Annotated in this window: 30 protein-coding genes and 1 pseudogene (1 of these 31 running past the window's edge); 13 read left to right on the plus strand and 18 right to left on the minus strand. The window is 63.5% G+C overall.

What is annotated here, in order from left to right; translation table 11 throughout:
• Together pbpC and ACFSJC_RS07095 are read right to left on the minus strand one after the other, a co-directional pair.
• Positions 1-1,038, minus strand: partial view of a penicillin-binding protein 1C gene (gene pbpC / locus ACFSJC_RS07090; RefSeq protein ID WP_386025356.1) — the 5' end (the start) only. 1,122 nt of this gene lie to the left of the window's left edge; 1,038 of the gene's 2,160 nt are visible here — the first part of the coding sequence; its start codon is at positions 1,036-1,038; the stop codon falls past the left edge of the window.
• 73 nt (positions 1,039-1,111) lie between these two features.
• Positions 1,112-6,625 carry an alpha-2-macroglobulin family protein gene (locus ACFSJC_RS07095; protein ID WP_386025167.1) on the minus strand — a complete coding sequence of 1,838 codons (5,514 nt, stop codon included), beginning with the start codon at positions 6,623-6,625 and terminating at the stop codon, positions 1,112-1,114.
• Between the two features lie 289 nt (positions 6,626-6,914).
• Here ACFSJC_RS07095 and ACFSJC_RS07100 point away from each other — a divergent pair, with 289 nt between their 5' ends.
• The gene (locus ACFSJC_RS07100) at positions 6,915-7,511 is read left to right on the plus strand and encodes a hypothetical protein (RefSeq protein ID WP_386025169.1); all 597 of its coding nucleotides are present in this window, start codon (positions 6,915-6,917) and stop codon (positions 7,509-7,511) included.
• Between the two features lie 175 nt (positions 7,512-7,686).
• Here ACFSJC_RS07100 and ACFSJC_RS07105 read toward each other — a convergent pair whose 3' ends face one another.
• Positions 7,687-8,073, minus strand: coding sequence for an acyl-CoA thioesterase (locus ACFSJC_RS07105; protein ID WP_386025171.1), 387 nt, complete (start codon positions 8,071-8,073; stop codon positions 7,687-7,689).
• Between the two features lie 158 nt (positions 8,074-8,231).
• Between ACFSJC_RS07105 and ACFSJC_RS07110 the strand changes: the two genes are divergently transcribed.
• From ACFSJC_RS07110 to ACFSJC_RS07120, 3 genes are read left to right on the plus strand one after another with little or no spacing between them, the layout of a single operon-like run.
• Positions 8,232-10,070, plus strand: a complete 1,839-nt coding sequence (locus ACFSJC_RS07110) for a sodium:solute symporter family protein (RefSeq protein WP_386025173.1) — start codon at positions 8,232-8,234, stop codon at positions 10,068-10,070.
• A gap of 14 nt (positions 10,071-10,084) precedes the next feature.
• Complete coding sequence (locus ACFSJC_RS07115) at positions 10,085-10,255, plus strand: symporter small accessory protein (protein ID WP_386025175.1); 171 nt, start codon at positions 10,085-10,087, stop codon at positions 10,253-10,255.
• Entirely contained in the window at positions 10,245-11,615 is a 1,371-nt protein-coding gene (locus tag ACFSJC_RS07120) for an alginate export family protein (RefSeq protein ID WP_386025176.1), read from the plus strand. Before ACFSJC_RS07115 ends, ACFSJC_RS07120 begins: the two co-directional genes overlap by 11 nt.
• Positions 11,616-11,732: 117 nt before the next feature.
• Here ACFSJC_RS07120 and ACFSJC_RS07125 read toward each other — a convergent pair whose 3' ends face one another.
• A complete protein-coding gene (locus ACFSJC_RS07125; protein WP_386025178.1) occupies positions 11,733-13,958 on the minus strand; it encodes a methyl-accepting chemotaxis protein in 2,226 nt (741 codons plus the stop codon).
• Between the two features lie 176 nt (positions 13,959-14,134).
• Complete coding sequence (amt, locus tag ACFSJC_RS07130) at positions 14,135-17,227, minus strand: ammonium transporter (protein ID WP_386025180.1); 3,093 nt, start codon at positions 17,225-17,227, stop codon at positions 14,135-14,137.
• A 205-nt stretch (positions 17,228-17,432) separates the two neighbouring features.
• Here amt and ACFSJC_RS07135 point away from each other — a divergent pair, with 205 nt between their 5' ends.
• From ACFSJC_RS07135 to ACFSJC_RS07160, 6 genes are all read left to right on the plus strand, one after another.
• Positions 17,433-19,049, plus strand: a complete 1,617-nt coding sequence (locus ACFSJC_RS07135; protein WP_386025182.1) for a thiamine pyrophosphate-dependent enzyme — start codon at positions 17,433-17,435, stop codon at positions 19,047-19,049.
• A gap of 148 nt (positions 19,050-19,197) precedes the next feature.
• The gene (locus ACFSJC_RS07140; protein ID WP_386025184.1) at positions 19,198-19,692 is read left to right on the plus strand and encodes a 2-oxoacid:acceptor oxidoreductase family protein; all 495 of its coding nucleotides are present in this window, start codon (positions 19,198-19,200) and stop codon (positions 19,690-19,692) included.
• A 17-nt stretch (positions 19,693-19,709) separates the two neighbouring features.
• Positions 19,710-21,050, plus strand: coding sequence for a phenylacetate--CoA ligase family protein (locus ACFSJC_RS07145; protein WP_386025186.1), 1,341 nt, complete (start codon positions 19,710-19,712; stop codon positions 21,048-21,050).
• 98 nt (positions 21,051-21,148) lie between these two features.
• A complete protein-coding gene (locus ACFSJC_RS07150) occupies positions 21,149-21,586 on the plus strand; it encodes an ACT domain-containing protein (RefSeq protein WP_386025188.1) in 438 nt (145 codons plus the stop codon).
• A 242-nt stretch (positions 21,587-21,828) separates the two neighbouring features.
• A complete protein-coding gene (locus ACFSJC_RS07155; protein ID WP_386025190.1) occupies positions 21,829-23,172 on the plus strand; it encodes a phenylacetate--CoA ligase family protein in 1,344 nt (447 codons plus the stop codon).
• 65 nt (positions 23,173-23,237) lie between these two features.
• Complete coding sequence (locus ACFSJC_RS07160; RefSeq protein ID WP_386025191.1) at positions 23,238-24,020, plus strand: DUF4412 domain-containing protein; 783 nt, start codon at positions 23,238-23,240, stop codon at positions 24,018-24,020.
• A 69-nt stretch (positions 24,021-24,089) separates the two neighbouring features.
• Here ACFSJC_RS07160 and ACFSJC_RS07165 read toward each other — a convergent pair whose 3' ends face one another.
• The 13 genes from ACFSJC_RS07165 to bchF all read right to left on the minus strand — a co-directional run bounded on the left by ACFSJC_RS07165 (position 24,090) and on the right by bchF (position 40,007).
• Positions 24,090-25,502 carry a class I adenylate-forming enzyme family protein gene (locus tag ACFSJC_RS07165; RefSeq protein WP_386025193.1) on the minus strand — a complete coding sequence of 471 codons (1,413 nt, stop codon included), beginning with the start codon at positions 25,500-25,502 and terminating at the stop codon, positions 24,090-24,092.
• Positions 25,503-25,586: 84 nt separating this feature from the next.
• Entirely contained in the window at positions 25,587-26,180 is a 594-nt protein-coding gene (gene bchJ / locus ACFSJC_RS07170; RefSeq protein ID WP_386025194.1) for a bacteriochlorophyll 4-vinyl reductase, read from the minus strand.
• A complete protein-coding gene (gene hemN / locus ACFSJC_RS07175; RefSeq protein WP_386025196.1) occupies positions 26,177-27,538 on the minus strand; it encodes an oxygen-independent coproporphyrinogen III oxidase in 1,362 nt (453 codons plus the stop codon). Before hemN ends, bchJ begins: the two co-directional genes overlap by 4 nt.
• A gap of 429 nt (positions 27,539-27,967) precedes the next feature.
• Positions 27,968-28,888 carry a putative photosynthetic complex assembly protein PuhE gene (puhE, locus tag ACFSJC_RS07180; RefSeq protein WP_386025198.1) on the minus strand — a complete coding sequence of 307 codons (921 nt, stop codon included), beginning with the start codon at positions 28,886-28,888 and terminating at the stop codon, positions 27,968-27,970.
• Between the two features lie 142 nt (positions 28,889-29,030).
• Positions 29,031-29,492 carry a photosynthetic complex assembly protein PuhC gene (gene puhC / locus ACFSJC_RS07185; RefSeq protein WP_386025200.1) on the minus strand — a complete coding sequence of 154 codons (462 nt, stop codon included), beginning with the start codon at positions 29,490-29,492 and terminating at the stop codon, positions 29,031-29,033.
• A gap of 30 nt (positions 29,493-29,522) precedes the next feature.
• Positions 29,523-30,170 carry a photosynthetic complex putative assembly protein PuhB gene (gene puhB, locus ACFSJC_RS07190; protein WP_386025202.1) on the minus strand — a complete coding sequence of 216 codons (648 nt, stop codon included), beginning with the start codon at positions 30,168-30,170 and terminating at the stop codon, positions 29,523-29,525.
• Entirely contained in the window at positions 30,167-30,949 is a 783-nt protein-coding gene (gene puhA, locus ACFSJC_RS07195; protein WP_386025204.1) for a photosynthetic reaction center subunit H, read from the minus strand. The genes puhB and puhA overlap by 4 nt, the downstream gene beginning before the upstream one ends.
• Positions 30,950-31,287: 338 nt before the next feature.
• Positions 31,288-31,989 (minus strand): magnesium protoporphyrin IX methyltransferase, encoded by a 702-nt coding sequence (gene bchM / locus ACFSJC_RS07200; protein WP_386025206.1) that lies wholly within the window; start codon positions 31,987-31,989, stop codon positions 31,288-31,290.
• Entirely contained in the window at positions 31,989-32,879 is an 891-nt protein-coding gene (gene bchL / locus ACFSJC_RS07205; protein ID WP_040844310.1) for a ferredoxin:protochlorophyllide reductase (ATP-dependent) iron-sulfur ATP-binding protein, read from the minus strand. Before bchL ends, bchM begins: the two co-directional genes overlap by 1 nt.
• 23 nt (positions 32,880-32,902) lie before the next feature.
• Positions 32,903-36,643 carry a magnesium chelatase subunit H gene (locus ACFSJC_RS07210; protein WP_386025208.1) on the minus strand — a complete coding sequence of 1,247 codons (3,741 nt, stop codon included), beginning with the start codon at positions 36,641-36,643 and terminating at the stop codon, positions 32,903-32,905.
• Positions 36,618-38,195: a ferredoxin:protochlorophyllide reductase (ATP-dependent) subunit B gene (bchB, locus tag ACFSJC_RS07215; RefSeq protein WP_386025210.1), complete on the minus strand. Its 1,578-nt coding sequence runs from the start codon at positions 38,193-38,195 to the stop codon at positions 36,618-36,620. The genes ACFSJC_RS07210 and bchB overlap by 26 nt, the downstream gene beginning before the upstream one ends.
• 4 nt (positions 38,196-38,199) lie before the next feature.
• Entirely contained in the window at positions 38,200-39,486 is a 1,287-nt protein-coding gene (locus ACFSJC_RS07220; RefSeq protein ID WP_386025212.1) for a ferredoxin:protochlorophyllide reductase (ATP-dependent) subunit N, read from the minus strand.
• Positions 39,483-40,007, minus strand: coding sequence for a 2-vinyl bacteriochlorophyllide hydratase (gene bchF / locus ACFSJC_RS07225; RefSeq protein ID WP_386025214.1), 525 nt, complete (start codon positions 40,005-40,007; stop codon positions 39,483-39,485). Before bchF ends, ACFSJC_RS07220 begins: the two co-directional genes overlap by 4 nt.
• Before the next feature lie 543 nt (positions 40,008-40,550).
• Here bchF and ppsR point away from each other — a divergent pair.
• The 3 genes and pseudogenes from ppsR (at position 40,551) to ACFSJC_RS07240 (ending at position 44,330) form a co-directional block, all read left to right on the plus strand.
• Complete coding sequence (gene ppsR, locus ACFSJC_RS07230; RefSeq protein ID WP_386025216.1) at positions 40,551-41,993, plus strand: transcriptional regulator PpsR; 1,443 nt, start codon at positions 40,551-40,553, stop codon at positions 41,991-41,993.
• A 179-nt stretch (positions 41,994-42,172) separates the two neighbouring features.
• A pseudogene (gene chlG, locus ACFSJC_RS07235) lies at positions 42,173-43,084 on the plus strand (chlorophyll synthase ChlG); the annotation flags it as partial.
• Between the two features lie 49 nt (positions 43,085-43,133).
• On the plus strand, positions 43,134-44,330 hold the full coding sequence (locus ACFSJC_RS07240) for a geranylgeranyl diphosphate reductase (protein ID WP_386025218.1): 1,197 nt from the start codon (positions 43,134-43,136) through the stop codon (positions 44,328-44,330).
• The last annotated feature ends 6 nt before the right edge of the window (positions 44,331-44,336 follow it).

The raw sequence follows: 44,336 nt of genomic DNA on the forward strand, positions 1-44,336 counted from the left end.
GAAGGGATCGGCCGATCCGACCGAGGCGACGACATCGCCATTGGTGTGATCGGCGACCAGGATCGCCAGCGAGACCTTGGGGCCAAGTAGTCGCGCCCGTTCCTCCGCCAGACGTTCCAAACTGGATTGGATCTCGGCGTCAATGGCCAGCCGCTGGGTCGCCAGCTCGGGATGCAAGCGGTGTTCGCGCCAGGCGAGATGGGCGGCATGGACGGGAAAAGGTCGACGCGTGGTCGGAACGGGCTCGCGCAAGGCGGCGGACAGGGCGATCCGGTCGATCAGACCCAAGCGGTGGGCACGGATCAGGATCCGGTCACGTGCGCGGTGCGCGGCCTCCGGATCCCGATCCGGACGTCTGGCCTCGGGCGCCTGGGGCAAGGCGACCAGCAAGGCCGACTCGGCCGCGCTCAGACGTATGGGCTCCTTCCCGAGCCAGGCCAGCGAGGCGGCCCGCACACCCTCGATATTGCCGCCATAGGGCGCCAGGGTCAGATAGGTACGGAGAATGGCGTCCTTGTCGAGATGACGCTCCAACGCCAAGGCGGTCAGGATCTGCGACAGCTTGCCGGACAGATGGCGCGTTCCCTGCCCGTCGAGCAGACGCGCCAGTTGCATGGTCAGGGTGGAACCGCCCGAAACGATCCGTCCGTGGCTCACCCACTGCCAGGCCGCGCGCAGCAAGGCGCGGGGGTCGACACCCGCATGCTTGCGGAAGCGCCGATCCTCGACCGCCATCAGCATGGCCAGATAGCCCGGATCCAGGGAATCGAGCGTCACCGGCAAGCGCCAGCGCCCGTCGTCCACGGTAAAGGGGCGCAGCAGACGCCCCTTGCGATCGAGCATGAGCACGGACGTGCGTGGCTCGGTGTCGGAAATCACGACCCGATCCAAGAGCCGCCCGAGCCCATGGGCGAACCCGGGCAAGAGAATCGCCGCCGCCAAGAAAGCCGCCAGCAGACGGCCGGGCAAGAATCCCGCGCGCGACCCAGAGCGCGAACCGATGCATCGGACCGGCGCGCGCCAGCCGTTCAGCCACATCCGCTGGACCCTATTCACAGCCACCGCATCGCGTCAGACATCGCAGCCGGCCCAGGCAACAGGCAGCAATCGCTCAGGGCGCGGGCTCCAGCACCTCCACGACCTCGGTTCCCGTCCAGCCTCGCAGACTCGGCCGATACATGTCCTCGACCGTCGCCGCCGGATGGGCGAAGACGCCGGGCGAGACGGCCCGCAGACGATAGGCGAACTGGAACTGTCGCGCACCGCCCTCGGGGCGATCGATCGCGGCCACGAAGCGATCGGCCCGGAACTCGGCATGCTGCGCCTGCTCTTCGAGCCCCAGCCAGGGAATGTCGCTGATCGCACCGGCCTTGATGAGATGCGGATTGTCGATCTCGAACCCGGCCGGCAATGGATCGTCGACGATGAGCCGCGCCCGGCGCTGTCGATCGGCCGTGACCGTGACGACGGCGATCATGCGCTCGCCCTGAGCGATGCCGCTTGGCTGGATGCGCCGCCCGTCCAGATCGTAATAGGCGCGCTCGATATGGTAGCCGTTGCCGCCAGCGGGTTCGGGCACCTCGGGCACACCCCTGACGGTCAGCAGGACATCCAGCGGAGTCGATCCTGGATTCTCGATCCGCAGAGGCGCATCGGCCAGATCCCCATCGCTCAAACGACGATAGAACCCGCCGGAGTGCCGCTTGCCGTTCACCAGCAGGTCCGGCTGATCGGCACCGGTGACCAGTGCATGCACCGCCAGCAATAGCCAGGATTGCTCCTGGGTGCTGCTGTAGCCGTCCCGGTCCCAGGCATCCTGGACCTGTCGGGCCAGACGCTGAATGTCGATCGCCGTGGTGCCGGTCTCGGACGCCAGGGCCAGAAGCGCGGCGCCGTCGCGCAGCCGCGAACCGTAATCGGCGCGCCAACTGGTGTCGTCCTGGCCGTCTTGGGTCCACATCGCCAGGGCGTTACGGAAGAGCGCATCCGCGCGTAGCTGGTCTCCATAGAGCGCCAGCGCGGCACCCAGCTGGGCTTTGGCCATGGGTGTGGCGAAGGCATCGAGCTTGGTGTCGGCGTAATAGCGCAGATCGCCGATCGCCGCCCGACCGTTACGGGCCAGGACATAGAGGGCATAGGCGATATCCTGACCGCCATCGCTGAAGTCTGGGGCGTAGGAGAGCGCATTGCGCAGAGTGTCCAGCGCCGTCTCGAAGGGTACCTTGGGCACCGCGTAACCCTTCTCGCGTGCCCGTGTCAGGAAATCCGATACATAGGCATCGAGCCAGGTATCGCCGCCGTCCGAGCTGCCCCAAAGCCCAAAACTGCCGTTGCTGCCCTGGTTGGCGAGGATGTCGGCGATGGCCGAGCGCACCCGTTCCTTGAGCCTGGCATCGCCGCCAAGCCCGATCGAGCGGGCGACATCCTCCAGATAGAGCAAGGGCAAGGCGCGACTGGTCAGTTGCTCGGTGCAACCGTAGGGATAACGATCGAGCGCCATCAGCAGCCCGGCGATATCCAGCCGCCCGGCCCCGCCGACCGAAACCAGCAGCGAGCCGGTCCCCGGCAGACGGTCGGACAACCAGCTTGGATCCAGACGCAACTCGGCACCGGGCGCCAGCGCGCGGACCTGGGTACGGCTCGTCACCGGGGCGTTGGAGCGCACAGGCACCCGGAGTCGCTTGGTCAGATCGCGCCCATCCGGCGTGCGCAGATCGATACTGAGCGCATCGTCGCCGACCGTCAGTGCCTCGATCGGCACCCGGAGCTGGAGACGGCCGCCCTCGACCAGGGTCGCCGACTGGTCGGCCGACTCGGGTGCGATCCGAGTATGACCGCCTTCGGTCGCCACACTGACCGAAATATCGCCGGCCGGGCCCTCGACATGGGTCAAATTGAGCAGAATGCGCGAACGGTCTCCGGGCGCCAGGAAGCGCGGCAGTGCCGCCGCGACCACCACCGGATCGCGCACCAGGAGATCGCTCACCGCATGACCCACACCGCTCACCGACCAGGCCATGGCCATGACCCGAATCGTGCCGTTGAAGTCCGGAATGTCGAAGGAGACGCTGGCGCGCCCCTGATCGTCCAGTTTAAGCACACCCGAATACAGGGCGACCAGCTCCTCGGTCGGCGGTGGACCCTCCATCTTGAGCAGTGCGCCGTCTCCGCCCGAGCGCACCACGCCTGGAACGCCTTGCATGCGATCGATCAGCTGGCCATAGAGATCGCGGATCTCCATGCCCAGACGGCGCTGGGCGAAATACCAGTCCTCGGGCGCGGGAGGCTGATAGCGGGTGAGATTGAGGATGCCGACGTCGACCGCAGCGACCGTCACATAGACCGGCTCGCCGGGCGGGGCATGGGCGACCGAAACCGGAATCTGGATGGTCTGACGCGGACGAACGGTGCCTTTGAGCGCGGGCGGCAGATCGAGCGCGAGATCCAGCTTGCGCGACCCAGGGTCCACGGGCGCCCAGGTCAAACCGATGGCGCGCGCCGGCATGCGCTTGGCCGCGAGATCCATGGGCCGATAGAGCACGGCGGTGACATAGGCGCCGGGACCCCACTCAGCCGTCACCGGCAGCTCGACCTCTGCGCCCTCCTCGGGCACCGCGACCGCGCGCATGGCGATGAGGCGATCGTCCACCACCATCACCAGCGCAAGTCCGGGGAAACGCGGCTCCAGACGGGCCTTGACCGTCTCGCCGACCCGATAGCGCGGCCGGTCGAGCGAGACCTTGAGTAGATCGGGCGTGTCCTGGGCGGTCGGCTTGACGTACCAACCGGCCTCGAAGTCGAGATCCACGGGCAGCGTGGAGCCGTCCGCGCTCTCCAGTGCCAGACGATAGGCGCCCCACTCGACCGGCGACTCGATGCGGCCCAAGGCATCGGCCCCGAGATCCAACGTTCCACTCGCCACCCGCTGCGTGCTGGTGATCGGCTCATAGTCCCAGGAGCCGTCCGACTCGTACCACTGGAAGCGGGTCGTCACCCGCGACAGGGTCCAGCGCACGCCAGACAGCGGGGTCCGCGTGCCGTCCGGGTCGATGGCGATGATCTCGAAGCGTGCATTGCCGCCCTCGTCGACCGAGCCGTCGAACAGCGGCTTGACGCCGATCCGGCCATGCTTGGCCGCGACCGGCAGTGTCAATGAACGCTCGACCGGACGACCGTTGTCGTCCACCACCCGCACGAGCAGATTGGCCTGGAGCGGCTTGCTGGTCGGAGGCAGGTCGGACAGGGTCAGCGCAACCTCGGCCTTGCCCTGGTCGTCGGTCTTGGACGCGGGCAACGCACCACCGATCGGCTCGAACGCCTCGCTTTCGAGACCGAAGTGATACCCCGCGTATCCGGCGAGACTGGAGACCGGCTTCACCTGGACCTCACCCTCGACCGCGAGACCGGCCGCCGGCGCGCCGTAGAGGAAGCGCGCATCCACCGCGATGGGCGCTGGATCCTCGGGGTCGATCACGCCCGCCGCGCTGTCCAGATCGAAGGTCAACCGCTCGGGCTCGAAGTCCTCGACCAGGAAGGAGAGATCGGCCAGCGACGGCGCCTTGGGATCGCTGTAGACCGACGCCTGCCAGGTCCCGCGCATGGCGGTCCGGGTAAGGGTCAGGTCGAGCTGATGACCGCCCGCCCCCTTGTCCTGCGTGAGCTGGCGCAGATACTCGACGCCGTCTGGACGCTTCACCACGAAGGTGATGGGCAGATCGGGCGCGGCCTTGGCCCGTGCGTCGCGGATCAGGGCGGTGAGATGCACCACCTCGCCCGGTCGATAGGCCCCGCGTTCGCTGACCAGATAGACGTCGAGCGGCTTGGGCGGAAGCCGCCCGGCGACACCGCGATCGGAGAGATCGAAGGGCGTCTGGGTCAGATCGAGAAAGGCATAGTCGCCATCCCTGCCCTCGGCGACCAGCAACGCGGGGGCGTTGCCGCCCGTGCCCCGCAGCAGACCCGGATCGAAACGGGCATAGCCTTGGCCGTCCGTGGTGGCGCGCCCAAGGATCTCGTTGTTGACCGCGACCAGACGCACCGCGACCTCACCGACCGGCTTGGCGCTCGACAAGGAGCGGACCAAGGCGTGCAAACCATCGTTTCCGGCAAAGGTCGCCAGCCCCAGATCGGTGACCACGAACCATTGGGTGGCTCGGGTATCGGATTGATCGGTGGCATTGTGCGCTCGGGCTGTCATGGCATAGGCGCCGGGCTCGAGGTCGGTGACGACCGCACCGACCGGAACCGCCGTGGTCACCTCGCGATTGAGTTGGGAGCGAACCTCTACCGTCCCCTTCCAAACCGATTCGCCCAGGGACTCCTTGATCCGACCCGTTTTCCAGTCATCGAGCTGTTTCAGCCAGACGCCGTCGTCCATCGCCTGGGTCAGCGAGCGGTCGCCGATGCGGTAGACAGCCGCATCGATCAGATCGGTATTGACCGAGACCAGAGGGATCGCCGCCTCCCCCCCCTTGGGTAGGACATAGGCGCGACCGAGAAAACGCACCATCGGCGAACGGTCGCGCACATAGATGTCCAGGTCGCTGCCTTTGGACAGAATCTCGCCGTCCGCTGCGGGAAGACCGGGGCGTACCAGGATGGAATAGCGCTCGCCGTGACGCACACCGTCGATGCACATCTGGCGATCCTCGACCTCGACCGAAAGATCGGTGCGATCGGCGACCCGCACAAAATCGGTCAGATTGGCCCGATCGCGCGCCAGCGGGTCGCTGAACTGGATGCAGATGCGCGGATTGGCGGCATCCGAATCCACCTCGTGGCCCGTGACCCGGAAGCCGTGCTCGGCGATCAAGGTGTCGTAGTCGGCGCGCAGACGCTCGGACTCGACCAACGCCAGGGAGGCGCGGGTCGCCCGAATCGCCGGTCGCCACTGCTGCTGATCGACCAGGCTCCGCCCCAAGCGTTGCAACGCGCCGGCCCGCTCCTGCACGCCCTCGGAGCGCAGATAGGCGTTGATCGCCGCCGCCGTCGCCTCCTTCTTGAGTCGCTGACGCGTCTGCCAATCGGATGGTGAGGCCGCGCTGGCCGCCTCCGAGAGTGCCACCCAGAGGTTGCGGCTGGCGGACCCGAGACCCAGTGCATCAGCATAGAGCTCGGCCGCGCGCACCGGATTCTTGGCCGTCATGGCCGAGCGCGCCTCGGCGACGAGTGACTCGCGCCGTACGCCCGTCGGCGCCGACTTGGCGAGACGCTCGACCAATGCGCGCGCATCGCTCAACTCGCGAGGAGACAGAAAGGTCAGCTCGGAGGCCCGAGTCGCCGCAAGATCGACGGGCGACAGCCCAGCCTCCTGGATGCGCCCCGAGACGGCCCCCTCGAATGGACGCGGATCCGCGAAGCTCTCCTTGAGAAAGCACCATCCGGCTTTGGTATTGAAGGTAAATGCCTTGCAGCGCGCGTCGTCCAGACAAGCCGCCTTGCAGGCATCCAGGCTCACGTCCTTCAGCGTGGCGAAATCGCGGCCGAAATAGTCCGTGCCCAGGGTCATGGTCAGTTCGCGACCCGCTGCGGATGCGGCACTCGGATGCGCGAATGTCAGAATGACCGCCAGAACAGAGCAGATGGCGCGCAAGGAAAGACGCACGACGGGTCGAAAACCGAGCATGGCGTTACCCCTCTGGAGACGAATCTCGTGGTCGAAGCATCCTTTTTGACAACTCTAATCGGTCGCCAGAGACGGGTAAAGATGCTGAAAACCCGCACGAATTGAGGCGCTAAGGGCCGATTCGGCGCACGGACAAGGACCGAAATACCCCGAGAGACACGCGTTTTTCCTTAACACGCGGTTTCGGTAAGGGTTAAGATCATTACGCTTGACCCATCGATGGTCTCGCACTCAGTTCTACAAGGCCATCGGCCATTCACCACACTGACCCATTTCAGGAGGGTTCGTCGTGTCTAATGCAGGTAAAAAACAAAGTTCGCTGATACTCGCGCTCCTGCCTTTCGTGATTCTGTATGTCTGCACCGTCGTACTTGTCGCGCTCACCCGCGAGGACATGGCCAGCACGGTCGGATATTGGGAATACTTCGTTCCTTTCGCCGCCGTCATCGCATTGATCTCGGGCTGGGGAACCACATACGCGAACGGACAGTGGCGCCTCTTCTATCTCATCAAGCAGGCCGTCATCTGGGGCGGTTTCATCTGGTTGCTCATGCTGTTCCAGACGATGGGAATCGACACAGCGCTCGGTGCTCAGAAGGCCACCCTCACACTCATCTTCTTGGTCGCGCTCGTCATGATCGTCTCCGGAATCACCATGGACTGGAAGATGGTCCTCTATGGTGCCTTCCTTGGCCTCTGCGGCTATCTGCTCACCGCGCCTAGCAATGCAGCCATCCTGCAGCCCATCGGTGACAGATTCGGGATCGTCGATGCGCAAACCAAGCCTATGAGCATGATCATCGGAATCGCCGTCCTGGCGTTCGTCCTCACCGCCTTCATGCTGATCACGACCCGCGCAACCATCGCGACCAAGCGCAATCGTTGAATAAACGTCTGACGGACGAGATGTCTTTCGTTTCCCGGGTCAGGATCGGACGCACCCCCTTCACGAAGCGTCACCAGTCGACCCAAGCCCTCCAAGGCGTCTGACGAAGACAGCCCCTCTCCTCAACCCTGGGGAGAGGGGCGCTGCGGCCGAATCCTGAACGGCCCGCCTTCACTCAATCCTCCCTGCAAACCTGGCTGCCCGATCCTGAGGGTAAAGGCAGCTTGCGGCCGGATTCATCGAGCCGCACGAAGGTGATGCAGGTCGAGAAGATCGACTCCTCGACGCCCGTTTCCAAGTCGTCCGCAAAGACCCGGACCGAATAGGTCAGGGACGTTCGCCCGCGACAACTCTCGACCGCCTCGAAGCGCAGCACCATCCCCGAGTGCGCGCCCTGATGGAACTCGACCCGGTCCATGCCGACCGTCACGAAGCGACATCCTGGATTGTCCCGGCTGGCGGCAATCCAGGCGATCTCATCGACCCATTTCAACAAACAGCCACCGAACAGATGGCCATAATGGTTCAGATGTTCAGGTCTGACGACCGTATAAGTCTCCACAACGACTCTCCCGATACAAAAAACTACCTAATAAGGACGAAATATTCACAAAAGCGTCTTTTTCATGCGCTGGATCTATATAAAAACGGGGCGTGAACAATGTATTTTCCCCCGCGCTCGCACCAAGACCCATAACGAATCCAAAAATAGGGGGAAACATGGCCGGAAATCCTTCGGTCGGCTGGATCGACATCCTCGTCATTCTTGCCTATCTGCTCGCCACCGGCTATCTGGGCTGGCTCGGGTATCGAGGTACCCGCTCGGCGGCCGACTTCCTGGTCGGTGGCCGCTCCGCCCATCCGATCATCATGGCGGTCTCCTACGGCGCCACCTTTATCTCGACGGCGGCCATCGTCGGCTTCGGCGGCGTCGCCGGCCTCTTCGGCATGAGCCTGCTGTGGCTGACCTTTTTGAACATCGCGGTCGGCATTCTCATCGCCTTCACGCTATTCGGCGAACCGACGCGCCGACTCGGACATCGCCTCGGGGCACACACCTTCCCCGAGTTCCTGGGGCTGCGCTATCAGAGCCGAGGTATCCAGATCTTCGCCGGCGCACTCATCTTTCTCTTCATGCCGCTCTATTCGGCGGCGGTCATGACCGGCGGCAGCATCTTCGCCTCGACCCAGTTCGGTATCGACTTCGAGGTCGCTCTTCTCATCTTCGCCGTCATCACCGCAGCCTACGTGATCCCAGGTGGGCTCAAGGCGGTCATGTACACCGACACCTTCCAGGGCTTCATCATGGTCCTGGCCATGATTTTTCTGCTGGTCGTCACCTATTCCAGCCTGGGCGGCATCACCGAGGGTCATCACTATCTGACCGAAATGGCCGACATGGTCCCGGCGCCGCTCCAGAACATGGGGCATGAAGGCTGGACCGCAATGCCCGCGTTCGGCTGGGGATCGCACACCTACGATCTCTGGTGGATCGTCATCACCTCCATCATCCTCGGCGTGGGTATCGGCGTGCTCGCCCAGCCACAGCTGATCGTGCGCTTCATGACCGTGCGCAGCCGCCGCGAGCTGGACCGGGCGGTTCCGATCGGCGCCATCTTCATCATGCTGATGACGGGCACCCCCTTCCTGGTCGGAAGCCTCTCGAACGCCTGGTTCGCCCAGCACGGCCCAATGCTGCACGGCAAGGTGGTCCAGGAAATAGACGCCGAGAAGGACCGGGCCTTGGTCGAGCTGATGCAACAGAACGACGCAAGCGACTGGGTCGCGATCATCAGCCCCAAGACCCAGACCCCAGCCAAGGCAGCGCTCATCGTCAGCGAGCGCACCCAGGCCCAAGACGCCTCGGGCCAGGACTTCGAGCTGGTCGGCGGACGCTCGACCGCCCTGACCTACGTCAAGGGCGACGCCGACAAGATCATCCCGGCCTTCATCTCGGCGGCACTGCCGCACTGGTTCGGCGTCATCTTCTTCCTCGCCCTGCTGGCGGCGGCCATGAGCACCATCTCCAGCCAGTTCCACACCATCGGAACGGCGGCCGGGCGCGACCTCTACGAGCAAATCGGCAGCAAGGGGCAAAGTCGCGAACCCAGCCTGCTGGTCATGCGGCTCGCCATCGTGCTCGGCCTGCTGATCGCCGTGTCCATCAGCTACACGGTGCGCCAGGAATACATCATCGCCCGCTTCACCGCGATCTTCTTCGGTCTCTGCGCCGCGAGCTTCCTGCCGGCCTATATCGGCGGGCTCTTCTCGCAACGGGTCACGCGAGCCGGCGCGCTGGCCTCGATGATCGTCGGCATGGGCGTGTCGCTGTTCTGGCTGCTGTTGGTGAAATCGAAGGAGGCCGCCGCGATCGGGCTGGTTCAGTTGGTCACCGGCGGCAAGACCAGCATCCTCGCCGACTATCCGAACTGGCCTTCGGTGGATCCGATCATCGTGGCACTGCCGGCGGCCTTCCTGGCCCTGATCCTGGTCAGCGCCGTCACCAAGCCACCGAGCGCCGAGCACCTGCGTCACTGTTTCCCCGAACGGAATCCATGAAGAGGCACTGAATCATGATTGGTATCGATGATCCGTTCGTTCTAATCGCCTATTTCGGCATCATCGCGTCAGCCATTGCGAGCCTGATCTACGGGCTCGTGCGGCGCAACGCCGCACGCGATGACGTCACCCCCGAAGATCGCCAATGGGCACTCGACGAGAAGAAGGTAGACGATGATATCTAAGAAAAAAACACTCCTGGCTGGAGGACTGGCCGCCGCGATTTCCTGCACGACGGCCATCGCACAAGAGGCGACATCGCCATTCACCTGGGGCGGAGACGTGCGCCTCCGGCAGATCTTCGTGGACAACGTCGGCCTCGACGCCGACAGCAAGACCGCAGACCGCACCTTCGAGCGGCTGCGCACCCGGCTCTGGGGCAACTACGCCTTCGACCAGAACGTCTCGGTCAAGGCGCGCCTGCTCTGGGAGGGCCGGCACTACCAGTCTCCGAACCGATCGGATTACCCCCCGCTCGAAAACTGGTACAGCGGTGGCATCTTTTTCGATCTCCTGCACGTCGACGCGAAGAATATCGCCGGCCTGCCGCTGTCCGTCCGAATCGGTCGCCAGGAGATCATGCTCGGCAACGGCTGGCTGGTCTTCGAGGGAACCCCGATCGACGGCTCCCGCACCTTTTCTTTCGACGCCGCGCGCGCGACCTACAGCGCCGAGGACATCGGCACCACCTTCGACCTCATCTATATCGACGAGAACCCCGACACCGGCCGTTTCCCTCAGGCACTCAACGGCGAGGTCGAGGATCAGACCGAACAGCACGAAACCGGTGTCGTCCTCTACGCCAACAACAAGACCCTGCTCGACGGCGACCTGGACGGCTATTTCATCTACAAGCACGACGATCCAAACAACACCCCAGGCAATATCCGGGTCAACAACGGCTATCCATTCGCCTCGCCGGGCAACGCGGGCGACATCTATGCTCTGGGAGGACGCGCCGACACCAATCTGACCGAGAACTGGGCGCTACGCGCCGAGGCCGTCTACCAATGGGGAACGCGCAACGATCGCGATCTCAGCGCTTTCGGTCTCAACAGCCGGTTGAACTACAACTTCAACGACGCGCTGAAGAACCAACTACACGCGAGTTATGAATATCTGTCGGGCGACGACCCGAACAGCGATGAGGACGAGGGCTTCGACCCGCTCTGGGGTCGCTGGCCGCAGTGGAGCGAGCTGATGGTCTATCAGTGGCCGCTCGACGGCCGAGTGGCTGGAGCGAGCAACCTCCACCGTCTCAACCTCGGCTGGACCGCCCAGGTCCATCCGACGACCTGGGTCCTGCTCGACTATCATGCGCTCTGGGCGGCGGAGCAATATCCCAGCTATCCCTCGCAGGTGAGCCTGATCAGCGGCGACGACAGCTTCCGAGGCCATCTCTTCACCGGGTGGATCCGCACCAAGCTCAACAAAAATGTCTCCGGCCATCTGGTCGCCGAGTATCTGATGCCGGGCGACTATTACGCCGAGAATCGACGCAACGACTCCTTCTTCGTCCGCGCCGAGCTCATCTATACCTGGTAATCGCATCTGCGATCCATCGGCCAATCGGCTAGCCGTCAAGCGCGAGCGGGGATCGGATCCCCGCTCGCGCCGCCCTTCTCTTCTATCAGAGCCACACTCGGATCACGGCAGGGGTTACTAGAACTCCTCCCAATCTTCTGCCGACGAGATCGGAGCGCTGGACTTGCGTGGCGGAGCGGAGTGTTCGGAAACCTTCGCAGACGACTTGACCGGGCTCCGCGACATCGAACCCCTCGCCGCTGCGGCAACCGGCGTCGCCGCCTCCTCGCCAAGCTGGAAGAGCCTCACCGAACGCACTAGCCCCTGAGTCTGCTCCTGAAGACTCTCAGCCGCCGCAGCGGCCTCTTCCACCAAGGCGGCATTCTGCTGGGTCATCTCATCCATCTGACCGATCGCCTCGGCCACTTGACCGATACCGGAACTCTGCTCACGGCTCGCCTTGGTGATATCGGTCACCAAGGACGCCACCTGACGCGAACTTTCCACCACCTCATTGATCGCGGTCCCGGCCTGATTCGCCAACAGCACGCCCTCCTCGACACGGCGCGCCGAATCCGCGATCAGGTCCTTGATCTCCTTAGCCGCCGTGGCACTGCGTTGCGCGAGGCTGCGCACCTCTCCGGCAACGACCGCGAAGCCGCGACCCTGTTCGCCCGCCCGAGCCGCCTCGACCGCCGCGTTCAGGGCCAGGATGTTGGTTTGGAAGGCGATACCGTCGATGACGGTGATGATGTCGGCAATCCGATTCGAGCTAGCCTTGATCTCGCCCATGGTCGATACCACCCGTCGCACCACCTCACCGCCATGAGCGACGGTGTCGTTCGACGACTGGGCCAAATCGTTCGCCTGCTGTGCATTATCGGCGTTCTGCTTCACCGTCGTACTCAACTCCTCCATGGCGCTGGCGGTTTGCTCCAGGCTGCTCGCCTGCGACTCGGTCCGGCTCGACAGATCCTGATTTCCGGTGGCGATTTCCTTGGCCGCTCGGTCGAGTTCCTGGGAGGCATCAATGATCTGGCCAACGACCTCGCGCAAACGCGCGACCGTGGTATTGGAGTCCTCCTGTAGGGTGCCGAAGGTGCCCTGATAGTCGCCCTCGATCCTCTGAGTCAGATCGCCCTTGGCCAACGCGCCGAGGATGCGCGAGACCTCACCGAGCCCCACATCGCTGATGCTCATCAAGCGATTAAGGCCCTCGATCATTTCCTTGAACTCGTACTGGAAGCGCTCGGTATCGCCACGCGCCTTAAAGTCGCCCACCACCGCCGCCTCGACCAACCCCTTGATCTGAGCGTTGACGGCTTGCAGACTGGACTTGACGCTATCGATCGCGCTGGTGATCTGCGCCTTGCGGCCGGGCAGACGGTCCATATCGACGGACAGGTCACCCAACGCATAACGGCTCACGATCTCGACCACCCGCATCTTGACCGCGATGTGCGATCGCACCAATTCATTGATCGAAGCCGCCATCTGGCCGTAGACGCCTGGGAATCGCTCGACCGAAATCTGATGGTCGATCATACCCAATTCATGCTGCTCGGCATTCTCGCGCTGGGCCTCGATGAAATCCGTGAAGGTCATCTGCATCCGCTGCATGGCCGCCAAGATGCTCTCGGTGTCGCCTGGCCTCACTTGAACATCCATCAGCCGGCCCTCGGCCATCCGCCCGGCGATCTCGACGGCATAGGCCGGTTCGCCACCCAATTGACGCATCAAACGCCTGATGATCCAGACACCCAGGAGAACGGCCACCAGAATGGTGACGGCGGAGATAGAGATCATGATGATGATCCGCACGTCCTTGGTGCGCTCGGCCGCGCTCGCCCCCTTGCGGCCAAGCTCGATGTTGTAATCGATATAGCCATAAAGCTCGCGCTCGAGTTTTTGACCGCTGGCGTCGAAATCGGCGAATTGCGCCTGCGCCAACTCCTTTTGGCCAGACCGCGAATGGCCCAGCACGGACTGCTGGGCCTCATTGAACACGTCGAACTGTGCGAGCACCGCATCGAAGCGCCGACGGTCTCCCTCACTGAGAATGGTGCGCTCGTAGTTCGCCAATCCCGCCTTCGTTTCCTGATCGGCCGCCGCAATCGTCCGGTCGATCTCGCTCATCGAAGCGGTGTCGTTGGCGACAAAGACATGGCGCATCGTCCGGATACGCTCGCGCTCGACACCCACGATCAACTCATTCAGAGCGATCAGGGACGGCAACGTGTACTCGCTCGTGAAATTCGCTGCCGTATAGACACGCCCGATCTGGGAGACGGCGATCGCAGAAACCAGCACCAGCCCCGCCGCTGCAGTTCCAACCAGAAGCATCAATCGTTGTGTCACTGTCATCGCGGTTATCCATATTCAATGTGTTCGTCCAATCCTGCATGACGTATTCGTCGGAATGAATAGCGGACCAGGAGCACGGACTCCGCTAACAGACCTTGACTGAGGTCGAGAGTATCACAGCGTCGTCTCCCCGGGCTCACATGACATTTGAGAATACATACTGCGGATTCAAGGCCCTATAGAGTTAACTCGGAACCCTCGATGACTTCGAACGAAGGAGCGTTTTCGCGTGCCCGCGCATTGAGAAGCTCGGTCGTCTCTCGCGCCGGCCGGGGCGGACTGAAGAGAAACCCCTGATAGGCGAGGCAACCCTCGCGCCGCAGGAAATCCAGCTGCGCCTGCTCCTCGACACCCTCTGCCAGAATCTTGAGTCCGAGCGTGCGGCCGAGCGAGATGATCGCGGCACAGATGGCTGCATCCTCCTCCTTGAGGTGGCACTCGCTCACGAAGGAGCGATCGAGCTTGATGACGTCGATCGGGAAACGCTTGAGATAGCTGAGAGAGGAATAGCCGGTCCCGAAGTCGTCGAGCGCGATCTCCAGCCCCAGTTCGCGCAGGTTGCGCAGAATATCGATACAGTGGACGGTATCCCGAGTCAGCACGGTCTCGGTGATTTCCAGTTGGAGCGACGCAGACGGCATACGCTGCTCCTCAAGGATGCGCGAAACGACGCCGCTGAAACCGGCCTGAAGGAACTGACGCCCCGATACGTTGACGGCGATCCGAGGCGGATTCAATCCCTGCTCGCGCCAAGCGGCATGCTGACGACAGGCGGCACGCAGCACCCATTCGCCCACCGCATCGATCAGCCCGGTCTCCTCCAGCACGGGGATGAAGACCGAGGGCATCACCAGCCCCTGGCCGGGCCGACGCCAGCGAATCAAGGCTTCCAGACCGATCAATTCTCCGGTGTCGATCAGGAGTTGGGGCTGATAGAAAAGCTCGAATTCCTCGTTTTCCAGCGCCTCGCGCAGACCGTTCTCCTGCTCAAGACGCTCGGTCAGCAGATGGGCCATGTCGGCGCTGAAGACCCGGAAGTTGTTCCGGCCCGCCTTCTTGGCCTGATAGAGCGCCAAATCGGCATTGCGAATCAACAGCTCCGGACTCTCGCCGCCCTCAGGATAGCAGGCGATGCCGATACTGGCCGGCGAGCGGACAGTGCGCTCGTTGATCCGGTGCGGGGCCTCAAGCTCGCGCAGGATCTGCCCTGCCTTCTGCTCGATAGCCGACTGGCTCTCCACCCCCAAGAGGGCGACGATGAACTCGTCGCCACCCCAGCGGGCCAACAGATCGTCGGAGCGGACACAGGCGCGCAGACGCTCCGCGACCTCGCGCAGCAATTGATCGCCCGCCGGATGCCCGAGGGTATCGTTGACGTTTTTGAAACGGTCCAGGTCGAGGAAGAGCACGGCAACCTGACGCGGCGCCTCGGCCATGAGATAGAACGACAGGCTGTTGCGGAAAAAATGACGATTCGAGAGCCCGGTGAGCGCGTCGTAATGGGCGAGCTGATGCAGTCGGCGTTGAATCTCGCGCTGGCGGGTCACGTCCCGCACATGCAGTGTGTATTCGGGGTGGCGCCCGCAAAGCACCTGGGTAATGCCGACCTCGGCGGGGAAACTCTCGCCATCGACCCGTTGCAGGATGGTCTGGGTGCGCTGATCCAGCAAGAAGCGCCCCTCGATGACGAAACCGCTGCGCAGCGCCTGGAGAAAGCCCTCGCGCCGCTCGCTCGGAATCATGAGCTCGGCCATCGTGCGTCCGATGGCGCTGCGCCGAGAGCAGCCCAGCGTCCGCGCGGCGGCCGGATTGAATTCGAGCACCCGACCCTCGTGATCGATGGTGATGATGCAGTCCAGAACCGCATCCAGGATCGCCGTCTTACGTCCCTCACTGGCGGTCAAGGCGTTCAACACGTCTTCGCGTTTCTGGATCTCCTCGTTGACCCGCTGTAGCACATGATTGTATTGGAGTGCGATCTGACCGACTTCGGTATGGGGCTCGACCCTCACCGGGTGGGAGAAGTCGCCCTTGCGCCTTTGGCTATCCATGTCCATGAGCAGGTCCAGGATCTCGGTCGTAGCGCCATGCTCGGCCACATTGAGCCCGAGCCGCTCCGACTCGGCGTCCACGCGCAATCGATAGAAGCGCCCGATCAACCATAGCAGTCCGAAGCTGACGGAAAAGGCGTAGACCCCAATCACGAGGACGCCCAACCCCTGCACCCAGAGCTGTTCCAACCGACCGCCGGTCTGAGTGAAGGCCGAGACCGGCGCAAACAGCGCGACCGCCAGGGTCCCCCAGACCCCCGCGAAGAGATGCGCCGGGATCGCGCCGACGGCGTCATCGATCCGCAGCCGCTCCAGCCAATGGTTCCCCAGTACCACCACGACCCCGCCGACCGCGCCGATCAGCGCACTCATGGGCGGCGACTGGATATGACAGGAGGCCGTGATGGCAACCAGACCGCCGATGACCCCGTTGAGTAGGTCGAGCGCCGCCGGACGCCCGAGACGGGCATAGCCGAAGAACATCGCCCCGAGCCCGCCACAGACTGCGGCGATGAAGGTATTGAGCAGGATCAGGGGCACCGTCTCATCCAACCTGGAGGCACTGCCGCCGTTGAACCCGAACCAGCCGAACCAGAGCAGAATGACCCCGAGCGACGCCAGCGGCACGTTTCCGCCCTGCAGACCGAAGCCCTCGACATCGAAGCGGCCTCGACGCGCACCCAGACGGAGCACCGCAGCGAGCGCCACCCAACCGCCGACGGAATGGACCACGGTGGAGCCGGCGAAATCGATGAACCCCATCCTCGCCAACCAGCCCGTCGCCTCGCCCGTCGGCAGGCCGCCCCAGGCCCAGTGCCCTGTGACCGGATAGATGAAGGCGACCATCATGAGGGTCGAGAAGACATAGGCGAGAAAGCGCATGCGCTCGGCCACCGCACCGCAGACGATGGTCGCCGAGGTGCTGCAGAACATGCACTGGAAGAAAAAGACGCTGATGGAATGCGCCGACGCCCCCTCCCCGAACAGGAAGCCATCGGTACCGATCCAGCCGGCATGCGAGGCGCCGAACATGAGACCGTATCCGAACAACCAGAAAAGGAGTCCGGAGAGACAGAGATCGACGATGTTCTTGATCGCGACGTTGATGCTGTTCTTGGTTCTCACCAAGCCGCTTTCCAGACAGAGAAAGCCCGCTTGCATCATGAACACCAGGAAAGAGCACAGCAGGAGCCAGGCGATGTCTAGACCATCGGACATGGGGGATGCACTACATCTGGGCGACGGAGCCGTATGGTACACCCCCCTCGTGGAGCAGGGACACTCGGGCACCGTGCTCACACGGCGTTTCCGGGCGGGCTCTTGATATGACGCAGGATTGCCCGGGACGACGGCGGTTGCTGCCCCCAAGCGGTGCAGCGGATAATGCGGCCGTAATATTCTGAACGCGAGAGCAATCCAAGATATGACTGGAGAACGGCTTTTACTGAGTGGGGACGACGCGGTCGCGCTGGCGGCGCTGCACGCGGGCGTGAAACTGGGTACGGGATACCCGGGCACGCCATCCACCGAGATCCTCGAAACCTTCGATCACCTCGGCGGACGGGCGCAATGGTCGCCAAACGAGAAGGTGGCACTGGAAGTCGCGATGGGCACGGCCTTCGCCGGGGCGCGCACCCTGGTCACCATGAAGCACGTTGGACTCAACGTGGCCGCCGACCCGCTCTTCACCGCCGCCTATACCGATATCGAGGGCGGACTCGTCCTGGTCTCGGCCGACGATCCCGGCATGGCCTCCAGCCAGAACGAGCAGGACAACCGCCATTACGCGCGGGCCGCCGCCCTGCCGATGCTGGAGCCGATCGACTCTCAGCAGGCCTATGATTTCACCTGGCTCGGATTCGAGCTCTCCGAGCGCTGGAAGATCCCGGTCATCCTGCGCCTGACCACGCGCGTCTGCCACTCCAAGACGGTGGTCGTTCCACGTGCCCCGCTCGTGGATCAGCCGGAGCCCAGTTTCGAGCGCAATATCCCGGCGCGGGTCATGATCCCGGCCTATGCCAAGCCAGCGCATCACAAGCTGCGTCAGAAACTGGCCGAGATCGCCGCCTGGAACGAGCAGGAAGGCCCGACCCGTCTCGACGAGGGCAAGGCCGCGCTCGGGATCATCGCCACCGGCATCGCCGCCGTGCATGCCCGCGAGGCCGCACCGGACGCACGCCAGCTCACCATTGGTCTGACCTACCCGCTGCCGATGGAGCGCATTCGCGCCTTCGCCGACGAGGTCGAGCGTCTGGTCGTGGTGGAGGAAGGCGACCCGGTGCTGGTCGACTCCTTGCGCGCGGCCGGCATCCCGGCCGAGGGCAAACCCGAGATGTACCGCTTCGGCGAGCTCAACGTGGCTCGCGTGCGACGCATCCTGACCGGCGATACCAGCCCCGAGCCGGTTCCGCCCAAAGGCAAGCCACCGGAGCTGTGCCAGGGCTGCTCGCACCGAGCCGTCTTCCAGGCGCTGAAGGATCTCGACTGCATCGTCGCAGGCGACATCGGCTGCTACACGCTCGGCGTGCTGCCGCCCTTCTCGGCCATGGACACCTGCGTCTGCATGGGCGCCAGCATCGGCGTCGGTCTCGGCATGCGTCACGTGCTGCCCGAGGACCAAGCGCGGCGGGTGGTGAGCGTAATCGGCGACTCGACCTTCGTGCACTCGGGGCTGACCGGGATCGCCGAGATGGTCTACAACCCCCCGGCGACCGGTCATCTGGTACTCATCCTCGACAACGGCACCACCGCCATGACCGGCCAGCAGGAGCATCCGGGAACCGGGCGTCTGCTCGATCACTCGCCGACCGGCAAGATCAGTTTCGAGGCGCTCGCAGCCTCCATGGGCGTGCAGAACGTCCATGTGATCGAGGCGAACAATCGCGAGGACGGCCTGAAGACGCTGATCGCCGACCTGCTGGCCAAACCGGAGACCTCGCTGGTGATCGCGCGCCAACCCTGCGTGCTGGCGGCGCCCAAGATCCGCTTCTACGAAAAGGCGGCCGCCGAACAGGCATGCGCAGCCGAGCCGGCCAGCTGAGACGGACACGCCGCCTACCCATCGAAATGGACGGGTTGAGCGGCGCGGCATCCAACTCGGATCGACGGACGGCCAGACGCGGCCGTCGGTCCTCCCGTCCGATCCATGACGGACACTCCATCAGACAAACAATCCTCAAAGTGATCGCATGACGAACGTTACCAATGTAGTCATCGCCGGACTCGGCGGTCAGGGCGTCCTCAAGGCGTCGGACATCCTGGCCGACGCGGCCTTCCGCGCCGGACTCGACGTCAAGAAGAGCGAACTGCACGGCATGAGCCAGCGCGGCGGATCGGTCAGCAGCGACGTGCGTTTCGGCCCCCGGGTTCTGAGCCCGATGGTGCCGCCCGGCGAAGCGAACGTGCTCCTGGTCCTGGAAGGAACGCAGGTCGAAATCAACCGCCCCACCCTGCGCGCGGACGGCATTCTGATCGGCCCGGACGTGCTCGCAGACGGCGCGCTCAAGAACAAGAAGAGCCTCAATGTCGCGCTGCTGGGCGCCATGTCCATCGTGCTGGACATTCCGGAGGAAGATTGGCTCGCAGCGATGTACGCCAACCTTGCAGAGAAGCTCCATACGATCAACGAACAGGCCTTTGCTCTCGGACGCGCCGCCGCGCTCGAGCGCAACCAGGCCGGCTAAAATACGCGAGGCCCACCATGCTGAGAGAGCTCTGGAACGACGCGGAAGGTGGATTCCATCCCGCCAGCGCCCCGGATTTTCTGCCACAGACGGCGCTCCGAGAGGTCCAACTGCGGCGTCTGCGCGCCGTCGTAGCCCGCGCCTACGAGCATGTCGAGCTGTTCCGCAGCCGGCTGGAGGAACGCGGCCTCACGCCCGACTCGATCCAGCGACTGGAAGACATCCAGCGCCTGCCCTTCACGGTCAAGACCGATCTGCGCGATACCTATCCGTTCGGGCTCTTCGCCAGCCCCATGAGCGACGTGGTGCGGCTGCACGCCTCATCCGGCACCACCGGCAAGCCCATCGTGGTCGCCTATACACGCGAGGACGTCGAGGTCTGGTCCGAGGTCATGGCGCGCACCTTCGCCGCCTGCGGCATGCATCGCGGCGACATCCTGCAGAACGCCTTCGGCTACGGACTCTTCACCGGCGGGCTCGGCGCCCACTACGGCGGCGAGGCACTGGGCGCGACCGTCATCCCCATCTCGGGCGGCAACACCGACCGCCAGATCATGCTCATCCGCGACTTCCAGGTCACGGCGCTCTGCTGTACCCCGAGCTATTTCACCTACATGGTCGAGCGCGCCCACGAGCTGGGCGTAGATCTGCGCGAGCTGCCACTGAAGATCGGTATCTTCGGCGCCGAACCCTGGACCGACGGGATGCGCACCCACATCGAGGCCGAAGCCGGCATCAAGGCCTACGACATCTACGGCCTCTCGGAGATCACGGGTCCGGGCGTTGCCAGCGAATGCTGCGCCCAGGAGGGTCTGCACATCTTCGAGGACCACTTCTACCCCGAGATCATCGACCCCGAGACCGAAGAGGCGCTGCCCGACGGCGAGGAGGGCGAGCTGGTGCTCACCACGCTGAGCAAGAAGGCGATGCCGATGATCCGCTACCGTACCCGCGACATCACCTCCATCATCACCGAACCCTGCGCCTGCGGACGCACCATCCGGCGCATGCGCCGCATCGGACGCCGCTCGGACGACATGTTCATCATCCGCGGCGTCAACGTCTTCCCCTCGCAGATCGAGGCCGCCCTGCTGCGGGTCGAGGGCACCCTGCCCCATTACCAGATCATCCTCACCCGCTCCCATGGACTGGATCAGATCGCGGTCGAGATCGAGGTCACGCCCGAGGTCTTCAGCGACAAGATCCGTGGCCTCGAAGAGGTGCGCAAACGGCTCGCCCAAGCGATCGAGCACATCATCGGCATCCGGGTCGAACTGCGTCTGGTCGAGCCGCGCACCATCGCGCGCAGCGAGGGTAAGGCAAAACGGGTCATCGACCGCCGCAACGAAGGAAGTTAACCGCATGCCATATTGGGCGCGGTCAGCGAACAGGCGCCGCACCCAGACATCACGCCCTTGCGGTGCGCAACATCCATTTCTCAAGAGAGCCCAATGCCATGAAACTGCAACAACTCTCGCTCTTTCTCGAAAACCGTCCTGGGCGGCTCGAAGCCCCGTTGACGGCGATCGCCGCCGAGGACATCAATATCCTGACGCTGTCGCTCGCGGACACCGCACAGTTCGGCATACTGCGTCTCATCGTCAAGGAGTGGGAAACGGCCAAGCGTGTCTTGGAACAGGCCGGCTGGGTGGTGAACCTCACCGAAGTGGTGGCCGTCGACGTGCTGGACCGTCCGGGCGGTCTGGCGGCCGCGCTCAAGATCCTCGAAGACGCCGACCTCAACGTCGAGTACATGTATGCCTTCTCGCTGCGACGCGGCGACAAGGCCATCCTCATCTTCCGTTTCGAGGACCCGGACCGGGCCATCGAGGTCCTGCTCGACAAGAAGCTGCACGTCGTCAGTGCAGAGGAGCTCATGAGCTTCGTTCCCTGAAGCGCGATCAGCCCCCACTGCAAGCCGCCACGACCCCTGGTCGCCGGCCAAATCCCGTGCGGACAGCGACGGCCCCTTCACCTCCGAATCGGACATGCCCCCGATTCGACTGGAGGGTACGTCGCTCCGTTCAAGGGCCGAGGGCTGGCACCTCCCAAGCGGTCGCGGCCGATCGATGAAGCCGCTGCGCCAAGACATCCTCGCGCGCGCATCTGCGGCTTTCACACAACGGATTCCGGATGATGTCCATACCCGATAGCCAACCCCCTTCCTCGACCGCATCCACCCTGTGGAACCCGGCGGCCGAGACCATGCCGCGCGCCGAGCGCGCGGCGCTTCAGCTGGAGCGTCTGCGTGGGTTCGTGACCCGTGCCGGTCGCGTACCCTTCTACCGCGACCAGTTCGCCCACCATGAGATCGGCCCGCACAGCATCCGCTCTCTCGACGACATCCGGCGCCTGCCCTTCACCACCAAGAGCGACATGCGTCGCCATCATCCGCTGGGGCTGCTCGCCGTCCCGCGCAAGGAGCTGGCCCGCATCCACGGCTCGTCCGGCACCACCGGAACGCCAACCTTCGTCGGCTATACCGCCCGCGACCTGGATACCTGGTCCGAGCTGTGCGCCCGCTTCCTGGTCGCCGGCGGACTCAAACCGGAGCATACGGTCCAGGTCGCCTTCGGCTACGGACTCTTCACCGGCGGATTCGGCCTGCACTACGGCATCGAAAAGGTCGGCGCCACCGTCATCCCCGCCGCCGCCGGCAATACCCGACGTCAGATCGACATCATGCGCGACCTGGCACCCGAGGTGCTCATCTGCACCCCGAGCTATGCCCTGACGATCGCCGACACCGCACGCGATCTCGGCATCGACCCGCGCACACTGCCGATCCGCTACGCACACCTTGGAGGCGAACCCTGGACCGAGGATATGCGCCGGGAGATCGAGGACCAGCTCGATATCGCCGCCTTCAACAACTACGGCCTATCGGAGATCATCGGTCCCGGAGTCAGCGGCGAATGCCAGGCGCACGACGGCATGCACATCCAGGAGGATCATTTCCTGGTCGAATGTCTCGACCCGGAAACGCTGGAGCCCGTACCCGAGGGCGAACCGGGCGAGCTGGTCATCACCAACCTGACACGCGAGGCGATGCCCATGGTCCGCTACCGCACGCGCGACGTCGCCCGGATCTATCGCGAGCCCTGCACCTGCGGTCGCACCACCATCCGCATGAGCCGCGTCACCGGACGCACCGACGACATGCTCATCATCCGAGGGGTGAACGTCTTCCCCTCCCAGATCGAAGAGGCGCTGCTGCGGGTCGAGGGCACCACGCCGCACTATTTGATCGAGGTGAGCCGGCCGGGTACGCTCGACGAAGTGCATGTCAAGGTCGAGATCCATCCAGAGATCTTCTCCGACCGCATGGACCGCATGCAGGCGCTGTGCGAACGGATCAGCCGCGAGATCCACACCGTCGCAGGTATCCGAGCGCATGTCGACCTGGTCGAGCCTCGCAGCATCGAGCGCTTCGTCGGCAAGGCGAAACGCGTGCTGGATAAACGCAACCTGAAAGACTGAGCCACCGATTCCGGGCCACGCGCGCGGATCGGACCAGAAACATCCTCACCACAGGGAAATCGAACATGACGCAATACCTCGCTCGACCCATCCGCCGGGGTGCGCTGCCCGCCGTCCTGGCGCTTCTCACGACGCTGATCGCACTCCCGACCGCCTTTGCCGAAGAAAAGGGGCTCTACATCGAGACGCTCAATCGCACCTCGGGATTGACGGGCGAGACGCCAACCGAAGAGTTGAGCAAGACCTATATCGCCCACGGGAAGATGAAGGTCGCGAGTTCGAAAGCGGACGGAGCCGACATGATCCTGGATCCGGCCGCAGGCACCATGACCTTCCTGAACAACGCCAAAAAGGAGTATTACCAGATCGACGTCAAGAGCATGATGGAGGGCATGTCGCAACCCGGCATGGAACAGATGCGCGCCATGATGGAGAAGACCCAGATCAAGGTCGAGGACACCGGCGAGACCCGCAAGATCGGCGAATGGGACTGCACCAAGTACGCAGTCACCAAGACCGGCATGATGGACATTCAGCAGGAGATCTGGGCAGCGAAGGACGTCGATCTCGACCTGGATCGGTTCAACAATCTCATGAGCATGTCTGGACCGGATGGCCTGCTGGGAGACTCGGCCGCCGCCAAGGCCCAACGCGCGGAGATGGAGAAGGTCAAGGGCTATCCGATCCTGACCAAGACCCGGATGCAGATGATGGGATCCACCATGGAGACCGAGAGCGAGGTCAAGGTCATCCGGCATGAACCCATGCCGGCCTCGATGTTCGAGATCCCGGACGGCTATCAGCTCAAGGAGATGATGGCCCCGCCCAGCGCTGCCGGACATCCCTGATCCAGCACGCCCCGGCACCCGACCCGAGCGCCCAACGGCGCTCGAATCCCATCGGACAGGACAGAACCCTCAGTCGCCACCAGCCGGAAACGGCTGGCGACTGGCAGCCATCCTCACCTGAGCGACGATCGCTGCGCGATCGACCTTTCCCGAATCCAACAGCGGCAAGGACGCCAGACGCATGAAGGCACGCGGCCGCTCGGGGCCGGAGAGATGATCGCCACACCAGGCATCGAGCTCGGATAGGGCCAGATCGCCGCTGTGGACGGCGATCAGCCGGTGTCCCCACACCGGGTCCGGCAGATCGACGATCAGGACGTCACCGATACCCGGCACGGAGGCCAGTGCGTTCTCGACCCTGGCCCGAGACACATTGGTGCCACCGATCACGAGCACATCGTCGGCCCGCCCGAGGATACGCAGTTCGCCTTCTGGCGAGAGACAAGCCAGATCGGCGGTCTCGAACCACCCCTCATCCAGACCATCCCCCGGCCGGCGCTCCGGATTGGCATAGCCAGCCATCACGACCGGACCGCGCATCCGCAGACGAGCGGAGCGCGTGTCGCAGCGACCGAGATCCAGATCGAGGTCGGGCATGGGACATCCCACCACAGAGGTTTCCTCGATGCGCCCGCAAAGCGGTCCCTTCGTAGCGATCTGAGAGCCGGTTTCGGTCATGCCATAGCTGACGTAAAGCGGCCACCCGGCATCCAATGCGCGCTGGGCGAGCGAGAGGCTCAGCGCCTGTCCACCGATCATGAGCACACGCAAAGACGCGGGAGGGCGACAGCCGAGCTCCAAGAGGCGGGCAAGCATCGGCGGGACCAGGGACACATGGGTCACCGCGAGGCGCTCCAGATCCCCGGCGACCCGCTCCGCCACGAAACCATCGTGGAGCAACAGCGTCGCTCCGGCCAGGGCGCAACGGTAGGCGATGGACAAGCCGCCGACATGGCTCGGTCTCAGACAGGCGAGCCAGAGATCCCCCGCCCCCAGTTCCAACACCGCATTGGCATTGAGCGCAGAGGCCAAGACGTTAGTCTGGGTGAGCATGGCGATCTTGGGACTTCCAGTGCTACCACTGGTCTTGATCAGGAACGCCAGCGATGCATCAACCGTTTCGGCATCCGGGTTTCGCTTCCCGGTCGGCAAGGGCCGCTTCGCCGAGGCATCCCAACGCCATTCCACCCCGGCCTGGGCGATCAAGGCATCCAATACACTCGGATCCGAACCCTCTCGCACGGGGAACAACACGGCCCCGATCCGGGCAAGCGCATGCTGGGTGAGGACCAGATCCCAGGCCGGCGCGTCCGGCGCCATGAGGACCTGACCGGGCAGAACGCCCGATCGCCGCAGCAAGATCTCGCGCGCCTCGATCGAGGCATGCAGCTGATCGTAGCTGCATGAACGCTCACCCTGGATCAAGGCCGGAGCAGACCCGCTCGACCAGGGGGCATCATGGAAACAGGGAAGATCGCGCATACCTGGATATCGGAACGTCGCCACCCGAAAAAGACAGGAGTCCGGCGCAGCAACAGCGAACCGGACCCTCGTGGCGGGGAGATGCTACCAGCGAATCTCGAAGACGCAGTCCGGCGCGCCGACGGCATGACAGGCGATCTCGGTCACCTGCGCCTTCGGATGGACGAGACGGCGGAAAAGACGCTCGAAGGTGCCGGCATAGAAGTCGCACAGCGGCTCCGAGGCGGTGGCACCGCGACAGAGCAGCGAGTCGCTGACGGTCAATTTCGGCGGATAGCTGGGATCGGCCGAGAAGACGCCAGTTCCGACGAAGGTCCAGGCATTGCCGCCAATGGCCTTGAGCAGCGTCCGGGTGGCCAGACGCGGCGGCAGAATGGACAGGATGGCCTGCGCCGGTCGCGGAATCCGCACCGCCAGCAGATAGTCACCCGTGCGCATCCCCGCGTCGCGCGCGATCGCGCGGGCGGAGGGAATACCCAATAGGTCCCGCAAGGCGGCCTGTAGGCGGGTCACCTCGCCCTCATCAACCATCTCGGTCGGCATCGCATCGAGATAGCGTTCCAGGCCCGCCCGGCGAAAGAGCTCGGAAACGGCCTCCGGCCCCTGCGCGGCCTCCAATGCCTCGGCGACGCGAATGATCGCGTTCGGACCGACGCGTCCATGATTTTCGTGTTTCAAATCGGTACCCTGAAGCGCCACTGGCTACTTCCCCAATCGACTAATTCGTCCTGCTCGGCGCAGAGTCCGCGCAGCAGATAACGACCCTTGGAGGTCACGCGAATCCCTGCGTCCGACACCTCCACCAGTCCGTGCTCGGCATTGCGACACAGACGACTGTATTCCTGCTCCAGATCGGTGGCCGAACTCGCCGGCAGCTGGAGATTACACATGAGATAGAGCATGGCGTCGCGCCGACGCCGATCGATCTCGCTCAACTGACGTCCCCAAGCGACCGGCAGATGGCCGCTGTTGACGCGCTTCTGCCAGACTCTGAGGTCCGGCTCGTTTTGCATCAGTGCGTCCCCAACCTCACCGATACCGCTCGGTCCGAAGGCCAGCACCTGAGTCGAGGGCATGGTCGTATAGCCGATCGCATTACGATAGAGACGTCCCTCGCGCTGCGCATCGAACAGCTCATCCGTCTCTCGCACGAAAAGGTCGAGCCCAACCCAACGATAACCGGCCTTGGTGAATGCCTCGACGGCGTTCTGGAAAAGGCCGAGCTTCTCCGCCGCAGAGGGAAGTTGATTGACGTTGATCGCGTGCTGATGAGGGCGGGTGGAGGGATCGTGGGCGTAGCTGAAACAGGCGGCACGATCGGGGGCCAGTTCCAGGATCTGTTCCAGCGTCTCCAGAAAGCTTCGCTGGGTCTGGAACGGCAGACCGTAGACGAGATCCAGGTTGACGTTCTCGAAACCGACCTCGCGCGCCGTCAAATAGACATCGCGCACCATGTTGAGCGACTGCACGCGACCGATGGCGCGCTGCACGTCCGCATTGAGATCCTGAACCCCCAAGCTGATGCGCCGGAAACCCAAACCATAGAGCAGTTCGAGTTGTCCGACCGAGGCCCGGCGCGGATTGCATTCGATCGAGGCGCAGGTGTTGGAGGACAGCTCGAAGTGATACTCCAGAATCTCCATCAAACGCGCCAATTGAGGCTCGTTCAGATGATTCGGAGTGCCTCCGCCGACATGAAGCTGATCCAACTTGCGACCACGTCCGACAAGACGGGTGACCATATCCATCTCACGCTCCAAGGCGTCGAGATACTGATCCACCTTCTCGACGCTATGGGTCACCGTCGTATCGCAGGCGCAATAGAGACAGCGAACGTGACAAAAAGGGACATGGACATACACGGCAAGCCGCTCGTCCGGTCTTCGTCGAAACGAAGAAAGCACCTCCTGGTAGTGCGCATCGGTAAAGGGTCTGTTCTCGACAGGCCCCAAATTCGGCATGGCGCATCGGTGGGGAGGAACACCGTATCGCTCAAGCAGCTCAAGAGGAAAGACGGAAGAGGAAGGAGGCGCCATGGTCTTAACCCATCTAGTCAGATTGAACCGCTGTCATACTGGGCCTCGCCGATACACCAGACACCACCTGAGACACAGCCGCCTCCATTCGACATCCACCACCCGCCCCAGGGTCGGATCGAATACAGACCAAAGCCCGCGCGGCGGCCCTTGACTGGCCCGCACCGACAATGGTCGAAGGCGTTTGCGAAACGGTACTACGAAGACGTACGGTGGAATTTTTACTGGATCCAGCCGGACCCAATGGGGACAGCATCCAGGCTACTGGCTGCAACGGCCATCCGAAACCCCTTCACACGTTGTCGACTTAGGTGTGATCATCGGCGCACCGAAATTATACTGCGCACGCTACCGAACCTCTACCTCGTCAAGACACCCAAGGTGAAATTCCGGTTCGTTTATGATGATCGGAGTCAGAAACGGCCCGATTCAGGCCTGATAGGCTCGACGCCAAGGTGGAGGTGGAACGGTCGTCCGTGAGAGTTCGTGGCTCGTCGTCCCGCGCTGTTTCGACGAACGTCTCCGCTTGGCAAGCACATTGGATTGACTCGAATCCGAGCCTGGCCGACCCGAATCATCGGAGCCGGGAACATCCTTATGTGGTAAAGCCCAGGCCCAAAGGGCCTCGTCTGGCAGGGGCAGAACCAGAAACCAATGCTCCAGAATCGCCAAAGCCAGCAATGTGGCGACCAAAACCAACCCCTGCGACACGGCTCCGACCTGGCTGGGCTCGCGTGCCTCCAGCACGATCAAGACCACAACCACAGTCGCCAGAGTTACGGAAACCGGAAACAGCAGATTCATGCCCCGCTTCGACATGTACGTCTTGAGATAGCGCAGATGCTCGGGAAGCCAGTCCTCGTTGAGGTTCGGCACGCCGAGGAAGAGGTTCAGCTTCGCGCTCCAACGCATCAGCCACAGAACCACAAAGGTCCAGGCCGCGACCTGATTGGGCTCCTCCCAGGAGATAAGCACCAGGAAGAGAGCGGTCCCCATCACCGCCAACTCGTGATAGAGACTGGTCATGATCGCCAAACCGAAACGTCTCAGATCGGAGCACCCGGGTGGACAGGGCGTCTTGCGCGGCCCGGTGGCCAACCCGGTGAAATAGCTCATCTCCAGCACGCCCCAGATGACGACCCCGCAGGTGAAGGCGGCATACTGTGCGAAGCTCGTTATGGAGGCGCTGCTGATGACGACACCGAAGGTGGCGATCGCCAGAACGAGGGTGCCGCCGAGCAGGGTCCAACGAAAGGTACGTCCAGGCAGATTATCGAGATAGAGCACCACTCCGGTGCTGAACCACCAGAGACCGAGCGCGTAAAGGACGGGGAAACCGTAGTCGGACATGCTGTAGACCCAAGTCTTGGTGCCGTTTCGAACGAGACGATCTGCAGTCAGCGGGCAAGAGGACCGCGATCGACCGTCCTAACCACGACCGAAATCGATAGCGAACAACCAATCGGGTCCACTCGGCTAGGTAGGCTAGCCGTCATTGGGAAGCGCCACGTGCTGGCAGCAGCGCGGCGAAGGACGCTTGGTTGGTTTCGCCATAGGCCCTCAGGTCGATGACGATGCCAGTGGTGGGATCTTCGAGGGTCAAGTTGCCGTTCTGACGAAGGGCCAAGCGGAACGGCGCCTGATCGATCGTGGCGTCATACCCCTTACGCTGGCGACCGAACGCCCGCAACACCCCACGGATGAATCCAGCGCCGCCCGGCTCCAGGGTCTGGATCACCTCGCCAGTGGATGGGTCCACAACCTGGGTCGAACCATCGGACTGATCCACGAAATGCAGTTCGCGCTCCTGCACGATCGGGGTCAACGGAGCCTGATCGAACTTTGCGCCAGTCAGTCGGGCGACCCCGACCATAATGATGACAAAGCTCAGCAAGGAAGCGACGGCGATTAAGACGCCCCTAGGAAAAGGGCGTTCACCATACTCTTCAGTCAAAATGGAACCTCATCGGAATGAGAAATGCCGTCAGGAAGCCAGCGATGTCTCGCCTTGCGCCGAGGACTCAATCGACCCGCCATCAGCCTGCCGTGACTCCTCCAGATAGCCCGCAAGGGCATCCGAAAGAATCTTGGCAACCGCCGCAGCATCTGGAATCGCTCGCAGCATCGGCTGCGTCGGCGAGAAATGCCACGGCCTCACGTGAGGCCAGAAGATCATGTACGAAGGCCGAGCCGACTTCGCGAGCAGAAGCGGTATATCGCCACTGCCGTCCGAATAGACCCGAAGGTCCACCGACCGGAACTGCTTGAACGGAAGGTTCATGATCATCGGCAAGGCGACGCCGATGCGCATGACGACCCGGCGGTTCGTGATGGTGTAGAGCGTCGTGCGAGCCATTGCCCAACCGAGCAAGGTCAACGCACCAATCGACACCAGCGCCAGCGCAAAGATCCAGGTCACGCCCTGAATGACGCTCGCCGTGGAAGATCCATCAGACCAATCCACGACGAGACGCAAGACCACGAGCACCGCGAAATAGACAGCAACCTTGCGAACATGGAAGGCGCGCCGCGCAAGGACATCCCAGCGCGGCGAACCCTGCCAGAGCATCTCCTCTCCAGGAGGAAGACGCTCAGGAAGCCCTCGAACGGGCTCGAAGTCATACTCCCTCACAATAAGGGTCCGGAACGATCTGCAGTAGCGTAGAGCTTACCACCGCCGTAATAGGCGCTGACCTTGTCTTCTTCGTAGAGCGTGATCTGATCCGGCTTCGACAGCACGGGCACGTTCGCGAAGTGAGCGGCCTTGATTGCGGCAACCTTGACCTTACGTGCCTTCTTATTGAAGACGCAGAAACCGATCGGAACCAAGGCTTGCTTACCACCGGCCGCGACCTTCAGCTCAAGGTAACGGATCTGAGGCTCGGAACGGTCGACCCAGACATCGGTGATGGTACCGGCCGGCTCGTCATCCAGGCCGACGACGGTCATGCCGCGCGGATCCGGATCTTTGTCGGCGATGGAGAAATCGGTGGCGACACGCAAAGGCACGATCTTCGCCACACCATCGATGGTGAGATCGCAGTGCTTGGCGCGATCCGGAGAGGCGGCGGGACCGAAGGCGGACAGCATGGGGTCGCCGACCGGCTCAAAAGGTGCGCCCGGGAAGGGAGCGACAGGCGTCGCCTTCAGGTTGGCCAGCGGAGCCTCGGCACGCGGGGCCGCGACGGTGCCGGCATTGTGCGGCAGGATGAAGGTTTTGGGATCGGGCAGACCGGGGAAGCCGACGACCTTCACGCGACCGCCGGAGCGTTCGGTGCGGTCCGAGTCAAGCGGATAACCTTCCCGCTTGTCCTCGCGGCGGAGATAGATGATGAGTCCAGCAAAGAAGAACCAGAACGCCCAAATCGTCAATTGAGCAACGTCGATGTAGTCAGTGATGGCAGCAGACATGATGTAACCTCCGTAGGACAAATGGCTAGCCGGAACAGCCGACTAGACCGAAGCGCGATGACCGCCAGGAACCAAGTCCTCGCACCGTTCGCACGAATGGAGCGACAGCGAACGGCATGGCGAAAAGCGTTAAGATCTCAATGTGATAAACGACTCTATAGCCGGTGGAAAAACCGGTCAATGCCGGGCCGATAACCCACTGGATGACGCCTTTGACCGATGCCGCCCGCTACGCCCCCAGAGCAATCCCCACAGCGCTAGGCTGGGTCCTCCACGGCGCGCAATGCGCCCTCACCACAACGTCACCGATCCGATCGGTGACGTTGCAAGGCCGCGTCTCATCCGGGAATCAGTTCCAGTGCCTGAGACGTATAAAAGCCAACGGCAATGCGCCGAGTCCGATTCGGCTGCCAGCCGGCCAGTCCCGCATCGGCGGCAATCAAACCCTTCAAGGTCTTGACGCTCACGGGCTCGATCGCCGGCGAGCGATCACCGCGCGGAAACAATTTGCCAACGGCATGCATGATCGCAAGCGGCACGGTCTTCGGCGCGAAGGTGAAGATGATCGAGGTGCTGGTCCGCTCGGCCAGCCCGGCCAAAACATTCACGACATCCGCCGGTCGATAATGAATCAGCGAATCCATGCCGACCACATGATCGAAACGACCGTGAGCCGGGTCCAGCATGTCTCCCGCCTCGAAATGGATCGAGCCACCACCGAAGTCCTTGGGCGCGCGTTCGCGGGCGATCTCGATCAGGGTCGGCGCCACGTCGATCGCCACCACCTCGGCGCCACGACGTGCCGCCTCGACGGCCAGCGCACCGGTTCCGCAACCCGCATCGAGTAGGCGCTTACCGCTCAGGTCGGCAGGAAGCCAGTCGAGCAATGTATTGCGCATGTCCTCGCGGCCCGCTCGCACAGTCTCGCGAATACGGCTGACCTTGACGTCCGAGGTCAGCTTCGACCAGGCATCCGCCGCCGTCCGATCGAAATAGGTTTCGATCTGTCCGCGCCGCTCTTGATAGGAACCATTCGGCATCAGTCGAACCCCAGAAAATCGAAAATGTCACGGTCGCGCATGGGGTGAGCCTCAAGAGGCTCGACGCCATCCCAGAGTCGCTGGGCCAGGTCCAGATATTGCTGCTGCGCCCCCTCCAGACCCGAGCCCGGCTCGGGATCCATTTCGAAGACGGTCGACTTCTTGAGTCGACTGCGACGAATGATGTCCAGATCGGGCAAATGCGCCAATCGCTTAAGACCGACCGCATCGACGAAGCGATCGATCTCGTCGGTATTCCGGCTGCGGTTGGCGATGACGCCGCCGAGTCGCACGCCATAGTGCTTGGACTTGGCCAGGATCGCCGAGGCGATACGGTTCATGGCGAAGATCGAATCGAAGTCGTTCGCGGTCACGATCAGCGCGCGCTCGGCATGCTGCAAGGGGGTCGCGAAACCACCGCAGACCACATCGCCGAGCACATCGAAGACGACGACGTCCGTGTCCTCCAGCAAATGATGCTGTTTGAGCAGCTTGACCGTCTGGCCGACCACATAGCCGCCGCAGCCGGTGCCAGCCGGCGGCCCGCCGGCCTCGACGCACATGACACCGTTATAGCCTTCGTAGACGTAGTCGCTCGGACGCAGCTCCTCGGCATGGAAATCGACCGATTCCAAGATATCGATGACGGTCGGAACCAGGCACTTGGTGAGGGTGAAAGTCGAATCGTGCTTCGGATCGCAGCCGATCTGCAGGACACGCTTGCCCAGCTTCGAAAAGGCGACCGACAGGTTCGACGAGGTCGTGCTCTTGCCGATTCCGCCCTTGCCATAGATGGCGAACACCTTGGCCGTATCGATGCGCATATCCGGGTCGAGCTGGACCTGCACGCTGCCTTCACCATCGGGTTGCTTGGGCAGCGAACCGAACATATCGACGGGCAACTCCTGAATCGTCACGCAGCCGCCTCCTCGATCACACCTTCGAGTCGATCTTCCAACTCTTCCCCCGCCTTTCTAAGCGCTTCAAGGGTCGCCTCGTCGGGCGACCAGTAGTTACGTTCATGGGCCTCGATCAAACGATTGGCGACCTTGGCCGACGCGGTCGGATTGAGTTGCGCCAAACGGTTGCGCATCTCTTCGTCGAGCACGAAGGTCTCGGTCAGCTGCTGGTAGACCCAGGGCGCGACCTGACCGGTCGTGGCCGACCAGCCCATGGTATTGGTGACATGCACCTCGATCTGACGCACGCCCTCGTAGCCGTGTTTGAGCATGCCCTCGTACCACTTTGGATTGAGCATGCGGGTACGGGTCTCCAGCGCCACCTGCTCGGCCAGGGTGCGAACCACGCCGTCGCCGCGCGTCTGGTCGCCAATGTAGACCGGAACTTCGTCACCCTTGTAATGGTTGACCGCCTTGGCGATGCCACCGAGGGTATCGAAGTAATGGTCGACGGTGGTGACGCCGAGTTCAACCGAATCGAGGTTCTGATAGGCGAGCTGCACCTGACCGAGACAACTCTTGAGCAGATCCGCCTGCTGCACCGGCTTGCCGGAGCGGCCATAGGCAAAGCTCTTGCGTCGGGTGTAGGTCTCGGCCAGCTCCTCGCCTTCATCCCAGCTGCTGCTGTCGATGAGGTGATTGACGTTCGCGCCATAGGCACCGTCGGCGTTACTGAAGACGCGCAGCGAGGCGGTCTCCAGATCGCAGTCGTGGGCCTGCTGATACTCCAAGGCATGCTTGCGGATGAAGTTCTGCTCGACCGGCTCATCGGCAGAGGCGGCCAGGAAAGACGCCTCGGCCAACAGCTTGGTCTGCAGCGGCAGCAGATCGCGGAAGATGCCGGACAGCGTCATGACCACGTCGATGCGCGGACGACCCAACTCCTCCAAGGGGATCAGGGTCGCACCGGCCAGCCGGCCATAGTTGTCGAAGCGCGGAAGCGCACCGATGAGCGCGAGCGCCTGACCGATGGGACCACCCTCGGTCTTGAGGTTGTCGGTTCCCCAGAGGACCAAGGCAATGGTCTCGGGATAGCCGCTGCCATCGGTACGATGGCGCTCGATCAGACGCGCGGCCTGCTGAGCGCCGTCCTTGACCGCGAAGAGGCTCGGCAGACGGAAGGGATCGAAGCCGTGAAGGTTGCGACCGGTCGGTAGAATCGCCGGGGTACGCAGCAGATCGCCGCCGGGCGCCGGTGGGATGAAATGCCCGTCGAGCGCGCGCAAAATCGCCGGAATCTCGGTGTCCTGGACCAGCAGGCGATCGATTTCGGCCAACTCGCGGAAGAGCGCAACGTTCTCCTCGGTCGTCTTCACCTTGGCAGCCTTGAGCGCCTTTTCGGGCGACTTGCCGGCGACCAGCGCCTCAAGCGCGGCCTTATCGGGACGCACGTCCTTGGTCGATTCGGCGACGGCCATCAGGAGGTCGACGCGCTCTTCCTCACTCGGCGACTCACCGACGACATGCAGACCGTGCGGAATCAGGGTGTACTCCAGCTCCAGCACTTCTTCATTGAGCTTGGCGATACGCGTATCCACGTCTTCACCCCAAGCAGGTTCCAGCTCGGCGAGTTCCAGCTCCGCCGCCTGGGCCTGGATGATCTCGGCCAGCGAGGTGCGCTCGTCGACATCCGTCGGCGGCAGCGAACGCCAGCGCTCCATGGAGCCCTTGAGTTCGACCAAGCCCTTGTAGAGCCCCGCGTGGGTGATCGGCGGCGTCATGTAGCTGATCAGGGTCGCGGCCGAACGACGTTTGGCGATGGTGCCTTCGGAGGGGTTGTTGGAGGCATAGAGATAGACGTTCGGCAAATCGCCGATCAGGCGATCCGGCCAGCACTCGCTGGAAAGACCCGCCTGCTTGCCTGGCATGAATTCCAAGGCGCCGTGGGTCCCGAAATGGAGCACGGCGTGGGCGCCGAAATCCTCGCGGATATAGCGGTAGAAGGCCGAGAAGGCATGGGTCGGAGAGAAGCCCTTCTCGAACAAGAGGCGCATGGGGTCGCCTTCGTACCCGAAAGAAGGCTGAACGCCGACGAAGACGCTGCCGAACTGGGCACCGAGCACGAAGATGGAGGCGCCGTCGCTCTGCTGCTTGCCAGGCGCCGCCCCCCACTGCTTCTCGATCTCGGCCAGATAGCGCTCGCGACGGACATGGTCGTCTGCGGGAATGCGGGTGTGCACGTTGGCGTGCGCGCCAAAACGAGAGGCATTGCCGTTGACGATACGCTCGCGCAGATCGTCCACGCTCTCGGGCAGATCCACGTTGTAGCCCGCCGCATCCATGGCGACCAGGGTGCGATAGAGCGAGGCGAAGACCGACAGATAGGCCGCAGTGCCCGTGTTACCCGCATTGGGCGGGAAGTTGAAGAGCACGATGGCGACCTTGCGCTCGGCGCGCTCGGCCCGACGCAGACGCACCAGCTGAGCGGTACGCGAGGCAAGCATCTCGGCGCGCTCCGCATGCGAATGCATGTCGCGCGCGCCATCCTCGGAGCCGCCACCATTGCGACCGCCATAGACCATGGAGCCAGCAGCGCCGTCGAGCTCGGGGATAGCGACCATCATGGTCGCCTCGACCGGCAGCAGCCCCTGACTGGATTCCTCCCACTGATCCAGGGTCTGGAACTCGACCGCCAGGGTGGAGAGATAGGGCACGTCGAGCCGCGTCAGCATCTCCTCGGCGGCATGGGAGTCGTTGTAGGCGGGACCGCCGACCAGCGAAAAGCCGGTCAGAGAGACGACCGCGTCGACGGTCGACACGCCATCCTGCATGAAGAACTTCTCGATCGCCGGACGGGCATCGAGCCCGCTGGCGAAGGCGGGGACCACCTGCAGGCCCTTGGCCTCCAATGCCTTGATCACGCCGTCGTAATGACCCGAGTTGCCGGCCAATACATAGGAGCGCATCAACAGCAGACCGACACGCCCCTTGCGACCCTTGGCGTTGATACCCGGCAGTTGTGCGAGTTTCTCCGCGATACGCCCCTTCATCTCGGGATGATAGACGCCGACTTCGGGATACTCGACCGGCGCAGCAATCTTCAGGGTCCCGCGCAAATGACGGCGGTCGCCGTCCGCATAGCGGTCGACCAGGAAGCGCAGCATATTGGCCAGGTTTTCGTCCGAGCCGGCCAGCCAGTACTGAAGGGTCAAGAAATAGGCGCGCACGTCCTGCGCGGTACCTGGAATGAAACGCAGCAGCTTGGGGATACGGCGCAGCATCGACATCTGCTGCGCGCCGGCGCTCTGGCTACGCTCGCGATTGCCGCGCAGCTTCTTGAGCAGCGCCATGGGACCGCCGCTGGAAGAGCCGTCCATGCTGAAGCCGCCCATGCGGGTCATCTTCATCAGCTCGCTGGCGGACATGCAGACGATCATGGCGTCGCAGTTGTCGCGGCGTGCGGCAAGCGCGGGAAGGATCGGCTTGAAGTGGTCCTCCATGACGAGCATGGTGACCATGATGATGTCGCCCTCGGCGATATCGCTCAGGCAGCGCTCAAGGGATGCCGGATCGTCGGCCCACTCGGTCGCCGCATGCAGATTGAGCTGCAGCCCGGGCAAATCGCGCTGAACGATTGGGAGCGCGCGCTGAGTTGTCCCCGCCAGATGCCCATCGAGATTGACGATGACGACACGAATAGGCGTCGTGTCGGAGGATTTGGCACGCTTTTCAGCGGCCGAAGTGCGCTTTGGCATCGTAGAGCGTCTCCACAGTAATTGTCTGGATCCCGCATTCCTCGGCGAACCTTTCGGTATTGCGCCGCGCCTTTCCGCGCACGAAGAAGGGGATCTTTTTCAGTTCCTGCTCGGCTTCCGGTGCCCAAGCCATGACTGCGTCGTCCGCCCGCGCGGCCTGCTCGGTGACAGCAGGCTCCGCATCCTCCGATTGCGTCTTACGTGTTCCCGGCCCAAGGTGCGAAGGCGTCGCGGCATCATGGAACTCGAAGTCCTCCCGGAACATGGTGATGAGATGCTCTTCGAGCCCCATCATCAAGGGGTGGACCCACGTATCGAAGATGACGTTCGCGCCCTCGAAACCCATCTGAGGCGCGTATCTGGACGGAAAGTCCTGGATATGCACCGGCGCCGAGATAACGGCGCAGGGAACTCCAAGACGCTTGGCGATGTGGCGCTCCATCTGAGTGCCCAGCACCAACTCCGGCTGCAATTCGGCGACCCGGGCCTCGACTTCGAGATAGTCATCCGTGATCAGCGGATCGACACCGTAGCGCTTCGCCGCCTCGCGAACGTCACGAGCGAACTCACGAGCATAGGTACCCAATCCGACGACCGTAAAGCCGAGCTCTTCGGCGGCGATCCGCGCTGCAGCAACCGCATGCGTGGCATCCGCGAAGATGAAGACCCGCTTGCCCGTCAGATAGGTCGAATCGACGGAACGCGAGTACCAGGGCATTCTAGACCAGATAGGATCCGTCGTGGTGTCGATCTCGATACCGGCAGCACGCCCCACCTCGTGGAGGAAATCGCGTGTCGCGCCGATGCCGATGGGGACGGTCTTGACCGTCGGCTGACCGAACATGCGCTCCAACCAATGGCACGACTGATCGGCGATCTCGGGATACATGCAGACGTTGAAGTCGGCCTCCGGGATGCGCAACAGATCCTCGGGCGACGCGCCCAGCGGGGCCACGACGTTGACATCGACCCCAACCGAGTCGAGCAGACGCGTGACCTCGACCACATCGTCGCGACACCGGAAGCCCAGCGACGAAGCCCCCAGAAGATTGGCCTTGGGACGCGCACCCTCGGCGCGCAATGCACGCTCGGAGCCCGGCGCCGGAACACGGCTACGCAACAGACCACGAATCAGCTGATAGAAGGTCTCGTTGGCGCCCCAGTTCTCCTTTCGAGCATAAGCGGGCAGCTCAAGCGGAAGCACCGGAACGGGCAGCCCCATGCCCTGAGCGAGCGCGCCAGGCTGATCCTGGATCAGCTCGGCCGTGCAAGACTCGCCGACCATGAGCACGCTCGGCTTGAAGCGATCGTAGGTCTGCTGGATGGTCGTCTTCACCAACTCAGCGGTATCCGACCCCAGCTCGCGCGCCTGAAAGGTCGTATAGCTCACCGGCGGACGCTGTGAACGACGTTCGATCATGGTGAAGAGCAGGTCGGCATAGGTGTCGCCCTGCGGGGCATGCAGAACCAGATGCACACCCTTCATCGAGGCGGCCAGACGCATCGCGCCGATATGAGGTGGGCCTTCGTAGGACCAAAGGGTCAACTGCATGACATCAAACCTGCAACAGTGCGCCGCGCACGAGTGGGCGCGCAAAGAGTTCCGCCAGATCGGCCGCCTGATCGAATCCGTGGATCGGACTGAACACAAGCTCGATCGACCACTTGGTCCGCAGCCCCTCGGCCTCCAGCGGATTCGCCAGGCCCAGACCGCAGACGGTGAGGTCCGGACGATCCTCTCGAACCCGATCCAGCTGACGCTCGACATCCTGCCCCTCGGTCAGGCGCAGATCGGACGGCAACAGCTGAAGCTCGGACTCCATCAACTGGCGATCCAGGAAGGGGGTTGCCACTTCGACCAGCTCCATGCCGCACTCGCGCGCCAGAAAACGGGCGATGGGGATTTCGAGCTGCGAATCGGGCAGAAAGGTGATCCGCTTGCCGGCCAGCAGTTCGCGCTGACGCGCCAGGCCGCGCTCGGCCCGCGCGATGGGGGCGGCGGTCACCTCGCGCAAACGCTCTTCGGACACGCCCCAGGCATCTGCGGCCGCCTTCAACCAGCCCAAGGTTCCCTCTATCCCGAGTGGATAGGGGGCATCCAAGAGGGTCGCGCCACGTTTCTGCAGCGCGCGGGCGGTCTCGCCGAGAAAGGGCTGAGCCAGCAGGACCCGAGACCCATTGCCCACCGGAGGCAGCTCGGTCGACTGGCGTGGCGGAAGGAAGTGAACCGGACCGATACCCAGATCGCGGAAGATGCGAGCGAACTGGTCCTCGACCACATCGGGCAGGGTTCCGACCACCAGGAGCGAAGATTCGCCCTCCGCAAGCACGGGCAACTGAGGCGTCAGCGAGGTTAGGCAGACATCTTCGCCCTGCGTGAAGGTCGTCTCCAGACCGCTGGCCGAATAGTCGAGAACGCGCACGCGCCCCTGATGGGTCTCGGACAAACGCTCGGCCGCCTTGCCCAGGTCGAGTTTGATGACCTCGGAGGGACAGGAACCGACCAGGAACAGGGTCTTGATGTCGGGGCGGCGCTCAAGCACATCGGCCACGACACGATCGAGTTCCTGATTGCAATCGGCCAGACCGGCCAGATCGCGCTCCTGCAGAATGGCCGTCGCGAACCTCGGTTCGGCGAAGATCATCACGCCCGCAGCAGACTGCAGCAGGTGCGCGCAGGTACGCGAACCTACGACCAGGAAGAAGGCATCCTGAATCTTGCGATGGAGCCAGACGATACCCGCCAGGCCGCAGAAGACCTGGCGCTGTCCACGCTCACGGTTGACGTTCGGCACGCCACAGCCCTCGACGCCCGCGCGTCGCTGCGCATCGGCACCGCTCATTCCGCAACCTCGGCCAAGTGGCTAGCGGCTGGCGCCTTGGCGCGCGCGCCCTCGAGGCGCGCGGCGCGCAGCTTGATCAGGAACTGGGCGGCATTGACGACATAGGTCGCATAGGCCGCGAGCGCCAGCAACATCTGACCACGCGTATCCACGAAGCCAGTGAAAAGCGCGACCAGATAGGCCGTATGCAACGCGAGCACCAACATACTGAAGACGTCCTCCCAGAAGAAGGAGGGCGCAAAGAGATAACGACCGAAGACCACCTTCTCCCAGATCGCGCCGGTGATCATGATGGTATAGAGGACAAGCGTCTTGACGACGATCGAAAGGGTTGCGATAAACGCGCCCTCGCCGGTGGCGAGATAGCGCAGCACCAGATAGAGACTGATCAGAAAGACCAGAAACTGAATGGGCGCAAGAATGCCCTGGACCAGCGTCCACGGCGATTCGTCCCGCCGGAGACGCTCTTCCGGTGTGTAAAGAGGCCGACGCGGGTTCTGTTGATTATGGTGATGGGTCATCTGCTACTAGGTCGGAATCCGCTCAAGATCCTTTAGATCATCACTTAAGTCGCATGCAGAAATCTAGTCTGCTTTCCAAGATGCGTCAACCAAACTTTACGTAAACCTGACTTGACAACCCAGAACAAGCCACCACAATAGGAATTCGAACCCGGAGGACGAATTCGGCGTGCCACGCCATCGCTAACCGAGCGTTTTCCCTTAGGGAATTTCCCGTGGCAAACCGCACTCCTCGCTGGTCGCGGCGTCTGCGGGCCCGTCATCGACAAAACCCACGACAGACGTGCGTTTATTGATATCGACGTCGGCGTTCTCGGTAGCGAAGAGCCCTGCATGAGCGGATTGTCTCCAGCCAAGCCGCCATCACTTCGGCCAATCGGCCGCAAACGAGGTTGGCAGATGGCGAACACAGCCGAATGCCGTAATGCACAGCGCGTCTTCTGGCGCGCGTTACCGTATTAAATCGATCCGGCGAATCTGCCGCTGCAGGCCCAGGAGAGGGCCTTCGGGGCACGCCCAATGGCAGTGGAGGGTCTGGTCGCCGTGAGTTCGTTCAGCGCCCCGAGGGAATCCCTCGGCGTCCTCGACGCCGAGACAGCGGCGGCCTTGGTCGAGGGCATGGCGGATATCGCCGTGGTACTCGACGATCAGGGGGTGGTGAGGGACATCTCCTTCGGCAGCGACGAACTGCGCGCGGACTTCAGCGCCGATTGGATCGGCCAGCCCTGGGCATCCAGAATCGCCCCGGAGAGTCAGGCCAACCTCGAGGCCCTGCTCAACGAGGCCCGTCAGCAGACGATGACCCGCTGGCGTCAAATCAATCACCCGACGACGCGCGGAACCGACATCCCCATCCAGTATCGCGCCCTGCGCTTGCGCGATCAGGGGCCGATCGTCGTCATCGGCCGCAATCTGCAAGGCATGGCGGCGCTGCAACAGCAGCTCATCGACGCCCAACAGGCACTCGAGCGCGACTATTGGCGTTTCCGTCAGGTCGAGACCCGCTATCGCCTGCTGTTCCGCATGGTCTCCGAGGCGATCCTCATCATCGACGCCCCGACGCAACGCGTCGTCGAGGCCAATCCGGCCGCTGGTCAACTGCTTGGCGAGAGCCCGAGTCGCGTTATCGGACGCCCCTTTCCCGAGGGCTTCGACACCGAGGGCATGCACGCGATCAACGGACTCCTTGCCGGGGTCCGCGCAGCGGGCCGCGCGGACGATGTGCGCGCCAATCAGCTCGACAGCATGCAGGAATTCCTGGTCTCCGCCTCGCTGCTGCGCCAGGAAAACGCCTCATTTCTGTTGGTGAGACTGGCACCAATCCTTTCGGCGCCCTCGACCTCGACCCTGCCGGAGACGAAGGCCCGCTATCTGCGCGTGTTCGAGAACGCGCCGGACTGCTTGGTCATCACCGACCCCGAAGGCCGCATACTGACCGCGAACTCGACCTTCCTGAGTCTCGCCGAGATCCCGACCGAGCAGCAGGCGCGCGGCGAATCGCTCGACCGCTGGCTCGGACGCCCCGGGGTCGACCTCAACGTTCTTATGGCCAATCTGCGCCAGCACACGACGGTCCGACTTTTCGCGACCACCTTGCGCGGCGAGTACGGCTCGACCACGGAGGTCGAGATCTCGGCCGCTGCGGTCCGTAACGGAGAGCGCCCCTATTTCGGATTTTTCATCCGCGACGTCGGACGACGACTGAACACCGAGCAACCGACAACCCCGGAGCAGACCCGCTGGCTGGACCAACTGACCGACCGAGTCGGTCGTGTCCCGCTCAAGGAACTGGTCCGCGAATCGACCGACACCATCGAGCGTCTCTGCATTGAGGTGGCGCTCAAGTTGACCGGGGACAACCGCGCCTCAGCCGCCGAGTTGCTGGGCTTGAGTCGACAAAGCCTGTACGTCAAAATCGACCGTTATGGCATCGTCGCGGATCAGCCCTCCGACCCACCGGGGCCAGACAAGAAGGATCGATCTTGAACGGGGTCCCGCCGTCATTCCCGCTCGCCGCTCTCCATCACGAGCACCCATGTGCCGCCCTGTCGGCGCCCGAGGTGGCGCAGGCGTTATGACGAGCAATCCCCAGGCGAACGACGCCGATTTGCCTCTACCCGTAAAACCCTCACGATGAGTCGACCCTCTCGGAGCAGACGAAGGTTCCCCGCATGAATCAAACGATGCCGCTCGCGAACGCGCGCTATCCCCAGCCTTCCGCGATGCTGGAGGTGCTCCACCCCATCACCTGGTTTCCACCCATGTGGGCCTTCGGTTGCGGCGTGGTCTCCTCGGGCGCACCGATCCTGGACCAGTTGCTGGTGGTCATCGCCGGCATCATTCTCGCCGGTCCGCTGATGTGCGGCACCAGCCAGGTGGTCAACGACTGGTATGACCGCCACGTCGATGCCATCAACGAACCCAACCGCCCGATCCCGTCGGGGCGCATCCCGGGTCGCTGGGGCTTCTATCTGTCCCTGATCTGGACCGCCGTCTCGCTGCTGCTGGCCTATGCGCTCGGCCCCTGGGTCCTCGGCGCCGCCCTGCTCGGCATGGTGCTCGCCTGGATCTACAGCGCCCCGCCGCTGCGACTCAAAGGCAACGGCTGGTGGGGCAACCTGGCCGTCGGGATCTCCTATGAGGGGCTAGCCTGGGTCACGGGCGCGGCGGTCATGATCGGCGGCGCCATGCCGGACTGGAAGATTCTCATACTCGCCCTGCTTTACAGCATCGGCGCGCACGGCATCATGACCCTGAACGACTTCAAGGCGATCGAGGGCGACATCCAGATGAATGTCCGTTCGCTGCCGGTCCAACTCGGAGTGGACGGCGCCGCACGCCTCCTCTGCTTGGTGATGGGGCTGCCGCAGGCCATTGTCGTCGCCCTGCTCTTCGCCTGGGACAAGCCGGCGCATGCCATCGCCGTCGGCGTGGTGCTGCTGATCCAAATCGGCCTCATGGTCCGCTTCCTCGGCAGCCCGCGCGAGCGCGCGACCTGGTTCAGCGGACTGGGCGTCAGCGTCTATGTCACCGGCATGATGATCAGCGCCTTCGCCGTGCGCGGGCTGATCCAGTAAACCCCGCGCCTGCGTGCGCGAGTCCTTTTGCTTTCGACGAGATCTCTGCATGTCAAACCCTGATACCTTCGACGTCGTCGTCATCGGCGGCGGACCCGCCGGGGCCACGGCCGCCAACGATCTGGCCAAGCTGGGCCGCTCCGTGTGCCTGCTCGACCGCGCCGGGCGCATCAAGCCGTGCGGCGGCGCCATCCCGCCCCAGGCGATGCGCGAATTCGACATCCCCGAGTCTGCCCTAGCCGCTAAGGTCTATTCGGCACGAATGATCGCCCCCTCCGACCGCGAGGTCGACATGCCGATCGACGGCGGCTATGTCGGCATGGTCGACCGCGAGCACTTCGACGAGTGGCTGCGCGAGCGCGCGGCCCAGAACGGCGCGACCCGCAAGACCGGCACCTTCGAGCGCATCGAGCGCGACAGCGACGGCACCGCTGTGGTCCACTTCCGCGCGGGCCAGGACCGCATCAAGGGCGAGGCCGAGAGCGTGCGCGCCAAAGCCGTGATCGGCGCGGACGGGGCCAACTCATTCGTCGGCAAGAATTACGTTCCGGGCTACGAGACCGTCAAATACGTCTCCGCCTACCACGAGATCGTGGCCACCCCCAAGGACGCGGATTTCGACGGCACCCGTTGCGACGTCTACTATCAGGGCGACATCTCGCCCGATTTCTACGGTTGGGTCTTCCCACATGGCGACACCATCAGCGTCGGCGTCGGCACCGCCATCCCCGGATTCTCGCTGCGCTCGGCCTGCACCGAGCTGCGCCGCCGCGCCGGGCTGGAAGGCGCAGAGACCCTGAGACGCGAGGGCGCACCCATTCCGCTCGAACCGCTCAAGGTGTGGGACAACGGTCGCGACATCCTGCTCGCTGGAGACGCAGCCGGCTGCGTCGCACCGGCATCGGGAGAAGGCATCTACTACGCCCTAGCCTGCGGGCGCATGGCAGGCGAGGCGGTCAACGAATTCTGCACCACCGGCAACCCCAAGGCGCTCAAGAAGGCCCGTCAACGCTTCATGAAGGCGCACGGCAAGGTGTTCTGGGTCCTGGGAATCATGCAGAAGTTCTGGTATTCCAGCGACAAGCGTCGCGAGCGCTTCGTCAGCCTCTGCGCCGACCCGGACATCCAGCACCTGACCTGGGAAGCCTATATGAACAAGCGCCTGGTCAAGGCGCGACCAGGTGCCCATTTCCGGATCTTCTTCAAGGATCTCGCCCACCTGCTCGGGATCGTCTCACCTCGCTGACGACCA

The sequence above is a fragment of the Thiorhodococcus fuscus genome (genome assembly GCF_042682685.1).
Classification (GTDB): domain Bacteria; phylum Pseudomonadota; class Gammaproteobacteria; order Chromatiales; family Chromatiaceae; genus Imhoffiella; species Imhoffiella fuscus.

Bases quoted from the DNA above. Each gene is read 5' to 3' on its own strand.
- ACFSJC_RS07155 (WP_386025190.1), top strand. From the start codon at position 21,829: ATGTCCATACCCGATAGCCAACCCCCTTCCTCGACCGCATCCACCCTG.
- ACFSJC_RS07115 (WP_386025175.1), top strand. From the start codon at position 10,085: ATGATTGGTATCGATGATCCGTTCGTTCTAATCGCCTATTTCGGCATC.
- amt (WP_386025180.1), bottom strand. From the start codon at position 17,227: ATGTCCGATGGTCTAGACATCGCCTGGCTCCTGCTGTGCTCTTTCCTG.
- ACFSJC_RS07140 (WP_386025184.1), top strand. From the start codon at position 19,198: ATGACGAACGTTACCAATGTAGTCATCGCCGGACTCGGCGGTCAGGGC.
- bchM (WP_386025206.1), bottom strand. From the start codon at position 31,989: ATGCCGAATGGTTCCTATCAAGAGCGGCGCGGACAGATCGAAACCTAT.
- ACFSJC_RS07145 (WP_386025186.1), top strand. From the start codon at position 19,710: ATGCTGAGAGAGCTCTGGAACGACGCGGAAGGTGGATTCCATCCCGCC.
- ACFSJC_RS07160 (WP_386025191.1), top strand. From the start codon at position 23,238: ATGACGCAATACCTCGCTCGACCCATCCGCCGGGGTGCGCTGCCCGCC.
- ACFSJC_RS07125 (WP_386025178.1), bottom strand. From the start codon at position 13,958: ATGACAGTGACACAACGATTGATGCTTCTGGTTGGAACTGCAGCGGCG.
- puhE (WP_386025198.1), bottom strand. From the start codon at position 28,888: ATGTCCGACTACGGTTTCCCCGTCCTTTACGCGCTCGGTCTCTGGTGG.
- ACFSJC_RS07210 (WP_386025208.1), bottom strand. From the start codon at position 36,643: ATGCCAAAGCGCACTTCGGCCGCTGAAAAGCGTGCCAAATCCTCCGAC.
- hemN (WP_386025196.1), bottom strand. From the start codon at position 27,538: ATGGCGCCTCCTTCCTCTTCCGTCTTTCCTCTTGAGCTGCTTGAGCGA.
- bchF (WP_386025214.1), bottom strand. From the start codon at position 40,007: ATGACCCATCACCATAATCAACAGAACCCGCGTCGGCCTCTTTACACA.
- bchB (WP_386025210.1), bottom strand. From the start codon at position 38,195: ATGCAGTTGACCCTTTGGTCCTACGAAGGCCCACCTCATATCGGCGCG.
- puhA (WP_386025204.1), bottom strand. From the start codon at position 30,949: ATGTCTGCTGCCATCACTGACTACATCGACGTTGCTCAATTGACGATT.
- ACFSJC_RS07120 (WP_386025176.1), top strand. From the start codon at position 10,245: ATGATATCTAAGAAAAAAACACTCCTGGCTGGAGGACTGGCCGCCGCG.
- bchL (WP_040844310.1), bottom strand. From the start codon at position 32,879: ATGTTCGGTTCGCTGCCCAAGCAACCCGATGGTGAAGGCAGCGTGCAG.
- ACFSJC_RS07165 (WP_386025193.1), bottom strand. From the start codon at position 25,502: ATGCGCGATCTTCCCTGTTTCCATGATGCCCCCTGGTCGAGCGGGTCT.
- ACFSJC_RS07135 (WP_386025182.1), top strand. From the start codon at position 17,433: ATGACTGGAGAACGGCTTTTACTGAGTGGGGACGACGCGGTCGCGCTG.
- ACFSJC_RS07220 (WP_386025212.1), bottom strand. From the start codon at position 39,486: ATGAGCGGTGCCGATGCGCAGCGACGCGCGGGCGTCGAGGGCTGTGGC.
- ACFSJC_RS07240 (WP_386025218.1), top strand. From the start codon at position 43,134: ATGTCAAACCCTGATACCTTCGACGTCGTCGTCATCGGCGGCGGACCC.
- ACFSJC_RS07095 (WP_386025167.1), bottom strand. From the start codon at position 6,625: ATGCTCGGTTTTCGACCCGTCGTGCGTCTTTCCTTGCGCGCCATCTGC.
- ACFSJC_RS07110 (WP_386025173.1), top strand. From the start codon at position 8,232: ATGGCCGGAAATCCTTCGGTCGGCTGGATCGACATCCTCGTCATTCTT.
- ACFSJC_RS07150 (WP_386025188.1), top strand. From the start codon at position 21,149: ATGAAACTGCAACAACTCTCGCTCTTTCTCGAAAACCGTCCTGGGCGG.